Origin of the sequence: Pseudomonas sp. BIGb0381 (genome assembly GCF_024809815.1) — a bacterium.
GTDB lineage: Bacteria > Pseudomonadota > Gammaproteobacteria > Pseudomonadales > Pseudomonadaceae > Aquipseudomonas.
Genome location: NZ_JANUEN010000008.1, coordinates 230,687 through 285,962 on the forward strand (window position 1 = coordinate 230,687; position 55,276 = coordinate 285,962).

The window sequence follows — 55,276 nt, forward strand, 5'->3', positions numbered from 1 at the left end:
GGACGGCATGGGTGGCACCTCGATCTTCCGGCACCGCGCCGGCGACCCCAACCTGTCGGTGATCCTCGAAACCCTGACCGCCCTGGGCACCCAGCAGATCATGGGCCAGGCCTACCTGCCGGCGATCAAGGACGGCGACAAACGCATCCTGATGATCGACGGCGAGCCGGTGGATTACTGCCTGGCGCGTATCCCGGCGGCGGGCGAGACCCGTGGCAACCTGGCGGCCGGCGGTCGTGGCGAAGCGCGGCCGTTGTCCGACAAGGACCGCTGGATCGCCAGCCAAGTTGGTCCGACCCTGCGGGAAAAGGGTTTGCTGTTTGTTGGCCTTGACGTGATTGGTGAAAACCTCACCGAAATCAACGTCACCAGCCCGACCTGCATTCGCGAGATCGACAACGCATTTGGCACCAACATCGGTGAAATGTTGATGGCTGCCATCGAGCGCAAGCTGCAGGCCAAGTGATATAGAACAGCCGGACACACACCAACATTGCGCTATCATGCCCGACCTGTGAAACGCGCGATGTTGGTTTTCTTGTCATGACACTCCCGTCCGATCTGCCCCCCGAACTCTCCCACAGCGGCGTGCGCCCGGCTGATCGGCTCGGATTTACCCTGTTCCTGGCCGCGTTGATTCACCTGGCATTGATCCTCGGCGTGGGTTTCACCATGGTCGAGCCCAAGCAGATCACCAAGACCCTGGAAATCACCCTCGCCACGTTCAAGAGTGAAAAGAAGCCCGAGAAGGCGGATTTTCTTGCCCAGGACAACCAACAGGGCAGTGGCACCCTGGACAAAAAGGCGATTCCCAAGACTACCGAAGTGGCGCCTTTCCAGGACAACAAGGTCAATAAGGTCACACCGCCGCCGGCGCCCAAGCCTGAAGTCAAACAGGCCACGCCCAAGCCCACGGTGACCACCGTCGCACCCAAGCCGCAAAAAGCCCCGGTCCAGCGCGAGAAAACCAAGACCGAGCCGCAGCCGGAGCCCGTGAAGCCGGCGCCGACGTTCGATAGCTCGACACTGTCTGACGAAATTTCCAGCCTGGAGGCCGAACTGGCCCATGAACAACAGCTTTATGCCAAGCGTCCGCGCATCTATCGCTTGAACGCGGCCTCGACCATGCGTGACAAGGGCGCCTGGTATAAGGACGAGTGGCGTAAGAAGGTCGAGCGCATCGGTAACCTCAACTACCCGGAAGAGGCACGGCGCCAGCAGATTTACGGCAATTTACGCCTATTGGTGTCGATCAACCGCGACGGTACGTTATATGAAGTGCAGGTGCTGGAGTCGTCCGGCCAGCCGCTGCTGGACCAGGCCGCCCAACGCATCGTGCGCCTGGCCGCGCCCTTTGCCCCGTTTACCGGGGACTTGAACGATGTGGACCGCCTGGAAATCATCCGCACCTGGAAGTTTGCCAAGGGTGACCGCCTCTCCAGCAACTGAAAGCGCCCTCCTACAGAAAAGCCGACAGCACTGTATTCGGGTCACGTCCAGCTTGTCAGTTCGCCCCTCCAACGCCACACTAGCGGACATGAAAAATGTCAGCCCGACCTACCTCAAGCACCAATTCCTGATCGCCATGCCCCATATGGCCGACCCGAACTTTGCGCAGACCTTGACCTACATCGTCGAGCACACGGCCAATGGTGCCATGGGGTTGGTGGTGAACCGCCCGCAGGCGCTGAACCTGGCCGATATCCTTGAACAACTGCGCCCGGAGGTCGACCCACCGGCCCGTTGCCAGGGCGTACAGATCTACATCGGCGGACCGGTGCAGACCGATCGCGGCTTTGTGCTGCACCCGACCGGGCCGAAGTTCCAGGCCACGGTGGACCTGGACGGGGTCTCACTGTCCACCTCCCAGGACGTGTTGTTCGCCATCGCCGACGGTGTGGGCCCTGAGCAAAGTGTGATCACCCTGGGTTACGCCGGCTGGGAAGCCGGGCAGCTGGAAGCCGAACTGGCCAGCAATGCCTGGCTGACCTGCCCGTTCGATGCCGACATCCTGTTCAATACCGCAAGCGAATTGCGCCTGGAAGCCGCCGCGGCCAAGCTGCGGGTCAACCTCAGCCTGCTGACCAGCCAGGCGGGGCACGCCTGATGGCCTTGCGTCTGATCCTCGGCTTTGACTACGGCACCAAGCAGATCGGCGTAGCGGTTGGCCAGGTGATCACCGGCCAGGCCCGCGAGCTGTGCACCCTCAAGGCCCAGAACGGCATACCGGACTGGAACCAGGTCGAAGCCCTCATTAAAGAGTGGAAGCCCGACGCCGTGGTGGTCGGCCTGCCCCTCAACATGGACGGCACCCCCAGCGACATGTGCCTGCGCGCCGAAAAGTTCGCCCGCCGCCTTAACGGCCGCTACAACCTGCCCTTCTATACCCACGATGAACGCTTGACCACCTTTGAAGCCAAGGGCGAGCGCCGCGACCGTGGCGGCCAGAAGGGCAGCTACCGCGACAACCCGGTGGACGCCATTGCCGCCGCCTTGCTGTTGCAAGGCTGGCTGGATGAAAACACTGCTTTATTTGAATCCTGACTGACGCGGCTTGCCGCGTCTTCTTACGTTTGAGCCCGGACCTTGTCGTCGCCCCCGCCGCGCAAGGCCTTGAAGGAGCCACCATGAGTCTGCCAAACCCCGCCGAACTGATCCGCCAGATGGCGGTTAGCCTCAAGACGCACCTGGAACACCGTGGCATCAGCGAACCGCGCTTTATCGGTATTCGCACCGGCGGTGTGTGGGTCGCCCAAGCGTTGCTGGAAGAACTGGGCAGCGACTCACCCTTGGGTACCCTGGACGTGTCCTTCTACCGCGACGACTTCAGCCAGAACGGCCTGCACCCACAAGTGCGCCCGTCCGCCCTGCCGTTCGAGATTGAAGGCCAGCACCTGGTGCTGATCGACGACGTGCTGATGAGCGGCCGTACCATCCGCGCCGCCATGAATGAATTGTTCGATTACGGGCGCCCGGCCAGCATCACCCTGGTCTGTCTGCTGGACCTGGAGGCAGGCGAACTGCCTATCAGCCCGGACGTGGTTGGCGCCACGCTGTCCCTTGAGGCCAGCCAGCGAGTAAAATTGTCCGGTCCCACGCCGCTCGAACTCGAACTGCAAGACCTTGCCCTTTAAACCGCCTTGTAAAGAGTCCCCGCGATGACGCCTCTAGATGCCAAGCGCCCGCTGCAGCTCAATGCTCAGGGCCAGTTGCAACACTTCTTGTCCCTCGACGGTTTGCCCCGCGAACTGCTCACCGAAATCCTCGACACCGCCGACTCGTTCCTCGAAGTGGGCGGCCGGGCGGTGAAGAAAGTCCCGCTGCTGCGCGGCAAGACCATCTGCAACGTGTTCTTCGAGAACTCCACCCGTACACGGACCACCTTTGAACTGGCGGCCCAACGGCTGTCGGCCGACGTGATCACGTTAAACGTGTCCACCTCGTCGGCGAGCAAGGGCGAGACCCTGCTCGACACCCTGCGCAATCTGGAAGCCATGGCCGCCGACATGTTCGTGGTGCGCCACGGCGACTCCGGTGCGGCCCACTTCATTGCCGAGCATGTATGCCCGCAGGTGGCGATCATCAACGGCGGCGACGGCCGTCACGCCCACCCGACCCAGGGCATGCTCGACATGCTCACCATTCGTCGGCACAAGGGCAGCTTTGAAAACCTTTCGGTGGCCATCGTCGGCGACATCCTGCATTCGCGGGTGGCACGCTCGAACATGCTGGCCCTGAAAACCCTGGGTTGCCCGGACATTCGCGTGATCGCGCCGAAAACCCTGCTGCCCATCGGCGTCGAGCAATACGGCGTGAAGGTCTACACCGACATGACCGAAGGCCTCAAGGATGTGGACGTGGTGATCATGCTGCGCCTGCAGCGCGAACGCATGTCGGGGGGGCTGCTGCCGAGCGAGGGCGAGTTCTACCGCCTGTTCGGCCTGACCACCGCACGCCTGGCCGGCGCCAAGCCGGATGCCATCGTGATGCACCCGGGGCCGATCAACCGAGGCGTGGAGATTGAGTCGGCGGTGGCCGACGGTAACCAGTCGGTGATTCTCAACCAGGTCACGTATGGCATCGCCGTGCGCATGGCGGTGTTGTCCATGGCCATGAGCGGGCAAACCGCGCAACGTCAATTCGAGCAGGAGAAGGCCCAGTGAAGCTCAGCATTCTCGGCGCCCGAGTCATCGATCCGGCCAGCGGCCTGGATCACATTACCGATCTGCATCTGGAAGCCGGCAAGATCATCGCCATCGGCGCCGCCCCCCGTGATTTCAGCCCCAGCGAGACGATCGATGCCAAAGGTCTGGTGGCCGCGCCCGGCCTGGTGGACCTGAACGTCGCCCTGCGCGAGCCGGGCTACAGCCGCAAAGGCAATATCACCAGCGAGACCCGCGCGGCCGCAGCCGGTGGCGTCACCAGCCTGTGCTGCCCACCGCACACCAAACCGGTGCTCGACACATCGGCCGTGACCGAGCTGATCCTCGACCGTGCGCGCGAAGCCGGCAATTGCAAAGTGTTTCCCATCGGCGCCCTGAGCAAAGGCCTGGAAGGCGAACAACTCGCCGAACTGATTGCCTTGCGCGACGCCGGTTGCGTGGCGTTCGGCAACGGCCTGGAGAGTTTCCGCAGCACCCGCACCCTGTGCCGCGCCCTGGAATATGCTGCCACCTTCGACTTGACGGTGATCTTCCACTCCCAGGACCGCGACCTGGCCGAAGGCGGCCTGGCCCATGAAGGTGCGGTCGCCAGCTTCCTCGGCTTGCCGGGCATTCCGGAAACCGCTGAAACCGTAGCCCTGGCCCGTGACCTGCTGCTGGTGGAACAAAGTGGCGTGCGCGCGCACTTCAGCCAGCTGACCAGCGCCCGGGGCGTGGCCCTGATCGCCCAGGCCCAGGCCCGTGGCCTGCCGGTGACGGCGGACGTGGCGTTGTATCAATTGCTGCTGACGGACGAGGCGCTGATCGACTTCTCCAGCCTTTACCACGTACAACCGCCGCTGCGCACACAGGCCGATCGTGACGGTTTGCGTGCGGCAGTCAAATCCGGTGTGGTCTCGGCGATTTCCAGCCACCACCAGCCCCACGAGCGGGATGCCAAGCTGGCACCATTTGGCGCGACAGAGCCGGGCATCAGCAGCGTGGAGCTTTTACTGCCACTGGCGATGACGTTGGTGGAAGACGGTTTGCTCGACTTGCCGACCCTGCTGGCACGCCTGAGCACCGGCCCGGCCAAGGCCTTGCGCCTGCCGGCGGGGAAACTGGCGGTAGGTGCGGCGGCAGACCTGGTGCTGTTTGACCCGGCCGGCTCCACGGTTGCCGGGGAGCACTGGCTGTCCAAAGGTGAGAACTGCCCGTTCATCGGCCATAGCCTGCCGACGAGCGTGCGCTACACCTTGGTGGACGGGCGCATCAGCTACCAGGCTTGAGCCATAAAAACTGTAGGAGCGAGCTTGCTCGCTCCTACAGTTTTTATGATCTACCGGCCGCCATTGCGCTCGGCATTGCGGATCGAAACCTGGGTATTCAACGTCCAGAAGTCATACAGCACCCCCACCAGGAACAAACCGCCGGTCAGCAGGTAGATCAGTCCGGTGACCCATTTGCCCTGGTACATGCGGTGCACGCCGAATACCCCCAGAAACGCCAACAGAATCCAAGCGACGTTGTATTCGATAGGGCCAGCGGTAAAACGCAGGTCCGCTTCTCGGTCCATGGCCGGGATCAGGAACAGGTCGATCAGCCAGCCGATCCCAAGCAAACCCAAGGTGAAAAACCAGATCGTGCCGGTCACCGGTTTGCCGTAATAGAAGCGATGGGCCCCGGTAAACCCGAAAATCCAGAGCAGGTAACCGATCACCTTGCTGTGGGTGTCTTGCTGCGGACCAACCTGTTGATAGGTGTTCATGGAGTACCTCATTTGCTTCGATAGATAAATTTTTTCACTTTCTTTGTGACTTTTTTACAGGCGCCCGACGTACGGCAAATGATATCTTCCCTCCCCTGAAAGCCTTATGCCACCTGACTTGTGTAGGACAATCGCGGCGAATCGTCGCATTTTTCCTGAGTTTGACCCCAAGGTTCAGTCGACAAACGGCCTGAGAACGACACAAAAAGCTGTTATAAAGTTGCGCGCAAACCCATAAGAGCCACGCCTAATGCGACCATTTTTCAAGACATGGCTAACCATTTGCCTATTAATGCCACTGGCCGCCCACGCCACCAATCGTGAGCAACGACTTCCAAACGTCAACGGTTTCACCCCTAAAGTCCACAGCACGCCAAGCACCGCCAAATCGGCAAAGCCGACCATCAGCCGCCCGACTCAACTGAGCAAGGCCCACGGTAAGGCAGTTCCAGGCCTGATGGCAGTCAACACCAAGCAGAGCAGCACCGTCCTCAGCCGCGCCGTAAACGTGCTGGGTACTCCTTATCGTTGGGGCGGCAGCAGCCCAAGTAAAGGGTTCGACTGCAGTGGCCTGGTGAAATATGCGTTTAACGACGTAGCCGCCGTGGATCTGCCGCGCACCTCCAACGCCATGGCCGCCGGCCATGGGCAGAAGGTTGATCGCAAGGACCTGAAACCGGGTGACCTGTTGTTCTTCAAACTGAAGAGCCGCCAGGTGAACCACGTTGCCATTTACCTGGGCAACGACCGCTTTATCCACGCACCACGTCGTGGCAAGTCGGTCAGTATCGACACGCTGAAAAAGCCGTTCTGGAACAAGAACTACGTGATTGCCAAGCGGGTTCTGCCGAAAGAGCAGAACAGCAACCTGCGGATCGTGCAACGCTGATCTTCAGCTGAAATGCAGCAGTAAATGTGGGAGGGGGCTTGCTCCCGATAGCAGTGGGTCAGGTACAGATACGCTGACTGATCCACCGCTATCGGGGGCAAGCCCCCTCCCACATTTGATTTGTGTCGTCCACAAACCCTCAGATATCCCCAGGCACCCTTGCCTTCTCCCGCGCCTCCTCCCCGCTGATCACGCCTTCCGTGACCAACGCCTTCAAGCTCATATCCAGCGTCTTCATGCCCAGCGCACCGCCGGTCTGAATCGCCGAGACTATCTGCGCCACCTTGTCCTCGCGGATCAAATTTCGAATGGCTGGCGTACCCAGCATGATTTCATGGGCCGCCACCCGCCCGCCGCCAACCTTCTTGACCAGTACCTGAGACACCACCGCCTGCAACGACTCCGACAGCATCGAGCGGACCATGGCCTTTTCCCCCGCAGGGAACACGTCCACCAGCCTGTCCACGGTCTTTGCCGCCGAGGTGGTGTGCAGGGTGCCAAATACCAGATGTCCGGTCTCAGCGGCCGTCAGGGCCAGGCGGATGGTTTCCAGGTCGCGCAACTCGCCCACCAGGATCACATCCGGATCTTCCCGTAACGCCGAGCGCAACGCGGTGGAAAAGCCATGGGTGTCGCGATGAACCTGCCGCTGGTTGATCAGGGCGATTTTCGGCGTGTGGATAAATTCGATGGGGTCTTCCAGCGTGAGGATGTGCTGGCGCCGATGCTGATTGAGGTAATCGATCATCGCCGCCAGGGTAGTGGACTTGCCGGAGCCGGTGGGGCCCGTCACCAGCACCAGGCCGCGCGGAAGCAGGGCGATACGCCGGAACACCTCCCCCAGGCCGAGGTTTTCCAGGCTCTGGACCTCGGCCGGGATGGTGCGAAACACCGCACCCATGCCGCGATCCTGCTGGAACACATTCGCCCGGAACCGCGCCACGCCTGGCAGCTCGAAGGCAAAATCCGTTTCAAGAGATGTTTCGAAATCCTTTTGTTGGTAGCGGTTGAGCAGCGGGCTCAATAAATCCGCCACTTGCGGGGGTGAAAGCACCGGCCAATCCAACGGCCAGACCTCACCGTCAATGCGCAGCATGGGTGCCACACCGGCCGACAAATGCAGGTCGGAGGCGCCGCGACGCACGCCGGCCACCAGTAATTCAGTGATATCCATAGGGCTTTCCATTTCCAGTAGAATGCCGCGGACTCCATATCCACGGGCGCATCTTGAATGTCGACGATAGCAGACAATATCGGCCAGGTTAGCCAGCGCATCCGCGCCGCAGCCGACGCCGTGCAACGTGACGCACACAGCATCCACCTGCTGGCCGTGAGCAAGACCAAACCCGCCCAAGCCCTGCGCGAAGCCTATGCCGCCGGGATGCGTGATTTTGGCGAAAACTATCTGCAGGAAGCCCTGGGCAAACAGGCCGAATTAACCGACCTGCCCTTGAGTTGGCACTTCATCGGCCCCATTCAATCGAACAAGACTCGTGCCATCGCCGAGCACTTCGCCTGGGTGCATTCCGTGGACCGCCTCAAAATTGCACAACGCCTGTCCGAGCAACGCCCGGCCGACCTGCCGCCGCTGAATATCTGCATCCAGGTCAATGTCAGTGGCGAAGCCAGCAAGTCCGGCTGCACACCCGCCGACCTGCCGGCCCTGGCCAATGCCATCAGCGCCCTGCCGCGCCTGAAGCTGCGGGGCTTGATGGCAATTCCCGAGCCGACGGAAGACCGGGCCGAGCAAGATGCAGCGTTCGCCCGCGTGCGCGACCTGCAAAACAGCCTGAACCTGCCGCTCGACACTCTTTCCATGGGCATGAGCCACGACCTTGAGTCGGCCATCGCCCAAGGCGCCACCTGGGTGCGGATCGGTACCGCCCTGTTTGGCGCCCGCGACTACGGCCAGCCATGAAATGGCTGACATCCATCTAAGTAAGGACCTGTCATGAGCAACACGCGTATTGCCTTTATCGGCGCCGGCAACATGGCGGCCAGCCTGATCGGTGGCCTGCGGGCCAAGGGTCTGGACGCCGCGCAGATCCGCGCCAGCGACCCCGGCGCCGAGACCCGTGCCCGCGTCAGCACCGAGCACGGTATCGAAACCTTCGCCGATAACGCCGAAGCCATACAAGGTGTCGATGTGATCGTGCTGGCGGTCAAGCCACAGGCCATGAAGGCTGTGTGCGAAAGCCTGCGCCCAAGCCTGCAGCCGCACCAACTGGTGGTGTCGATCGCCGCCGGCATCACCTGCGCCAGCATGAACAACTGGCTCGGTGCCCAGCCGATCGTACGCTGCATGCCCAACACCCCGGCGCTGCTGCGCCAGGGCGTGAGCGGTTTGTATGCCACCCACGAGGTGACCGCCGAACAGCGTGCCCAGGCCCTGGAACTGCTGTCCGCCGTGGGCATTGCCCTGTGGCTCGAACAGGAGCAGCAACTGGACGCGGTCACCGCCGTCTCGGGCAGCGGCCCGGCTTACTTCTTCCTGCTGATCGAAGCCATGACCGCCGCCGGCGTAAAACTCGGCCTGCCACAGCAAGTCGCTGAGCAACTGGCCGAGCAAACTGCCCTGGGCGCCGCGAAAATGGCCGTCTCCAGTGAGGTGGACGCTGCCGAGTTGCGCCGTCGCGTCACCTCCCCGGGCGGCACCACGCAGGCTGCCATCGAATCATTCCAGGCCGGGGGCTTTGAAGCCCTGGTGGAAAAAGCACTGGGTGCCGCAGCACATCGTTCGGCTGAAATGGCCGAGCAGCTGGGCAAATAGTCGTACCCCTACGAAGGAATAAATGATGCTTGGACTCAATGACGCCGTCATCTTCATCATCCAGACCTTGGGCAGCCTGTACCTGCTGATCGTGCTGATGCGTTTTATCCTGCAATTGGTGCGGGCAAACTTCTACAACCCGCTGTGCCAATTCGTGGTGAAGGCCACGCAACCGCTGCTCAAGCCCCTGCGTCGGGTGGTCCCGAGCATGTTCGGCCTGGACATGTCGTCGCTGGTACTGGCATTGCTGCTGCAGATTCTGCTGTTCGCGCTGGTCCTGATGCTCAAAGGCTACCTGCCTTACACCGTGCTGCTGTTGCCATGGGCACTGATCGGGCTCTTCTCGTTGTTTTTGAAGATCATCTTCTGGTCGATGATCATCAGCGTGATCCTGTCCTGGGTCGCACCGGGTAGCCGTAGCCCAGGTGCCGAGCTGGTGTCTCAGATCACCGAGCCGGTGCTCGCGCCGTTCCGTCGCTGGGTCCCCAACCTCGGCGGCCTGGATATTTCGCCGATCTTCGCGTTTATCGCGATCCAGCTGATACAGGGCTGGGGAATCCCGTACCTGGCTGACTTCGCGAACATGCCCAAGTTACTGTTCGGGCTGATCTGACAGGCGGAGCAAATGCAGGGGGGGTGGTGGGACGATTTGACCTGCTCCCTCCCACATTTGGCCTTTGCTTGCCGCTGGATGCATCGGTCTTTAGACTTACGCCTCATTTAAACGAGAGCAGGGTCGATGCCAACTGCCTTTCCCCCCGATTCTATTGGACTGGTCGTGCCCCAAGTGGCGCACTTCAGCGAACCGCTGGCCTTGGCCTGTGGTCGTTCGCTGCCTGCCTATGACCTGATTTATGAAACCTACGGCCAACTGAACGCCACGGCGAGCAACGCCGTGCTGATCTGCCACGCCCTCTCCGGCCATCATCACGCCGCTGGTTTCCACAGCGTTGACGAGCGCAAGCCCGGCTGGTGGGACAGTTGCATCGGCCCCGGCAAGCCCATCGACACCAATAAGTTCTTTGTGGTCAGCCTGAATAACCTCGGTGGTTGCAACGGCTCCACCGGCCCCAGCAGCCTCAACCCGGAAACCGGCAGGCCGTTCGGCGCCGATTTCCCGGTACTCACCGTGGAAGACTGGGTGCACAGCCAGGCACGCCTCGCCGACCTGTTGGGCATCCAGCAATGGGCCGCCGTGATCGGCGGCAGCCTGGGCGGCATGCAGGCCCTGCAATGGACCATCACCTACCCGGATCGCGTGCGCCATTGCCTGGCCATCGCCTCGGCCCCCAAATTGTCGGCGCAGAACATCGCCTTCAACGAAGTGGCGCGCCAGGCCATCCTCACCGATCCCGAGTTCCACGGCGGTTCGTTCCAGGAAGCCGGTGTGATCCCCAAGCGCGGCTTGATGCTGGCACGGATGGTCGGGCATATCACCTACCTGTCCGATGACTCCATGGGCGAGAAATTCGGCCGTGGCCTCAAGAGCGAGAAGCTCAACTACGACTTCCACAGCGTCGAGTTCCAGGTGGAAAGCTACCTGCGTTATCAGGGCGAGGAGTTCTCGGGGCGTTTCGACGCCAACACCTACCTGCTGATGACCAAGGCTCTGGACTACTTCGACCCGGCAGCCAACCATGACGACGACCTGGCGAAAACCTTCGAGGGCGCCACGGCCAAGTTCTGCGTCATGTCGTTTACCACCGATTGGCGCTTCTCGCCGGCCCGCTCCCGAGAGCTGGTGGATGCCTTGATGGCTGCGAAAAAAGACGTCTGCTACCTGGAGATCGACGCTCCGCAAGGCCATGACGCCTTCCTGATCCCGATCCCGCGTTACCTGCAAGCGTTCAGCAACTACATGAACCGAATTACTTTGTGAGAACGCCATGAGAGCCGACCTGGACATCATCCAAGACTGGATCCCCGCCGGCAGCCGCGTGCTTGACCTGGGCTGCGGCGATGGCGAACTGCTGAGCTGGCTGCGGGACAACAAGCAAGTCACCGGCTATGGCCTGGAAAACGACCCGGACAATATCGCCCAGTGCGTGGCCAAGGGCATCAACGTGATCGAACAGGACCTGGACAAGGGCCTGGGCAACTTTGCCAGCAACAGTTTCGACATCGTGGTGATGACCCAGGCCCTGCAAGCGGTGCACTACCCGGACCGCATTCTCGACGAAATGCTGCGCGTGGGCCGCCAGTGCATCATCACCTTCCCCAACTTCGGGCACTGGCGCTGCCGCTGGTACCTGGCGACCAAGGGCCGTATGCCGGTCTCGGATTTCCTGCCGTACACCTGGTACAACACGCCGAACATCCACTTCTGTACTTTCGAAGACTTCGAAGCCCTGTGTGGTGAGCGTGAAGCCAAGGTGATCAACCGCCTGGCCGTCGATCAACAGCACCGTCACGGCTGGGCAAGTAAGCTATGGCCCAATCTGTTGGGCGAAATTGGTATCTACCGGGTCAGCAGCCCTGGCCTGACGGATCACAAGATTGCCGTCTAATCATTTTCAAGAGGGACGATCATGAGTCGCTTGGCCATTTTTCTACTGACTGCATGCCTCGGCGCCAGCGCCATGGCGGCGGACACTATCGACGCTAATCGCAAGAAAGACTTCGGTGATATCACCGTTCATTACAACACCTTCACCTCCAGCTTCCTGCAGCCGGAAACCGCCCAGAAAGTTGGCGTGGTGCGCAGCAAGGAGAAAGGCTTGATCAATGTGACCGTGATCAAGGGCGTAACCCCGGTGGCAGCTCAGGTGACAGGCACCATCAAGGACCTGGGCGGCAAGAGCGAGATTTTGACGTTCAAGCAAATCGACGAGAAAGGCGGGATTAATTACCTCGCGCCGTACTCTGTGACACAGCGGGAATACAAGACGTTTACCATCAATGTTGAAACCGGCGGCAAAGCCCATAGCTTCCAATTCAACCAGGAACTGTTTCCGGCGGAATGATGAACCTTACTCAACTCGTACTGGCCAGCCATAACGCCGGCAAGCTCAAAGAACTCCAGGCAATGCTCGGCGACTCCGTGCAGTTGCGCTCGATCGGCGAGTTCAGCCAGGTGGAGCCGGAAGAGACCGGCCTGTCGTTCGTCGAGAACGCCATCCTCAAGGCGCGCAATGCCGCACGCATCTCGGGCCTTCCGGCGCTGGCCGATGACTCTGGCCTGGCGGTGGACTTCCTCGGCGGCGCGCCGGGCATCTACTCGGCGCGTTATGCCGATGGCAAGGGCGACGCGGCCAACAATGCCAAGCTGCTGGACGCCCTCAAGGATGTGCCGGACGCGATGCGTGGCGCGCAGTTCGTCTGCGTGCTGGCCTTGGTGCGGCATGCCGATGATCCGCTGCCGATCCTCTGCGAAGGCCTGTGGCACGGGCGCATCCTGCATGCGGCCAGTGGCGAGCACGGTTTTGGTTATGACCCGCTGTTCTGGGTTCCGGAACGCAATGTTTCCAGCGCTGAGTTGAGCCCGGCCGACAAGAACCAGATCAGCCACCGCGCCCGCGCAATGAATTTGCTGCGCCAACGCCTGAGCTTGAAATGACCCAGAACACCTCCGCGCAGCCGCTGATCCACGGTGGCGCGCAAACACCACGGGCGGCCATGCCGGTGCTGCCGCCCCTGGCGCTGTATATCCACATTCCGTGGTGCGTGCGCAAATGCCCTTACTGCGACTTCAACTCCCACACCGCCAGCAAGGTGCTGCCGGAAGAAGAGTATGTCGACGCCTTGCTGGCCGACCTCGATCAGGACCTGCACGCGGTGTATGGGCGCGAACTGAGCTCGATCTTCTTCGGCGGCGGCACGCCAAGCCTGTTCAGCGCTGCGGCGCTGGGCCGATTGCTCAAAGGCGTGGAAGCACGCATCCCGTTTGCCGGCGACATCGAGATCACCCTGGAAGCCAACCCCGGTACTTTCGAGCAAGAAAAGTTCGTCGCTTACCGCACGCTGGGGATCAATCGGCTGTCCATCGGCATCCAGAGCTTCCAGCAGGAAAAGCTCGAGGCCCTGGGTCGCATCCACAACGGCGACGAGGCCGTACGCGCCGCCGGGATGGCACGCCAGGCCGGGTTCGATAACTTCAACCTGGACCTGATGCACGGTTTGCCCGATCAGTCCCTGGAGGACGCGTTGAGCGACCTGCGCCAGGCCATCGCACTGAAGCCGACGCACCTGTCCTGGTACCAGTTGACCCTGGAACCCAATACCGTGTTCTGGAACCAGCCGCCCGCGCTGCCGGAAGACGACACCCTGTGGGACATCCAGGAAGCTGGCCAGGCGCTGCTGGCAGAACACGGTTACGCACAATATGAAGTGTCGGCCTACGCCCAACCCGGGCGCCCGGCGCGACATAACCTCAACTACTGGAGCTTTGGCGACTTTATCGGCATCGGCGCCGGCGCCCACGGCAAGCTCAGCCACCCCGACGGGCGCATTGTGCGCACTTGGAAGACCCGCGCACCGAAGGACTACCTCAACCCGGCCAAAAGCTTCCAGGCCGGGGCGAAGGAGCTGACCAACGAAGAGCTGCCGTTCGAGTTCCTGATGAACGCCCTGCGCCTCACCGAGGGCGTCGACGCCACGCTCTACGCCGAACGCACCGGCCTCGATCTGGCGAGCCTTGACGAGGCGCGGCGCGAGGCAGAACAAAGTGGCTTAATGCAGGTCGAACCGTCACGCCTGGCGGCCACTGATCGCGGGCAACTCTTTCTCAATGACCTGTTGCAGAAGTTTTTGAGCTGATCGCTCTAAGGAAATCGAATGGATTTGGTACTCGACCTGCTCGCCACCGTATCCCGCTGGAGCCGCAGCAACCTGTCGGAAATCTCCCTGGCCCTTGTGGGCTGTTTGCTGGTGCTGTTTGGCGCCGACATCAAGGGCTGGGTCGAAGCACGCCTGGGCAGCGTTGCCGGCGCGTTGCGCGTACCGTTGATGGCCCTGCTGTGCATGATCGGCAGCGGTGCGGCGCTGATCTACGCCACGCCGTGGATTGTGCGGGGGTTGAGCCAGTTCAATAACTACAGCCTGGCGCCGGTGCTGGTGGTGGTGCTGGTGTTGATTGGCGTAGTCGCCGATCGCCGCTGACCTCAAATCCAACACAAAACAACTGTGGGAGGGGGCTTGCCCCCGATAGCTGAGGGTCAGTCGACATCAAAGTGACTGATCCACCGCTATCGGGGGCAAGCCCCCTCCCACATTGAATTGCATTTCAAGTCAGTGGCGAGTTACGCCAGCTTCTCGAACTTCAAATCCCAAACCCCATGCCCGAGTCGCTCGCCACGACGCTCGAACTTGGTGATCGGGCGTTCGGCCGGGCGCGGTACGCATTTGCCGTCTTCCGCCAGGTTGCGGTAGCCAGGGGCAACGTCCATCACTTCCAGCATGTATTCGGCGTACGGTTCCCAATCGGTGGCCATGTGCAGGATACCGCCGACTTTCAGCTTGCTGCGCACCAGCTCCGCGAAGGAGGCCTGGACGATGCGGCGCTTGTGGTGACGGCTCTTGTGCCATGGATCGGGGAAAAACAGCATCAGGCGGTCGAGGCTGTTGTCGGCGATGCAGCGGTTGAGCACTTCGATCGCGTCGCAGTCATAAACCCGCAGGTTGGTCAGGCCTTGAGTCAGAACGCCGTTGAGCAGCGCGCCGACACCCGGGCGGTGGACTTCCACGCCGATAAAATCCTGTTCCGGCGAGGCCGCCGCCATTTCCAGCAGGGAGTGCCCCATGCCAAAACCGATTTCCAGGGACCGCGGGGCCGAACGACCAAACACCTGGTCATAGTCCACCGGCGCGTCGGCCAGGGGCAGGACGAACAGCGGCGTACCTTGCTCCAGGCCTTTTTGCTGGCCTTCGGTCATGCGGCCGGCGCGCATCACAAAACTCTTGATGCGGCGGTGCTTGGACTCGTCGCCTTCTTCCACGGTGTTCGGCGTTTCGTTTGATTCAGTCATCAATGGCTCTTACTTGATCAGACCATCCAGCGGCGAAGAGGCGCTGGCGTATAGTTTTTTCGGCATGCGCCCGGCGAGGTAGGCCAGGCGGCCGGCGACGATGGCGTGTTTCATGGCTTCGGCCATCAGCACCGGTTGCTGGGCGTGGGCGATGGCCGAGTTCATCAGCACCGCGTCGCAGCCCAGTTCCATGGCGATGGTGGCGTCGGAAGCGGTACCGACACCGGCGTCCACCAGTACCGGGATCTTGGCTTCTTCGAGGATGATCTGCAGGTTGTACGGATTGCAGATGCCCAGCCCGGAACCGATCAGGCCGGCCAGTGGCATCACGGCGATACAGCCGATTTCGGCCAGTTGGCGGGCGATGATCGGGTCATCGCTGGTGTAGACCATCACGTCGAAACCTTCCTTGACCAGGGTTTCAGCGGCCTTGAGGGTTTCGATCACGTTTGGGAACAGGGTTTTCTGATCGGCCAGCACTTCCAGCTTCACCAGGTTGTGGCCGTCGAGCAGTTCACGGGCCAGGCGGCAGGTGCGCACGGCTTCGACGGCGTCGTAGCAACCGGCGGTGTTCGGCAGGAAGGTGTAGCGATCCGGCGACAGCACTTCGAGCAGGTTCGGCTCGCCTTCGATCTGGCCGAGGTTGGTGCGGCGCACGGCAAAGGTCACGATCTCGGCGCCCGAGGCTTCGATGGCCAGGCGGGTTTCTTCCATGTCGCGGTACTTGCCGGTGCCGACCAGCAGACGGGACTGGTAGGTACGACCGGCCAGGACGAAGGGCTTGTCGCTACGAACGATGCTCATGGGAAATCCTCGAAATGGGGTGAGGTTCTGCAGAATCCGGGGCTACATAAACGTGCGGGACTAGCCGCCGCCGATGGCGTGGACCACTTCGACCTGGTCACCGTCGGTGAGCGCGGTCTCAGCATGCTGGCTACGCGGGACGATATCCAGGTTGAGTTCCACTGCGACGCGACGCCCGGTCAGGTCCAGGCGGGTCAGCAGGGCCGCAACGGTTTCACCGTCGGGCAGTTCAAGGGATTCGCCGTTCAACTGAATGCGCATGCCACGGGCCGCCATCGATTTTAGGGGCCAGCATTCTAGCTCGATTGGGACCTGAAGGTCAGCTCCAAGCGTCAAGCGGTCAGCTGCAAGCGCCAGGCAGCCAAGCCCAGGAAGAACCAACCCAGCAGGAACGCCAATCCGCCGAAGGGCGTGATGATGCCGAGTTTGCTGATCCCCGTGGTGGTCAACACGTACAGGCTGCCGGAGAACAGCAGGATACCGACGACAAAGGACACGCCTGCCCACGTCACCAGGCGCCCCGGAATATGCGCCAGCAGCAGCGCTACGCCGAACAGCGCCAGGGTGTGCACCAACTGATAGGTCACGCCGGTGTGAAAGATCGCCAGGTACTCGGCGCTCAGGCGGCTTTTCAGGCCATGGGCGGCGAACGCACCGAGGGCGACACCGGTGAAGCCGAAAAAGGCAGCCAGCATCAGAAAGCTACGCAGCATGAGGAACTCCAGTCAGACTCATTGGGCAGGGTCTGTATAATGGCCCGCTCAACGGGTTCGGCCAAGCCATCTCTATGCTGCGTGTCCTCTTCAAACGCTTTCTCAACGTCGTGAAATGGTTTGCCATTGGCAGTGTTCTGCTGGTGCTGCTGTTCCGTGTCGTCCCGCCGCCCTTCACCGCATTGATGGTGGAGCGCAAAGTCGAATCCTGGTTCGACGGCGAACCCATTGACCTGCAACGCACCTGGGTGCCGTGGGAAGAAATCTCCGACGACCTGAAAGTGGCGGTGATGGCCGGTGAAGACCAGCGCTTCCCGCAGCATTGGGGCTTTGATTTCGGCGCCATCCAGGCGGCGCTCCTGCACAACGAACGCGGCGGTTCGATCCGTGGCGCGAGTACGCTGAGCCAGCAGGTGTCGAAAAACCTGTTCCTGTGGGCGGGTCGCAGTTATTTGCGCAAAGGCCTGGAGGCCTGGTTTACCGCGCTGATCGAGGTGTTTTGGCCCAAGCAGCGGATTCTTGAGGTGTACCTCAACAGCGTGGAATGGGATGAAGGCGTGTTTGGCGCGCAAGCGGCTGCGCGACATCACTTTGGCGTGAGTGCCAAGGGATTGTCCCGGCAGCAGGCCAGCTACCTGGCGGCGGTGTTGCCTAACCCTCGGGTGTGGAGTGCCAGTCATCCGACCGCGTACGTGGCGCGGCGAGCGGCGTGGATTCGCCAGCAGATGAGCCAGCTGGGTGGGGATGGTTATCTGGCGGAACTGAACAACTCTCGCAAAGCGCCTTGGTCCGACTGATACAACACAAAACAAATGTGGGAGGGGCTTGCCCCCTCCCACACTTTTAAGCAGCGATGGATAGTTTCAGCTTGTTCATCGCGCTCTTTTCAAGCTGACGAATCCGCTCGGCCGACACGTTGTACTTCTGTGCCAGGTCGTGCAGCGTAGCTTTTTCTTCCGCCAGCCAGCGCTGGTAGAGGATGTCACGGCTGCGGTCGTCCAGCACTTCCAGCGCTTCGTGCAGGTTGTGGTTGGAGTTGTCGCTCCAGTCGGCATCTTCCAGTTGACGCGCCGGGTCGTACCGGTGGTCTTCCAGGTAGTTGGCCGGCGATTGGAAAGCGCTGTCGTCGTCCGCTTCCGCGGCCGGGTCGAAGGCCATGTCATGGCCGGTCAGGCGGCTTTCCATCTCGCGCACTTCACGGGGCTCCACGCCGAGGCTTTCGGCCACGCGGTGGACTTCCTCGTTGTTCAGCCACGCCAGGCGTTTTTTCTGGCTGCGCAGGTTGAAGAACAGCTTGCGCTGGGCCTTGGTGGTCGCGACTTTCACGATGCGCCAGTTGCGCAGGATGAACTCGTGGATTTCCGCCTTGATCCAGTGCACGGCAAACGACACCAGGCGCACGCCCATCTCAGGGTTGAAGCGCTTTACAGCCTTCATAAGGCCGACGTTGCCTTCCTGGATCAGGTCAGCCTGGGCCAGGCCGTAGCCGCTATAGCTACGGGCGATATGTACGACAAAACGCAGGTGGGCGAGCACCATCTGCCGAGCCGCCCCCAAATCCTGCTCATAGTAGAGACTCTCGGCCAGTTCACGCTCCTGCTCGGGGGTCAGCAATGGAATGCTGTTGACCGTGTGCACATAGGCTTCCAGGTTCGCACCCGGGACCAAGGCATAAGCAGGTTGCAAAGAAGTGGTCATACGAAAAAACCTCCGACTCACATAACTCGTGCAGTTCAGCACTGCGAAAATTGACCGGGAACCGTAGGACAAGTTCCCTAAACCACTGATACGGTCAATACAAACGAAACCACATTAATCTGACATTAACTACTTCGGTGCCAGCTCACGTAAATGCCGTGCGACCGCAATCCAGGCACCGATATAACCCAACAATACCGCGCCAAGCAAGAGCGACAGACCATCGGCCACCGGTACCCCGGCCAAGGCAAAATCACTGCCATACAAGCCGGCAAGCCCAACGACTGCGTCGTTCAGCCAGTTCAGACCGAACGCCAGCACGCCCCAGGACAAAATCCCCGCACCCAGGCCATAAAGCGCGCCCATGTACAGAAAAGGCCGACGCACATAGCTGTCCGTGCCGCCGACCAGTTTAATCACTTCTATCTCGGTGCGACGGTTTTCAATATGAAGACGAATGGTATTACCTATCACCAAAAGTAATGCAGACACCAACAGCACCGTCAGGCCGAACACAAAGCGGTCGCCCAGCTTGCGGATCGCCGCCAGGCGCTCTACCCAGACTAGATCAAGTTGCGCCTGTTGCACCTTGGGCATCTCTGCGAGTTTTTGCCGCAGGGCTTCAAGGCCCGCCTTGTCGACTTCATTCGGCGTCACCAGGACCACACCCGGCAACGGGTTCTGCGGCAGCTCCTTAAGCGCCTCGCCCAGGCCGGACTGTTGCTGGAACTCCTCAAGGGCCTGGTCGCGACTGACGTACTCGGCGTCCGCGACGCCCGGCATGTTCTTGATATCGTCCCGTAGCGCTTCGCCTTCCTTGGTACTGGCATCCAGGTTCAGGTACAGCGAAATCTGCGCCGCACGCTGCCAGGAGCCACCCAGGCGCTCGACATTATTAAGCAGCAACGACAAGCCCATCGGCAGGCTCAGGGCCACGGCCATCACCAGGCAGGTAAAAAAGCTGCCGATCGGCTGCTTGCCCAGGCGACGCAGGCTGTCCAGCAGGCTGGCGCGATGACTTTCGATCCAGGCGCGCAGCAGGGTGCTGAAGTCCGGGCCGTCATCGTCGTCGTGTTTTTTCTTTTTCGGTTGCGGATCGGCCGGTTTCGGCGCCACGCGCTCGGAAACCTTGGGGCTACGTGTCGCACTCATACGCCAGCCTCCCCGTCACCGATCAGGCGACCGCGTTGCAGGGTCAGCATGCGGTGGCGCATACGTGCGATCAGCGCCAGGTCGTGGCTGGCGATCAGTACGCTGGTACCCAGACGGTTGATGTCTTCGAACACACCCATGATCTCGGCCGCCAGGCGCGGGTCGAGGTTACCGGTGGGTTCGTCCGCCAGCAGCAAGGCCGGGCGGTGAACGATCGCGCGGGCAATGCCGACGCGCTGTTGCTGGCCGGTGGACAGGTCGCCGGGGTAGAGGTCGGTCTTGTCCGACAGCGCCACGCGCTCCAGGGCCGAATCCACGCGCTTGACGATTTCGGCCTTGGACAATCCAAGAATCTGCAACGGCAAGGCAACGTTGTTGAACACCGTACGATCAAACAGCAACTGGTGGTTCTGGAACACCACGCCGATCTGGCGGCGCAGGAACGGGATCTGCGCATTACTGATGGTGGCCAGGTCCTGGCCCGCCAGCAGCAATTTGCCGGTGGTTGGGCGCTCCATGGCCAGCAACAGGCGCAACAGCGTACTTTTGCCGGCCCCCGAGTGACCGGTGACAAACAAGAACTCGCCGCGACGCACTCTAAAGCTCAGCTCATGCAAGCCGACATGCCCGTTGGCATAGCGTTTACCGACCTGTTCGAATCGAATCATGAACGCTCCCGCTCGGCAAACAGTGCCTGTACAAAGGGTTCGGCTTCAAAGGTGCGCAGGTCGTCGATGCCTTCACCGACGCCGATATAACGAATCGGCAACCCGAACTGCTTGGCCAGGGCGAAGATCACGCCGCCTTTGGCCGTGCCGTCGAGCTTAGTCAACGCCAGGCCGGTCAGTTGGACCGTCTGGTTGAATTGTTTGGCCTGGCTGATGGCGTTCTGGCCAGTACCGGCGTCCAGCACCAGCAGCACTTCGTGCGGGGCGTCTGCGTCGAGCTTGCCGATCACGCGGCGGACTTTCTTCAGCTCTTCCATCAGGTTGTCTTTGGTGTGCAGGCGACCGGCGGTATCCGCAATCAGCACGTCGATGTTACGAGCCTTGGCGGCTTGCACGGCGTCGAAGATCACCGAGGCGGAATCGGCACCGGTGTGCTGGGCGATGACTGGGATCTTGTTGCGCTCACCCCAGACCTGCAATTGCTCGACGGCAGCGGCGCGGAAGGTGTCGCCGGCGGCGAGCATGACTTTTTTGCCTTCCGACTGCAGCTTCTTGGCCAGTTTGCCGATGGTGGTGGTCTTGCCGGCGCCATTGACGCCCACGACCAGGATCACGAACGGCTTGTTCGGGGTGATCACCAGTGGCGCTTCCACGGGCTTGAGCATCGCCGCCAGCTCGGCCTGCAAGGATTTGTAGAGGGCGTCGGCATCGGTCAGCTGCTTGCGCGCGACCTTCTGGGTCAAGCTCTGGATGATCACGGCGGTGGCTTCGACGCCCACGTCGGCGGTCAGCAGACGGGTTTCGATGTCTTCCAGCAGTTCGTCGTCGATCACCTTTTTGCCGAGGAACAGGCTGGCCATGCCTTCGCCGATGCTGGCGCTGGTCTTGCTCAGGCCTTGCTTGAGGCGGGCGAAGAAGCCGGTCTTGCTGGTTTCGACAGGAGCGACGGACGCGGGCTCGACGGGCGATTCGATAACGGCGGGAGCGGCAACCACGACGGGAGCCGGCTCAACCACTGGCGCGACAACCGCAACGGGTGCCGGCTCGATCACAGCTACAGGCGTAGGCTCTTCGATCACGACAGGAACCGGCTCGATAACCACCGGAATCGGCGGCGTCACATGCTCGGCCTGCACGTCGTCAACCAGCGCCACGGGCTCTTCGGCCACCGGCAGTTCCGGCCACGGCTTATGCTCGGGCTCAGGTTCCGGCGCCACTTCGGCCACCGGCTGCAACACCGGCTCAGCCATCGGCAAAACGACCGGCGCCGGCGCTTCGACTACCGGTTCGGCTTCTACTATAGGCTCGGGGATCGGCTCAGCTTGAACCTGTGGCTGTTCAGCGACGGTTTCCTGCGGCTTTTTGCGCAGCCATCCGAACAGGCCTTTCTTCTCGCCAGCCGCAGCTGGGGTCTTCTTGTCGTCGTTGGAACCAAACATGGAGACGGCTATCTCAAGGTAGCGACGCGCCAAGGGGCACATCGGTAAATAAAATTCGATGCGTAACAGACTGTTTTTTAGCCAGCTCGTTCATGCGCAACATTTTGTAAGGCCTAAATAGGGCCTTAACAAGACAGCCATAGTGGCCGTCCCTAGGTCGGATCAGTATCCTAGCACCTCCTCGCCCGCCGACGCTAAGACCAAGCGGGCAGCCCAACAGGTTTAAAAACGAATGAATGCTCTAGCCCGCCACGCCGCAGGCCTGCTGCTCAGCACAGTTTGTCTGCCACTTTCAGCCTTGGCTGCCGACCCACAACCCACCCATGAATTCACCCTGGATAACGGCCTCAAGGTGGTCGTGCGCGAAGACCATCGCGCGCCGGTGGTGGTTTCCCAGGTCTGGTACAAGGTCGGTTCGAGCTACGAAACCCCGGGCCAGACCGGTTTGTCCCACGCCCTGGAGCACATGATGTTCAAGGGCAGCGCCAAGGTCGGCCCCGGCGAAGCCTCGCTGATCCTGCGGGACCTGGGCGCCGAAGAAAACGCCTTCACCAGCGATGACTACACCGCCTACTACCAGGTGCTGGCCCGTGACCGCCTGGGCGTTGCCTTTGAGCTGGAAGCCGATCGCATGGCCAGCCTGCGCCTGCCGGCCGACGAGTTCAGCCGCGAAATCGAGGTAATCAAGGAAGAACGCCGCCTGCGCACCGACGACAACCCGATGTCCAAGGCCTTCGAGCGCTTCAAGGCGATGGCTTTCCCGGCCAGCGGCTACCACACACCGACCATCGGCTGGATGGCCGACCTCGACCGTATGAAGGTTGAGGAACTGCGCCACTGGTACCAGTCCTGGTACGTGCCGAACAACGCCACCCTGGTAGTAGTCGGCGATGTGACCCCGGACGAGGTGAAAAACCTCGCCCAGCGCTACTTCGGCCCGATCCCCAAGCGTGACGTACCGCCCGCCAAGATTCCGATGGAGCTGGCCGAGCCCGGCGAGCGCCTGCTGACCATGCATGTGCAGACCCAATTGCCGAGCGTGATCCTGGGCTTCAACGTACCTGGCCTGGCCACCGCCGAAGACAAACGCTCGGTCCAGGCCCTGCGCCTGATCTCGGCCCTGCTGGACGGCGGCTACAGCGCACGGATCTCCGAACAGTTGGAGCGTGGTGAAGAGCTGGTTTCCGCCGCATCCACCAACTACGACGCCTATACCCGCGGCGACAGCCTGTTCACCCTCTCGGCCACTCCGAACCAGCAAAAGAAAAAAACCGTTGCCCAAGCTGAAGCCGGCCTGTGGCGCCTGCTGGAAGAGTTGAAGGCCAAGCCACCGACCGCCGAAGAACTGGAGCGCATCCGTGCCCAGGTCATCGCCGGCCTGGTGTACCAGCGTGACTCGATCACCAGCCAGGCCACGGCCATCGGCTCGCTGGAAACCGTGGGCCTGTCCTGGAAACTCATGGACACCGAACTGGCCGACCTGCAAAGCGTGACCCCGGAAGATATCCAGAAGGCCGCACGCACCTATTTCACCCGCGAACGTCTGAGCGTCGCCCATGTTTTGCCTGAGGAGACCGCTCATGAGTGATCGCAAAAGCAGCCGCCTGATCCTGCCGGGCCTGATCGTCGTCACCCTGGTCGCAGCGAGTGCCGTGTATTTCCTGCGCCCAAGTGAGTCCGTCGCCAGCCAGGCGCTGGACAAGGCGCAATCGGCCAACAAACTGCAATCCCTGGCGGAGCTTGACGGCAAGGCGCCGACCAACCGCAAGCTCGACGTGCAAACCTGGACCACCGCCGAAGGCGCCAAGGTGCTGTTTGTCGAAGCCCATGAGCTGCCGATGTTCGACATGCGCATCCTGTTCGCCGCCGGCAGCAGCCAGGACGGCAACGTGCCGGGCCTGGCACTGATGACCAACGCCATGCTCAATGAGGGCGTGCCGGGCAAGGATGTGAGCCAGATTGCCAGTGGTTTTGAAGGCCTGGGCGCCGACTTTGGCAATGGCGCTTATCGCGATATGGCGCTGGTGTCCCTGCGCAGCCTCAGCGACAGCGCTAAACGCGACGCCGCCCTGGCGCTGTTTGACGACGTCATCGGCAAACCGACCTTCCCCGCCGATTCCCTGGCGCGGATCAAGAACCAGATCCTCGCCGGCTTTGAATACCAGAAGCAGAACCCCGGCAAACTGGCGAGCCTGGAGTTGTTCAAGCGCCTGTACGGCGATCACCCCTACGCTCACCCGAGTGAAGGCACGCCAGAAAGCGTTCCGAAGATTACCCTCGCACAGTTGCAGGCGTTCCACGCCAAGGCTTATGCGGCGGGTAATGCGGTGATTGCCGTGGTCGGTGATTTGACCCGCGCCGAAGCCGAAGCGATGACCGCCAAAGTGTCGGCCTCGCTGCCCAAGGGCCCGGCCATGGCGAAAATCGCCCAGCCGACCGAGCCCAAGGCCGGCCTGAGCCATATCGAGTTCCCGTCCAAACAGACTCACCTGCTCTTCGCCCAATTGGGCATCGACCGCTCCGACCCGGACTACGCAGCGCTGTCCCTGGGCAACCAGATCCTCGGCGGCGGTGGCTTCGGCACCCGTTTGATGAGCGAAGTGCGCGAGAAACGTGGCCTGACCTACGGTGTATATTCCGGCTTCTCGCCGATGCAAGTGCGTGGCCCGTTCATGATCAACCTGCAAACCCGCGCCGAAATGAGCGGCGGCACCTTGCGCCTGGTCGAAGACGTGCTGGCCGACTACCTCAAGACCGGCCCGACGCAAAAGGAACTGGATGACGCCAAGCGCGAGCTGGCCGGCAGCTTCCCGCTGTCCACTGCGAGCAACGCCGATATCGTCGGGCAGCTGGGCGCCATGGGTTTCTACAACCTGCCGCTGAGCTATCTGGAAGATTTCATGAAACAATCCCAGGCACTGACCGTAGAGCAGGTCAAGGCTGCCTTGAACAAACACTTGAGCGCCGACAAGATGGTCATCGTGACCGCCGGCCCAACGACTGCGCAAAAGCCACTACCGCCCCCCACTGATAAACCTGCCGAGCAGCCGCTCGGGGTTCCGGAGCATTAATGGCCAGTTCATCTCGCCCGAAAAAACCTGTCCACAACGTGCATAACGGTGTGGGCCAACTGCGCATCATTGGCGGTGAATGGGGCAGCCGCAAGCTGAGCTTCCCCGACGTCGTGGGCCTGCGCCCAACGCCGGATCGCGTGCGTGAAACCCTGTTCAACTGGCTCGCGCCTTACATTGCCGGCGCCAAGGTGCTGGACCCGTTCGCGGGCAGTGGCGCGCTGTTCCTGGAGGCGCTGTCCCGTGGCGCGGCCCAGGCCCAGGCGCTGGATGCCAGCAATGTCGCGGTGTCCAGCCTCAAGGAACACCTGGGCACCCTGCGCTGCACCAACGGCCAGGTGCAGACCGCCGACGCCCTGCGCTACCTGGAAACCCAGGCTGCCAGCGCCTACGACGTGGTGTTCCTCGATCCGCCGTTCAACCAGAACCTGCTGCCGACCGTGTGCGCCTTGCTGGAAGAACGCCAGTGGCTGGCGCCGGATGCGTGGATATACACTGAAAGCGAGACCGCGCCATCTACCCTGGGCTTGCCGGGCGCCTGGCGCCTGCACCGGGAGCAGAAATCCGGTCGTGTGTATTACGCGTTGTGGCATCGATTGGTCGAAAGCGTCGCCTGATTTTTCAGACTGGCTTCAATTGTGGTGAGCGGGCTTGCCACAGACTGAGAGTTTCATGACACCGTCCTTCGACCTCTTCACCCCCGCCTTCGGCCTCGGCAACCCTCACCTGCAAACACTGTGGGGGCCGCTGTGGCGCCCTACCACCCATATCGAACGCCAACGCGAACGCCTGTGGCTGGAAGACGGCGACTTTCTCGACCTCGACTGGCATGGCCCCCATGACGCGCAGGCGCCGTTGGTGCTGGTGCTGCATGGGCTGACCGGCTCATCCAATTCCCCCTATGTGGCCGGCCTGCAAAAAGTCCTCGCCGCCCAAGGCTGGGCCAGTGCGGCCTTGAACTGGCGCGGCTGTTCGGGCGAGCCCAACCTGTTGGCGCGCAGCTATCACTCGGGCGCCAGCGAAGACCTGGCCGCCGCCATTGCGCATCTACGCGCCAAGCGGCCGCTGGCGCCGCTGTATGCGGTGGGTTATTCGCTGGGGGGCAATGTGCTGCTTAAGCACCTGGGGGAAACCGGCGAGGCATCCGGGCTGCAAGGCGCGGCGGCGGTGTCGGTGCCGTTTCGCCTGGACCAGTGTGCGGACCGCATCGGGATAGGTTTCTCGCGGGTTTACCAAAAGCACTTCATGCGTGAAATGCTCGCGTATATCCGCGTCAAACAAAGCCGTTTTTTACAGGATGGCCGCGCGGACGGGCTGAAGGCCCTGGAAGCGCTTGGCTCGCTGGAGAAGATGCGCACCTTCTGGGACTTCGATGGCCGGGTCACCGCGCCGCTGCACGGGTTCTTGAGTGCCGAGGACTACTACCGCCGCGCGTCGAGCCGCTACTACCTGGGTGCTATACGCACGCCGACGCTGATTATCCACGCTGCCGATGACCCGTTCGTATTCGCCCACAGCTTGCCCGAGACCAGCGAGCTGTCGGCCTGCACCGAGTTTGAACTGACGGCCAAAGGTGGGCATGTGGGCTTCGTCGATGGCTCACTGAAACGCCCCAGCTACTACCTAGAGCGGCGCATCCCCCAATGGCTACTGGCACACCACGGTTGAACATGTGGGAGGGTTTACCCCACCGGGAACTCAGTCACCCGTAGCAATTGCCCGCGCAGGATCAGTAATCCACTCGCTCCACGACCCCGCATACAACTTGCCCAACGGGTAACCCGCCAGGCTGAGGGCGAACAGGTTGTGGCAGGCCGTCACGCCCGAGCCGCAATACGCCACCAGTTCTTCCGGCGAGCGGCCCTGCAACTGCGCGGCGAAGCGTTGCTTGAGTTGCTCGGCCGGGAGGAAACGCCCGTCACTGCCCAGGTTTTCGTTGAACGCCGCACATTGCGCACCGGGAATGTGCCCGGCAATCGGGTCGATAGGCTCCACCTCGCCGCGAAAGCGCGGTTGGGCGCGGGCATCGATCAGGGTCAGGCCGGGTTGGCCCAGGCGTTTTTGCAGGTGTTCGGCATCCAGCAGCAGGCGATTGTCCGGTGTACCGGCAAACGTCCCGCGCTCGACGACCGGCGCATCCAGGCTCAACGGGAAACCCGCCGCATGCCAGGCCTTGAGCCCCCCATCCAGGATAAATACGCCGTCGCGCTTGCCCAGCCAGGCCAGCAACCACCAGGCGCGGGCGGCATAGGCACCAGGACCGTCGTCGTAAAGCACCACGTCGGTATCGGCACTCACACCCCACGCCCGCAGTTGCTCAGCGAAGGTATTCGCTGCCGGCAATGGGTGACGACCGGTCACACCTTTGATTACCGGCCCACTAAGGTGGCGCTCCAAGTCAGCGTACTGCGCACCTTCGATATGCCCTTCGGCGTAGCTGCAACGCCCGTAATCCGGATCTTCCAAGGCAAAACGGCAATCCAGGATCACCCACCCCGCCGACGTCTGGCGCTCGGCCAATTGCTGGGGGCTGATCAGTTGGGCAAGCGGCATGATGGACTCCTGTGAACAGATTCGGGAAAGGTCCTACTTCACGTCTTCCAGTGCCTGGTTCAACGGCACGTAAAACTCTTTGAACAATGCATCCACCGCCTCTTTCGCCTGGGGCGTAACGAAACCCGCCTCCAGCACCAGCACCTGGTACACCCCGCGTTTGATGGCTTCGGCACTCAGGTGGGCGGAGTTTTCATTGGTGGTGCACAAGAAACGCACCCAGGAAGTGAGGATGATCCAGGCATTGAGGGTCAGGGCTTCGGTTTGCACCGGGTCCATATTCAGGATGCCCGCATCGACAAACCCCTGGTAGATGGCGCCGCCCTGGATCAGGCAACGCTGGGAAAAACGCCGATAGCCGGTGGCCAGTTCCGGGTCGCTTTCCAGCAGGTGTTCAAGGTCGCGGTGCAGAAAACGGTAGCGCCACATGCCGGCCAGCAAGGCCTGGAGGTAGAAGCGCTTGTCTTCCACCAACATGGCTCGCCCCTGGGGCGGACGCAGGAAAGTGTCCACCAACGCTTCATATTCGCGGAACAGCACGGCGATGATCGCCTGCTTGTTGGGGAAGTGGTAGTACAGGTTGCCCGGCGAAATTTCCATATGGGCGGCGATATGGTTGGTGCTGATACTGCGCTCACCCTGCTGGTTAAAAAGCTCCAGGCTGGTTTGCACAATGCGTTCGCTGGTCTTTACTCGTGGTGCCATAGGGGAATCAGCTTCTGTACACGTGATAGGGCATCTTACGGCCTATCCTTGCCAGGATAAATCTGCATGTTGCTGCAATGTTATTTGACAATTTAGAGTAATGACTCTAAAAATCCAGGCAGACCAATAACAATCGGTGCTGCGCCATGTCTGCCAACGTTGCCTACCTGCAAGATTCCCAGGCGCTGGATCAACTCCAGGACCTGTTCGACGCCCAACGCCGCGCCTACGCCGCCCACCCGATGCCACCAGCCGCACAGCGCCAGCAGTGGCTCAAGGCCTTGCGGGATGTGCTCAGTGACGAGCGCCAGGCGCTGATCAATGCGATCAGCCAGGATTTCAGCCACCGCAGCGCCGATGAAACCCTGTTCGCCGAATTGATGCCCAGCCTGCATGGCATTCACTACGCCAGCAAACACCTCAAGGGCTGGATGAAACCTTCCCGCCGCGCTGTAGGCCTGGCCTTCCAACCCGCGTCAGCCAAAGTCATTTACCAACCGCTGGGCGTGGTCGGCGTGATCGTGCCATGGAACTACCCGCTGTACCTGGCCATCGGTCCACTGGTGGGTGCGTTGGCAGCGGGAAACCGGGTAATGCTCAAGCTCAGCGAATCCACGCCCGCTACCGGCGAACTGCTCAAGACCTTGCTGGCCAGGATTTTCCCCGAGGACCTGGTGTGCGTGGTGCTCGGCGAGGCCGAAGTGGGCATGGCGTTTTCCAAGCTGCGCTTCGATCACCTGCTGTTTACCGGGGCTACCAGTATCGGCAAACACGTGATGCGCGCCGCTGCCGAGCACCTCACGCCAGTCACCCTGGAACTGGGCGGCAAGTCGCCGGCCATCGTCTCCGCCGACGTCCCGCTCAAGGACGCCGCCGAACGCATCGCCTTCGGTAAAGCCTTGAACGCCGGGCAAACCTGCGTGGCCCCGGACTACGTGCTAGTGCCGGAGGACCGCGTGGAGGGTTTCGTCGAGGCCTACAGCAAGGCGGTTCGCGGGTTTTATCCGACGTTGGCCGACAACCCGGACTACACCGCCATCATCAATGAGCGGCAACTGGCCCGGCTCAATGCCTACGTCAAGGACGCTACAGAGAAGGGCGCCACCCTGATCCCGCTGTACGACCAAGGCCAGGCACGGCGCATGGCCCATAGCCTGCTGCTGAATGTCAGCGACGACATGACGGTGATGCAGGACGAAATCTTCGGCCCGGTGCTGCCGATCGTGCCTTATCGCGGCATCGACCAAGCCTTTGCCTACATCAACCAACGCCCTCGCCCGCTGGCCCTGTATTACTTCGGCTACAACAAACGCGAACAGGATCGGGTACTCCACGAGACCCATTCCGGCGGCGTCTGCCTGAACGACACCCTCCTGCACGTGGCCCAGGACGACATGCCCTTTGGCGGCATCGGACCGTCAGGCATGGGCCACTACCACGGCCATGAAGGGTTCCTGACGTTCAGCAAAGCCAAGGGCGTGCTGGTGAAACAGCGCCTGAACGCGGCGAAATTGATCTACCCGCCCTACGGCAAATCGATCCAGAAACTGATCCAAAAGTTGTTTGTCCGCTGACACCGCCACCCACGGGATAACAATAACAATGAACCCTAGCCTCACGGATTCACCCGCGCTGTCGCGGCGCGGCGTCTTGAAGATCGGCCTGTGCGCCAGCGCCTTCCTGGCCACGGCCGGGCTGGGCGCCAGCCTCAGCGGCTGCTCCAGCAGCACCCCGGCCAGCGGCTTTGCCATGTTGCGCAGCAGTGACTTGCCGTTCCTGCGCGCGGTGATCCCGGTGCTGCTCGAAGGCGTTGCCAACGCAGAGGATGTGGTCGCCGGGATTGAAGACACGCTGAAAAAACTCGACTACAGCCTGCAGCACCTGTCGCCGGAGATGTTCAAGCTCACCCAGCAACTGTTCGATGTGCTCGGCATGGGCATTACGCGCGGCCCGTTGACCGGCATCTGGGGCAGCTGGGAAAACGCCAGCGCGGAGCAGATCCGCAACTTCCTGCACCGCTGGGAAAACAGCTACCTGAACCTGCTGCGCATGGGCCAGGGCTCGCTGCTCAAGCTGGTGATCATGGCCTGGTACTTCCGGCCCGCCGCCTGGGCGCATTGCGGTTACCCCGGCCCGCCGAAGATCTGATTTGCATCCCTCACAATAAAAACAAGAGACGACCCTGATGCCCGTACCCGATCTGTTCCGCGACGGCCTGGCCCGCGGCTGGAAAACCCACAATGGCGCCGCCCTCGACAGCGACCTGACCCTCGAAGCCGACGTGGCCATTATCGGCAGCGGCGCCGGTGGCGGCACCACCGCCGAAATCCTCAGCGCCGCGGGTTATAAAGTGCTGCTGATCGAAGAAGGCCCGCTCAAGACCAGCAGCGACTTCAAGCTGCTGGAAGACGAGGCCTACGCCAGCCTGTATCAGGAAGGCATCGGCCGCATGAGCAAGGACGGCGCGATCACCATCCTGCAGGGCCGCGCGGTGGGCGGTACCACGCTGATCAACTGGACCTCCAGCTTCCGCACCCCGGACGCCACTCTTAGCCATTGGGCCAGCGAGTACGCGGTAAAAGGCCACAGCAGCGCGGAAATGGCACCGTGGTTCGAAAAGATGGAGCAGCGCCTGGGCATCGCGCCGTGGGCCATCCCCCCGAATGCCAACAATGACGTGATCCGCAAAGGCTGCGAAAAGCTCGGCTACAGCTGGCATGTGATCCCGCGCAACGTACGTGGCTGCTTCAACCTGGGTTATTGCGGCATGGGCTGCCCGGTCAACGCCAAGCAGTCGATGCTGGTGACCACCATCCCATCCACCCTGGAAAAGGGCGGCGAACTGCTGTACCTGGCCCGCGCCGAGCAGCTCAAATACAGCGGCGACACCATCAGGAGCCTGGAATGCGTGGCGATGGACGCGCGTTGCGTGGCGCCTACCGGGCGCAAGATCACCGTGAAGGCCAAGCATTACGTGCTGTCGGGCGGCGGCATCAATAGCCCGGCGCTGCTGATGCGCTCGGATGCCCCCGATCCGCATTCGCGTCTGGGCAAGCGGACCTTTTTGCACTTGGTGAACTTCTCTGCCGGGCTGTTCGATGAAGTGATCAACCCGTTCTACGGCGCGCCGCAGTCGATCTATTCCGATCACTTCCAATGGCAGGACGGCACCACCGGCAAAATGTCCTACAAGCTGGAAGCACCGCCCCTGCATCCTGGCTTGGCCAGCACCTTGTTCGGCGGCTATGGCACACAGAACGCCTTGGACATGAGCCAATTGCCGCACACCCACGCCATGCTCGCGCTGTTGCGTGACGGCTTTCACCCCGACAGCCAGGGCGGCAGCGTGGATTTACGCGGTGACGGTACGCCGGTGCTCGACTATCAGGTTTCACCCTACGCCTGGGATGGTCTGCGCCGGGCCTTTCACAGCATGGCCGAAATCCAGTTCGCGGCGGGCGCCAAGTCAGTCAAGCCACTGCACCATGACGCACGGTTCGTGAACACCTTGGCCGAGGCACGCAGCGTAATTGAGGGTTTGAATCTGGAATTGCACCGGACAACCCTGGGCAGCGCCCATGTGATGGGTGGCTGTGCCATGGGTGAAGATCCAAAAAACGCGGTGGCTGACAGCCTTGGTCGCCATCACCAGTTGCGCAACCTGTCGATCCACGACGGTTCGTTATTCCCCACCAGTATTGGGGCTAACCCGCAATTATCGGTATACGGATTAACCGCTCAACTGGCGACAGCCTTGGCCGAACGTCTGAAAACAGCGTGAAAAAACACGCTATTCACGGTGTCTATACGGCTTTCTTATGCATAAGTTGACTTGGCCGACCGGGATGGCTGCGATACCATCCGGTTCCCCAACGGACTCCGCCAGGACGACGCGATGAACCGAGTGTTGTACCCAGGTACCTTCGACCCGATTACCAAAGGCCATGGCGATCTGGTCGAACGCGCCTCTCGTTTGTTCGACCATGTGATCATCGCAGTCGCGGCCAGCCCCAAGAAAAACCCGCTGTTTCCCCTGGAACAGCGCGTGGAGCTGGCGCGCGAGGTCACCAAGCACTTGCCCAACGTGGAAGTGGTGGGCTTTTCCACGTTGCTCGCGCATTTCGCCAAAGAGCAGAACGCCAATGTGTTCCTGCGAGGCCTGCGCGCGGTGTCGGACTTCGAATACGAATTCCAGCTGGCCAACATGAACCGCCAACTGGCGCCGGACGTGGAAAGCCTGTTCCTCACGCCGTCGGAACGTTATTCGTTCATTTCCTCGACGTTGGTGCGTGAAATTGCCGCCTTAGGCGGGGATATCACCAAGTTCGTACACCCGGCCGTGGCCGATGCGCTGACGCTGCGCTTCAAGAAGTAATGTGGTGAGCGGGCTTGCCCCGCGTTGGGCTGCGTAGCAGCCCTAATAAAGACTCGCGTCGCCTCAGGTGAATAACCGGTCGTCTGGTTTTGGGGCCGCTTCGCTGCCCAACGCGGGGCAAGCCCGCTCACCACAGCTCGCACTGCGGGCGCCAATGCGGCACAATTGCGCGCATTAGTTTTCAGATGCCTTGGCTGACAGCCCTGGCAGGAGTTTCCATGTCCCTGATCATCACCGACGATTGCATCAATTGCGACGTCTGCGAACCCGAGTGCCCGAACGCCGCCATCTCCCAAGGCGAAGAGATCTACGTGATCGACCCTAACCTGTGCACCCAGTGCGTCGGTCATTACGACGAGCCGCAGTGCCAGCAGGTGTGCCCGGTAGATTGCATTCCGTTGGATGAAGCTCATCCGGAGTCGGAAGAGCAGTTGATGGAGAAGTACCGGAAGATTACCGGTAAAGCCTGAGGTTCTTCAGCGCCTATCAGGGCCTCATCGGGGGCGAGCCCCCGATGGCCATATCAGCCATCACCCAGCAATCAGCTCTGGCACCTGGGGCAAAACACGCTCGCCCGCTGCCCCAGCACCACATTGCGCAATTCGCTCCCACAGACCTTGCACGCCTCGCCACCCCGGCCGTAGACGAACAATTCCTGCTGGAAATACCCCGGCTGCCCGTCACCACCGATAAAGTCCCGCAACGTGGTGCCGCCACGCTCGATCGCCGCCGCCAGAATGCGCTTGATCTCGATCGCCAGCTTCAAATAACGCCCGCGTGAAATGCCGCCGGCGGCGCGACGCGGATCAATCCCCGCCGCAAACAACGCCTCAGTCGCATAGATATTGCCCACGCCCACCACCACCGCGTTGTCCATGATGAACGGCTTCACCGCCATGGACTTGCCGCGAGACAACTGAAACAAGCGCTCGCCATCAAACAGGTCCGTCAGCGGTTCCGGCCCCAGGCGGATCAGCAGTTCATGATTGTGCGGGTCCTGGCTCCAGAGCATCGCGCCGAAACGCCGAGGGTCGGTGTAGCGCAGGGCCAGGCCGGACTCCAGTTCGATGTCCACATGTTCATGCTTGGCCGCCGGCATGCCGACTTCCACCAGGCGCAAGTTGCCCGACATGCCCAGGTGGCTGATCAAGGTGCCCACTTCGGCGTTGATCAACAGGTACTTCGCCCGCCGCTCCACCAGCACAATGCGCTGGCCGGAAAGGCGCACATCGAGGTCTTCCGGGATCGGCCAGCGCAGGCGCCGCTCACGCACCACCACGCGGCTGACCCGCTGGCCTTCCAGGTGCGGCGCAATGCCGCGCCGGGTGGTTTCGACTTCTGGTAACTCGGGCATGTGTACCTCGTGAAGGGGGGATCAGTGCGCGCCCAGTTCGCGGATCGACAACTTCAGGCTTTCGAAGTCGTAGTCCGACAGGCCCACGTAGTCCAGCACCAGGTGGCCGATGGCATTCCACTCATGATCCACCGACTGGTTGCCCAGCACGCGGCAGGACGAGCAGATGTGCTCGGCCATCTTCAGGATCGCCAGCAGGTTTTTCAGCTGCGGATTGCGCGACGACTCATCACTGAAGACCGCCAAGGCGTTGTGGTGGTTGGCGATGGCATCGGTCACATGCTCCGGCAGGCGCCACGATTTGGCGGTGTAGTAGCCGACCACCGCATGGTTGGTGTTGAACGCGTTGTTTTCGGTGTCGACCACGCGGCAGTCGGGGCCGGCGTTGGCGTAGGCCTGCTCCAGCACCGTCATGTAATTGGGGAAGCGCTTGAGCATCAGCGGCACGCCGCAATCGTGGAACAGCCCCAGGGCATAAGCCTCGTCCACCGCCTGGGCGCCGGTGCGCTTAGCCAGGGTCAGACAGGTCATGGCCACGTCCTGGGCGGTGTCCCAGAAGCGGTTGAGGGTGACGATGGTGTCGTCGCTCATCTCGCCCCTGATCGACAAGGCGTTGATCAGGTTGATGATCGACCGGCTGCCCAGCAGGTTCACCGCGCGCTGGATCGAGGCGATCTTGTTGCTCAGGCCGTAATAGGACGAATTGACGATCTTCAGCAACGCGCCGGACAGGCCCGGGTCCTGGGAGATCAACCGCGCGATCACTTCCAGGTCCGGGTCGGGCATGTACTGCTCCATCTGCAAATCCACCATGATTTGCGGCTGGGGCGGCACGCTGATGCCTTGGAGGGCCTGCTGGATCTGTTCGGCGGAAAGCTCTTGGGACATAAGTACATACTCTGGGATAGACGGGGATTCTAACCCCGATGGGAAGCTCACCGACACCTCAAAAACCGGATTGGAACCGGACCAAATGTGGGTGCCAGCTCCCACATGTCCGGCGGCGCGGCCAACAGGGGCGCAACACGGTATACTCCCGCTCTTTTTTCCGGAGCGACGTCATGTCCCTGCCAAGCCTGCGTCTCAAAGCCAACGCCGATCGTCGTTTGCGCAACGGCCACCTGTGGGTCTACAGCAACGAAATCGACGTGGCCGCCACCCCTCTCCACGGCTTCCAGGCGGGCGACCAGGCTATCCTGGAAGCGGCCGGCGGCAAGACCCTCGGCATCGTGGCCATGAGCCCGAACAACCTGATCTGCGCACGCCTGCTGTCGCGCGACATCAAGTTGCCGCTGGACAAGTCGCTGCTGGTGCACCGCATCAACGTCGCCCTTTCCCTGCGTGATCGCCTGTTCGACAAGCCGTTCTACCGCCTGGTCTACGGCGATTCCGACCTGCTGCCGGGCCTGGTAGTCGACCGTTTCGGCGACATCCTGGTGGTGCAGATCGCTTCGGCGACCATGGAAGCCCATAAGGAAGACGTGATCGCCGCACTGACCCAAGTGCTCAAGCCAAGCGGCATCCTGTTCAAGAACGACTCCGCCGCGCGCGACGCCGAAGGCCTCAACCGCTACGTCGAAACCGTGTTCGGCCTGGTGCCGGAGTGGGTGGCGCTGGAAGAAAACGGCGTGAAATTCGAGGCCCCGGTGATCCAGGGCCAGAAAACCGGCTGGTTCTACGACCACCGCATGAACCGCGCGCGCCTGGCCCCATACGCCAAAGGCAAACGCGTGCTCGACCTGTACAGCTACATCGGCGGCTGGGGCGTACAAGCCGCGGCCTTCGGCGCCAGTGAAGTGTTCTGCGTCGACGCCTCGGCCTTCGCCCTCGATGGCGTGGAGCGCAACGCCGCGCTGAACGGCGTTGCCGAGAAGATGACCTGCATCGAAGGCGACGTCTTCGAAGCCCTCAAAGAACTGAAAGCCAGCGAAGAACGCTTCGACGTGATCGTCGCCGACCCACCGGCCTTCATCAAACGCAAAAAAGACATGAAGAACGGCGAAGGCGCCTACCGCCGCCTGAACGAGCAAGCCATGCGCCTGCTCAGCAAGGACGGCATCCTGGTCAGCGCCTCGTGCTCCATGCACCTGCCGGAAGATGACCTGCAAAACATCCTGCTGACCAGCGCCCGCCATCTGGACCGCAATATCCAGATGCTTGAGCGTGGCGGCCAGGGTCCGGATCATCCGGTGCACCCGGCGATTGTCGAGACCCGGTATATCAAGAGCATTACGTGCCGTTTGTTGCCAAACAGCTAAAGCCAAGCACAGATAAAAATGTGGGAGGGGGCTTGCCCCCGATAGCCGTGTGTCAGCCAGCTAATAGGGGGCTGACACTACGCAATCGGGGGCAAGCTCCCTCCCACATTTGTTTTGTGGTTGCCGTGAAAACTTTTCCTACCCAAGCAAGCCACGTCCATTCAGGAAGTTTCTCTCAACGCTTTTGATTGAATTCCACTTTTCGCAGACTAGTATCGGTTTCTGGTTTTACTCCGGAAAACAAAAACAATGTCTGGGCCCTCCCTCTCCGGCTTTATTCTCATCACCTGCATTTCACTGATCAGCTTCTTCCCGATCAATATCCTGCTGCCCTCCTTCCCCGCGCTGGCAACCCGCTTCGAAACGCCCAGCGCAGACATCGCACTGTCCATCAGCCTGTTCACCCTGGTCTTTTCCATCTCCCAACTGGTCGCCGGCCCGCTTTCGGATAAATGGGGGCGCAAGGAAGTGCTGCTCGGCTGCATCACGCTGTCGATCCTTGGGGCGATAGGCTGCGCAATGGCCCCGGATTACCTGACCTTCCTGCTGTTTCGCACGGTCCAGGCCATGGGCTGCGGCTTCTTCGTATTGGGCCATGCACTGGTGGAAGACCTGTTCGACGAAAAGGACCGAGCCCGGGTGCGCCTCTATTACATGACCCTGAGCGGCTCGTTTGTCGCGCTGTCGCCGCTGATCGGCTCCTGGCTGCAAACCACCTTCGACTGGCAAGGAAGCTTCTATGGGTTTGCGCTCATGGCATTGGGCATGTTGATCCATGCGTTTTGCATCCTGCCTTCCAAGGCTGCCAGCCCGCACCACGCGCCCGTCTCGATCCTGGGCACGCTCAGAGCGGTCGCCGCCAATCGCGACTTCCTGCGCTACTGGTGGATCGCCGCCTTGGTGTTTGCCTGCTACTTCGCCTTGATCAGCGTGACGCCGCTGATTTTCATGGATGCGCTGAAGCTGTCCGAATACCAATATGCGTGGGTGCTGACGGTGTACGGCGTGGCCTATCTGCTCGGCGGCGTTGCTGCCTCGTACCTGCAAAAACGCATGGCGCTGTCCCTGCAAATCAACATCGGCCTCGGACTATTGCTCGTCGCGGGTGTGCTGTTGACGCTGATCATTATTTTTGAAGCCATCACCACCTTGACTCTGCTGATCCCGATGCTGATCAGCGCCCTGGCCGTGACGCTGGTTCGTCCGGCGGCGATTTCGGCGGCGATGCTGTTGTTCTCGAGCAGCGCGGGCACTGCCGCATCGGCCGGGAACAGCATCATGTTCCTCACGGCCGCCGTCAGCAGTGCGGCCTTGGCACAAACCGGAACGCATCTGCTGCTGACCATTGCGGTGAGCTTCGTCGTGTTCAGCCTCTGGGGCTGGTTGACGAATTTACGGGTCGGACGTTAACGCTTTCCCCCTCGCTCCTACAGGAAGACGGTGTAGAATCGGCCCTATTCATCGCCAGTCATCCCCCGGCGGGTTTATGAGCTCAAGGCCAATGCGCACGGCGATCCCGTCACGTTTGCGGCAACTTCCGGACACCAGTGCCATTTTTCGGGTGTTCCAGACGTCAAATAGAAGCTCACTCCCCTTTGATACCGATTAGCCGCCCGGAGTGCTCCAATGCCTGATTACCGCTCGAAAACATCCACCCACGGCCGCAACATGGCCGGCGCCCGCGCACTGTGGCGTGCCACGGGGATGAAAGATGACGACTTCAAGAAGCCGATCATCGCCATTGCCAACTCGTTCACCCAGTTCGTACCGGGCCACGTCCACCTCAAGGACCTGGGCCAACTGGTCGCCCGCGAGATCGAACGCGCCGGCGGCGTGGCAAAAGAATTCAACACCATCGCCGTGGACGACGGCATCGCCATGGGCCATGACGGCATGCTGTATTCCCTGCCGAGCCGCGAGATCATCGCTGACTCCGTGGAGTACATGGTCAACGCCCACTGCGCCGACGCCATCGTCTGCATCTCCAACTGCGACAAGATCACCCCCGGCATGCTGATGGCCGCCCTGCGCCTGAACGTCCCGGTGATCTTCGTCTCCGGCGGCCCGATGGAAGCCGGCAAGACCAAGCTCGCCTCCCATGGCCTGGACCTGGTCGACGCCATGGTCATCGCCGCCGATTCCAGCGCTTCTGACGAGAAGGTTGCGGAATACGAGCGCAGCGCCTGCCCGACCTGCGGTTCGTGCTCCGGTATGTTCACCGCCAACTCGATGAACTGCCTGGTGGAAGCCCTCGGCCTGGCGTTGCCGGGCAACGGTTCGACCCTGGCCACCCACAGCGACCGCGAGCAGCTGTTCCTGCAGGCCGGCCGCACCATCGTCGAGTTGTGCAAGCGCTACTACGGCGAGAACGATGAGTCGGTGTTGCCGCGCAATATCGCCAACTTCAAGGCGTTCGAAAACGCCATGACCCTGGACATCGCCATGGGCGGGTCCACCAACACCATCCTGCACTTGCTGGCCGCGGCCCAGGAAGCCGAGATCAATTTCGACCTGCGCGACATCGACCGTCTGTCCCGCCATGTGCCGCAACTGTGCAAGGTCGCGCCGAACATCCAGAAGTACCACATGGAAGACGTGCACCGCGCCGGCGGGATCTTCTCGATCCTCGGCTCCCTGGCCCGTGGCGGCCTGCTGCACACCGACCTGCCGACCGTGCACAGCAAATCCCTGGCCGAAGGCATCGCCAAGTGGGACATCACCCAGACTGACGACGAAGCCGTGCACACCTTCTTCAAGGCAGGCCCGGCTGGCATCCCGACGCAAACTGCGTTCAGCCAGTCGACCCGTTGGGACACCCTCGACGCCGACCGTGAAAACGGCTGCATCCGCAGTGTCGAACACGCCTACTCCAAAGAAGGCGGCCTGGCCGTGCTGTACGGCAACATTGCCCTCGACGGCTGCGTGGTGAAAACCGCCGGCGTGGATGAATCCATCCACGTCTTCGAAGGCCGCGCCAAGATCTACGAAAGCCAGGACAGCTCGGTACGCGGCATCCTCGCCGACGAAGTGAAAGAAGGCGACATCGTGATCATCCGCTACGAAGGCCCTAAAGGCGGCCCGGGTATGCAAGAGATGCTCTACCCGACGTCGTACCTGAAATCCAAAGGCCTGGGCAAAGCCTGCGCCCTGCTCACCGACGGCCGTTTCTCCGGCGGCACCTCGGGCCTGTCCATCGGCCACGCTTCACCTGAAGCCGCCGCCGGCGGTGCGATTGGCCTGGTGCAGGACGGCGACAAAGTCCTGATCGACATTCCGAACCGCTCGATCAACCTGTTGATCAGCGATGAAGAACTGGCAGCGCGCCGGGTCGAGCAGGACAAGAAAGGTTGGAAGCCGGTGGAGAAGCGTCCGCGCAAAGTCACGACCGCGTTGAAGGCCTATGCCTTGCTGGCGACCAGTGCCGACAAGGGTGCGGTACGTAACAAGGCCATGCTGGATGGGCTGTAAGGGCTAACCGCCACACATGAAAATGCCCCGCCAAATGCGGGGCATTTTTATATCCGGATGTAATCAGAACTGCGGTGTGTAGGTCATGGTGAACATCACATTACGCGGATCGCCGTAGTAGTTGCTGCCCCAGTTCGCGTTGTAGGCAGGGATGTAGTACTTCTTGTCGAACAGGTTGTACAGGTTCGCCGCGACGGTGAACTCCTGGTTGATCTTGTAGGCCACCCGCGAATCCCACAGTGCATTGCCCGGCACGCTGAAGGTGCGGTCGTAGGCCACGGTACTGCTTTGCGCGGTCACCCCGGCGCCGACGCTGACTTTGTTCCAGTCACCCGGCAACTGGTAATCGCCCCAGACCTTGAGCAAGTGCTTGGGTGTCCAAGTGCTGAATATCTTGCCTTCGTAGGTGTCGTCCTTGAGAAATTTGGTGGTGTTGTAGGTGTAGCTGGAGACCAGTTGCAAACCCGGCAGCACTTCGCCGCCCAAGGTGGCTTCCAGGCCTTGACTGCGGACCTTGCCCGAGGCGACCGAGCAGTACCAGCCATCGCAGTTCATTGGCCCTTGAAGGTCTTGGACGCCGCGATTTTCCTGGTCATAACGGAAGATCGCAAACGAGGTATTGAGACGACCATCCGCCAACTCACCCTTGAGACCCAACTCGTAGTTCTTGCCCTCGATAGGCTTGAGCAAGGAGCCGGAAGTTGTCCGGTTGGTTTGTGGTTCGAACGCATCGGCGTAACTGGCATAGGCAGACCATTGGTCATTGAGGGCATATACCAGGCCCGCATACGGCGTGACCTTGCCACTAGTCTGAGTGGCGCTTCCAGACGGGCTGCCGTACGCCCCCCTGGAACCACTTTGGTCGATGTAGGAATAGTCATACCAACTGGTACGCGCACCAACGATCAAGGTCAGCGGATCGAGCACTTTCACGCGCCAGGTGCCGTAGATGCCCTTCTGACGAATGTCGTACCAGCTCCTCGACGCATTTCCTGCCTGAAACAGCTGGTACTTATCGCGCTGCGGACGGTTGTGGTCGATGTTGAAAATATCCGCGCCAGCCGTTGCCGCCCGCGACCACTGGTCGGTGGTGGTGAGTTTGGAATAGTTGGCGCCCAACACCATCTCCTGTTGGAAACCCAGGCCTTCAAACTCGCCGTTGACATACACATCCGCACCGCGACTTTTGGTATTGAAGTCAGTAACCCAGTCCACATAGCGCACGTTACCGGAGTCGCCGGGGTTGGGGATGGCGTCCCATGTCGCTTGGTATGTCGCGTCGTTATGTTCGTCCATCGCCACGAGGGCGGCTTTCACTTTCCAGTCGTCGTTGAAGCGATGCTCGATGTCGGCAAACACCTGGGTTTGGTTGTTGACGGCGCGGTTCCAGCTGGCACCGACGAAGGTCGAGCGTGACAGCCCAATATCGTTGCCGTTGGCGTAACGGGGCAGCGACATGAAGTTGGGGCGCGAATGGCCTTTCTGGTTGCTGATGCCCACGCCCACGGTGGTATCAGGCGTGAAGTCGTAGTCCATCGCCGCGTAGACCGTCTGATTCCAGCCGCCGACATAATCGACAAAGGAGTCGGTGGTGTCGTAATCCGCCACAAACCGGCCGCGCAACGTGCCTTCAGCGTTCAGCGGGCCGCCGGCATCGACCTGGGTGCCGTAGTGATCCCAGGAGCCGGCCTTGGCGGTGATGGTCACCGTTGGCGCCTGCTGGCCGCGTTTGCGCACCAGGTTCATGGTGCCGCCGGGGCTGTTCGCGCCTTGCAGCAAAGCGGCCGGGCCGCGCAGGGTTTCGACGCGGTCGTAGATCGCCATGTTTTCGGTGAGATAGCTGCCCAGCGCGTAGGTATTACGCGGAATGCCTACGCCGTCGTATTGCAGGGTGCCGATCTCGAAGCCACGGGAGAAGATGAACATGCCGGGGCCGGGGGATTTGGTCGCGGTCAGGCCGGGCGTGCGCTTAACCACTTCGGAGAGCTTGGTGGTGTTCTGGTCGTCCATCTGCTTGCGGGTCATGACGCTGACCGATTGCGGGATGTCCTTGAGCTTTTGCTCGCCCTTGCCCAGGGTCACCGCGCCGGTGGTGTAGGAGCCGCTGCCTTCGGTGGTGGCGCCCAGGTGTTCGGCGCTGATGGTGGTGGCGCCGACTTCGATGGCGGAGCCTGTGTCCATGTGCTTTTCCAGGGTCACGGTGTCCGCGTTGATAAACGCCGCACTCAGCCCGGTGCCGCCGAGCAGTTGCCCCAAGGCTTCGCGCTGGCCGAGGTTGCCTTTGACACCCGGCGATAGCACGCCCTGAGTCAACTCACCCGACACCAGCACCTGAACTCGCGTCACCGCCGAAAACGCCGCCAGCGCACCGTCCAGGCTTTGCCCCGCAATATCGAAGCGGTAGCTCTGGGCCTGGGTGGTTTCGGCGGCCTGCAAATACAGCGGCGCAGTGCCAAAGGCCATGGAAATGGCCAGTGCCAACAAGGACCGTGCGGCGAATCGGTGTGCCATGGATGGTGCTCCCCGGTGCAAAAAGTCTGTGATCGGCGCCGCACTACTTGAGAGTGCTTACTATTTACGCCTCAGTGATCAAGGACGAGTGCTTGGGGAGAAACCCTGAAATTTTTTTCAAAAAGTTGCGATTACGATGCCTTACCTTCGCGCAACACCAGTAAATACGGGGTGTAGTGCTCGGCGTGCAGATTGAGGGTGTACTCCAGCGCTTTGATCACGGCGTCGGGTTTGTCGATTTCAAACACACCCGACACCACGCGGTTGCGCAGCGCATCACCTAGCACCAGGGTCTTGCCGGGCCAATAGCGATTCAACTCGCTGACCACTTCCGACAGCGGTTGCTGGCGAAACACCAGTTGCCGTTGGCGCCAGGCAAAGCCACTGGCCGGGTCGAAAGCATGGACCTCGGCCAGGCGTTGGCCTTGATATTCAACGGCCCGACCTGGCTCCAGGTATACCGGCTCACCGCTGCCGGCACTGACCTGCACCATGCCCTGCGCCACCTGCACGCGTGTTTGCGCATCGCGCCGCGCAACGCTGAACTGCGTCCCGACCACCCTCACCCAGCCGTCGCCCGACTGCACCACGAACGGCCGTGCCGGATCCTTAGTGACGTCGAAAAAGCCTTCGCCACGCAGCAAACGGATTTGCCGTTCGCCCCCGCTCAAACGAATCTGCACCGCGCTGTCGGTGTTGAGTTGCAGATGCGAGCCGTCGGCCAGCTCGATGCTGCGCGACTCGCCGGTGCCGGTGGCGTAGTCCGCGCGCAGGCGGTCGAGCCATGGCGTGTTCTGGACGGTAAGCCCCACGGCCAGCAACACCGCCGCAGCACACGCCCAACGCTGCCAGGCTCGCGCCGGTTTGTGCCAGGCGGCCTGTTCGGCGCGGCGAATCACCCGCGCCGGTTCGCGCAGGCCGCCGAGCATCGCCTGCACTTCCTGCCAGGCGTCATCCTGGGCCGGGCCTTGCCCCAGCCAGGCGGCAAAGGCGTCCATGTCGGCCGCCGTCACGTCCTCGGCCTGCAGGCGGAAATACCAGCCGGACGCTTCGTCGAACAACACGTCGGCAGTGGGGGTGGCGGTCATGACCGACGTCCTTGTTCATCGCAGGCAAGCCGCGTCTTGATGTAGGCGCGGCATTCAATCAAGGCGCGGCGCAGTTGGTATTCCACACTGCGGGCCGTGATCGACAGGCGTTCGCCAATCTCGCGGTAGGAAAGTTCGTCAACATGATAGAGCAGGAAGATCTGCCGAGTCGCTTCAGGCAACGCCAGGATCGCGTCCTGCATCAGTTGTTCCTGTTGGTAGGCGGCCAATTGCTCGTCGGCACCTGGGTTGCTGCACGGCAGCTCTTCGCTGGGCTCGCCGGCGTCCAGGCGCTCACGGCGGATGGCCTGGCGCTGATGATCGCGCACCAGGTTGCTGGCGATGGTGAAGAGGAAGGCTGGGAGGTTATCGATCTTTTCGCCGCAATCCATGCGAGCCAGGCGCAGGAACGACTCCTGAGTCAGGTCGGCGGCCACCTGGGCGCTGCCGGTGCGGCGAGTGACGAAGGCTTCGAGGGCTTTCTTCTGCTCCGCGAACAGGCGCGCAATCTGCGAATTCCAGGAGGACACAGCACTACCTTGAGAAGAACGTCGGGTTCAAGAAGTGCGCACGCTAGCAGAGGATGAGATTGACTCGCAATTGATATCTATTTTTGCCTGGGTTTTATGGTGTTCTTGAAGCCGCCATCGGCGGCAAGCCCCCTCCCACATTTTGATGTGTGCACACCTTCGAATGTGGGAGCTGGCTTGCCTGCGATGCAGGCGACTCGGTGTTACTGAATCTCGTCAGGCTTGACGATCACCCAGTTCTTGTCCGCCGTTACCGGCAACCCTTCCTTGGCTTGCGCCGCCGCATGCTTGGCCATCATGCCGTTGAGTTGGGCCATGTATTTGTCCTTGCGGTTGATCCACAGGTGGATGCCGCCCTTGGCCACGTCCACATCGTGGAACAGCATGTAACCGTCACTGGTCGGCGTATCGCCGCCGACGATCACCGGTTTTTTCCATTCGTCGATGTAGGTCAGGATTGCCGCGTGCTTGCCGGCCATCCAGGTCGCCGGGGTCCACAGGTAGGGGGTCAGCTCCAGGCCGAGGTTGGCTTTTTCGTCGTATTTGCCGGCGGCGATCTGTTTGCGTGCGGTGGTCAGTTCGCCGGTCTTGCGGTCCTTGAGCAAGGTCGTCACGCCGATGACATTCTCGGGTTTGACGTTGTAGCCGTACTTCGGATCGGCGGCGACCATACGCACCAGCTCTTCCGATGCGGCGGTCATTACGTACACCTCGATGCCATTTTCCATCAGCTTGTTGTACAGCTCGGCCTGGCCGGTGAAGACCTTCGGCGGCTGTACCTCGGACTGCTTCACCACGTCGCCTTCGAAATAGCTGACCGGCACCGGTTTGCCGGAGGCCATCAACTCATCCACCTGGACCTTGAGTTCCTTGAGGGTGAAGCCGGAAAACACCTGCGCAACCCACGGGTAGCAGACCATGTCGTCGACTTCGCAGAGGCGATAGTAGTAGCTGAACAGACTTTCCTTATGGTCGGCGGTGTCTTTGAACGGCATAAGCTTGAGCGACGGATCGAGGCTGTCGCGGGTGATCAGGCCCTTGTTTTCCATGTAGGGCAGCAGGGACTCTTCGAGGTCGTAGCGGTAGCTGGTGTTGTCCATGTCGAACACCGCGAAGTTACCCTTGTTGGCGTTGGCGGCGATCATCTCGTTCAGTTGTTTGGCGGCGGGTGCCGGCCAGTGTTTCAACTCGGTGGCGGCGAACGCCTGGCTGGCGAGTCCGAGGCAGAATGCAGTGGCTAGTAATTTCGGCGCGAGCTTCATAGGCGTTGTCTCCCTGAGTGAAAGACATGGACGCTAACAAATCCCTGTGACAGTTCCCAACGCGAGCACGACGGTGTGCGTCCCAATTCCGTCACGGGCATACGTCAGAGCGTCAACGCCTTATTCCGAAAACGACAGGCACCATTCCATATCGGTATTAAATCAATATATTTCAAGCTGTTAGCATTTCCGGTTCGCAATCGCAGGCTCACGCGATTGGCTGCTTTCTCAACGGAGCTTCAATGAATCTGCCCCTGATTCTCAACTTACTGGTGTTCGTGGCCCTGTTGCTGGGCCTGGCACAAACCCGTCGCACAAATTGGAGCCTCGCCAAGAAGGTTCTGTTCGCCCTGGTCCTCGGCGTAGCGTTCGGTACGGCCTTGCACGCCATTTACGGCGACGGCAACCCCGTGCTCAAGGCCTCCATTGGCTGGTTCGACCTGGTCGGCAACGGTTACGTGCAACTGCTGCAAATGATCGTGATACCGCTGGTATTCGCCTCGATCCTCAGCGCCGTGGCGCGCCTGCATAACGCCTCGTCCCTGGGCAAGATCAGCTTCCTGACCATCGGCACACTGCTGTTCACCACCGCGATTGCAGCGCTGATCGGTATCGGCCTGACCAACCTGTTCGGCCTCACCGCCGAAGGCCTGGTGGCCGGCACCCAGGAACTGGCGCGCCTGCAAGTGATCCAGAGCGATTACGCCGGCAAGGTTGCCGACCTGAATATCCCGCAGTTGCTGCTCTCGTTCGTGCCGGCCAACCCGTTCGCCGACCTCGCCCGGGCCAAGCCGACGTCGATCATCAGCGTGGTGATTTTCGCGGCATTCCTCGGGGTTGCCGCACTGCAACTGCTCAAGGATGACGTGGAAAAAGGCCAGAAAGTCCTCAACGCCATCGACACCCTGCAAGCCTGGGTGATGCGTCTGGTGCGCCTGGTGATGAAGCTGACCCCTTACGGTGTACTGGCGCTGATGACCAAGGTGGTCGCCGGTTCCAACCTGCAGGACATCATCAAGCTCGGCAGTTTTGTCGTGGTGTCGTACCTGGCCCTGGGCCTGATGTTTGTGGTGCACGGCCTGTTGCTGTCCCTGGCCGGGATCAACCCACTGCGCTTCTTCCGCAAAGTCTGGCCGGTGCTGACCTTTGCCTTCACCAGCCGCTCCAGCGCGGCGGCCATCCCGCTGAGCATTGAGGCGCAGACCCGCCGCCTGGGCATCCCGCAATCCATCGCCGGCTTCGCCGCCTCATTTGGCGCGACCATCGGCCAGAACGGTTGCGCGGGTCTCTACCCTGCCATGTTGGCGGTGATGGTAGCGCCGACCGTGGGCATCAACCCGCTGGACCCGCTGTGGATCGCGACCCTGGTAGCGATTGTGACCCTGAGTTCGGCCGGTGTGGCGGGCGTGGGCGGCGGCGCGACCTTTGCCGCGTTGATCGTGCTACCGGCCATGGGCTTGCCGGTGTCACTGGTGGCGCTGCTGATTTCCGTGGAGCCACTGATCGACATGGGCCGTACGGCGCTGAACGTGAATGGTTCGATGACGGCGGGGGCAATTACCAGCCAGATCATGGGGCAGACGGATAAAGCGTTGTTGGATGCGGATGAGCATGCGGAATTAGCGCAGGCCTGATAGGCCGCCATCGGGGGCAAGCCCCCTCCCACAGTTGATCGAGTTCCAACATGAGAATGCGGTCGAGTGTGGGAGGGGGCTTGCCCCCGATGCTTTTAGGCTTTTTCCCAGACTTCGAAGTTGTAAGCCGGCTTATCACCTTCGGCGGGGTTCGGCAGATTGGAAACCAACTTCCACTGGCTCGCATCAAACGCCGGAAACCACGCATCCCCCTCCGGACTCAGCGCCACGCGCGTCAGGTACAGGCGATCCGCCTGTTCGAGCCCCTGCGCATACAACTGCGCACCGCCGATCAGCATCAGCTCATCCGCGCCCTGCTCCAGCGCCCAGGCTTCGGCCCGCGCCACGGCGGCATCAAGTGACGGAAAAACTTCCGCACCTTCCAGCACCAGGTCGGTCTGACGGCTGACCACAATGTTCAAGCGCCCCGGCAGCGGTCGGCCCAGGGAGTCCCAGGTCTTGCGCCCCATGATGATCGGCTTGCCGAGCGTGGTGGCCTTGAAATATTTGAAATCCCCCGGCAAATGCCAGGGCATGCTGTTGTCGACGCCGATCACGCGGTTTTCACCGAGGGCTGCGATCAGGCTTAAAGGGAGAGTTTTTTTCATGGCGACGAGAATACCAGAGGTGCGAGTCAGCAGTTATGCTCCAGGCTCACGAACACAACAGGATGGCGCGTGACAGCACTGAACCCCCTGCAAAAACTCTGGCTGACGGAAACCGTACGCCTGCGTGAAGAACACGCCGGCCCCCTGGAAGACCAGGAAGCCAATCGCCTCGCCCGCACGGCGGGCGGCGACCTGCCGACGCGCATTCAACAACGCGCCCTGCACCTGGCCGAGCGCGATGGGTTGACCGCCGCCCTCACGCGCTGGCTGCAAGGCGCACGCCTGGCCCTGGTGCTGCTGGCGGTGGTGGCCGTCATCAGCGGCGCGGGCCTAGCCTTTGCTGGGCTGGGCAACGGCTTGACCCCGGTGAATGTGTTCTGGGCCCTGGGCAGCCTGCTCGGCTTGAACCTGATCCTGCTGTTGAGCTGGGCGTTGGGCCTGCTGTTTGCCGGCGAGCACAGCGCCAGCCTCGGGCGCCTGTGGTTGTGGTTGAGTGAAAAACTTGCGCGCGATGCCAAGGCCGCTCAGTTGGCCCCGGCGTTGCTGCTGTTGCTGCAACGGCAGAAACTCAATCGCTGGGCGGTCGGTGTGCTGGTCAACAGCCTCTGGTTGCTGGCGCTGCTCAGCGCGCTGGTGATTCTGCTGACGCTGCTCGCCACCCGCCGTTACGGCTTTGTGTGGGAAACCACTATCCTCGGGGCCGACACCTTCGTCGCCGTGACCCAGGCCCTCGGCACCCTGCCCGCCCTGCTGGGCTTCAATGTGCCGACCGTCGAGATGATCCGCGCCAGCGGCGATTCCGCCCTCAACATCGAAAGCGCCCGCCAGGCGTGGGCCGCCTGGTTGGTCGGCGTATTGCTGGTCTACGGCCTGCTGCCAAGGTTGATCCTCGCCCTGCTGTGCCTGTGGCGCTGGAAACGCGGGCGCGCCGCCTTGCGCCTGGACCTCAACCTGCCCGGCTACAGCCCACTGCGCGAACGCCTGATGCCCAGCAGCGAGCGCCTTGGTGTCAACGATGCCGCGCCGGAACAACTGCACCACGTCACCGGAGGCGTCAGTGAGTTGGACAGCGACGGTGCCTTACTGGTCGCCATCGAACTGGACGATCAGCACCCCTGGCCGCCCAAGCTGCCGGCCAATGTGAAGAACGCCGGCATCCTCGACAGCCGCGAATCGCGCAACAAGCTCCTGGAGCAACTCAGTCGCTTCCCACCCGCACGCCTGGCCATCGCCTGCGACCCGCGCCGCTCGCCCGACCGTGGCAGCCTGGCGCTGGTCGCCGAACTTGCACGCAGCGCCGCCGCCACCCGTGTATGGCTGCTGCAAGCCCCGCCAGGCCAGGCGCTGGATGCCGAGCGCCTGGGCGACTGGCACAGCGCGCTGCAACAACTGGAGCTGCCGTTCGCCGACTGCGCGCCGTTGAACTGGCTGGAGACCGGTCATGACTAAACCACTGAAACTCGCCGTGGTCGGCCACACCAACGTCGGCAAAACCTCGTTACTGCGCACCCTCACCCGTGACGTCGGTTTCGGTGAAGTCTCCCATCGCCCCAGCACCACTCGGCATGTCGAAGGCGCGCGCTTGTCGGTCGACGGCGAAGCCTTGCTGGAGCTGTACGACACGCCCGGCCTGGAAGACGCCATCGCTCTGCTCGATTACCTGGAACGCCTGGATCGCCCCGGCGAACGCCTGGACGGCCCGGCCCGCCTGGCGCGGTTCCTGGAAGGCAGCGAAGCCCGCCAGCGTTTCGAGCAGGAAGCCAAGGTGCTGCGCCAACTGCTGGCATCGGACGCCGGCCTGTATGTGATCGACGCTCGCGAACCGGTGCTGGCCAAGTACCGTGATGAACTGCAAGTGCTGGCCAGTTGCGGCAAACCGTTGCTGCCGGTGCTCAACTTCGTCAGCAGCAGCGACCACCGCGAGCCGGACTGGCGTGAAGCCTTGGCGCGCCTCGGCCTGCATGCGCTGGTGCGTTTCGACAGTGTCGCGCCGCCGGAAGACGGCGAGCGCCGCCTGTATGAAAGTCTCGCCCTGCTGCTGGAAAACGCACGGCCGCAGTTGCAGCGCTTGATCCTCGACCAGGATGCCCAACGCCAGGCCCGTCAACAGAGCGCCGCGCGGTTGATTGCCGAATTGCTGATCGACTGCGCCGCGTGCCGACGCAGCGTGGTGACTGAAGATGAGCAACAAGCCATCAGCGATTTGCGCAAGGCGGTGCGTCAGCGCGAGCAAAAATGCGTGGAGGCCCTGCTCAAGCTGTTCGGCTTCCGCCCGCAGGATGCCGCCGCCAGCGACCTGCCGTTGCTCGACGGCCGCTGGGGTGATGACCTGTTCAACCCGGAAACCCTCAAGCAACTCGGCGTGCGCGTGGGTGGTGGTATCGCGGCGGGCGCGGCGGCCGGGGCCGGAGTGGACCTGCTGGTTGGCGGGCTGACCCTCGGCGCCGCAGCCCTGGCGGGCGCCATCGCCGGTGGCGCGTTGCAGACCGCACGCAGCTACGGCAGCCGCCTGCTGGGCAAGATCAAAGGCCAACGCGAGCTGACCGTGGACGACAGCGTGCTGCGCCTGCTCGCCCTGCGCCAGCGTCAGTTGCTCAAGGCCCTGAACCTGCGCGGCCATGCGGCGATGCACAGCATCAAGGTCGATACGCCCCAGGACAAGACCTGGCGCGAAGGCAAATTGCCGGACGCGTTGCACAAGGCCCGCGCCCACCCGCAGTGGTCGTCCCTCAACCCCCACGCCAAACTGAGCCAGGCCGAGCGCCAGGAACAGGTCGAAGCCCTCGCCCAGCGCCTCGACGAGACTTAAGCCGCCAGCAGCTGCCGGGCCTTGGCCTTGAGCACTTGCAGGTCGAGCACCGGCACGTGCATTTGCTTGGCCTGTTCGTCCCAGTGGCGCATGCGCAGGCTGACCTGACACAGCGGGTCTTGCTCAAAGGCGCGGGCCTCCTCGGCCGTCATCACACCGCCCTGGTAACCCAGGGTGCGGCGGCTGGCCTCGCTCAAGCGTGCGTAGTAGTCCGGCTGGCTGAACGTCAGGTAGCGCTTGGCCTGGACGTGGTACTCCACCAGCCTGGCCAGGCGCTCACTGAAGCCTGCGCGACGCAAATAGTCGGCGCCCAACCGTTCATGGCTGACCACGCCGTAACCGCCCATGTTCTCGCCATCCTGGCCACAGAGATGGCCGATATCGTGGAAGAACGCCGCCAATACCACCTCATCATCGAAACCCTCGGCCATGGCCAACTGCGCGGCCTGGGACATGTGCTCGATCTGCGACACCGGCTCGCCGATGTAATCCGCCGTGCCGTGCTGCTCGTACAAAGCGAAGACTGCGGCAATCGCCTGTTCCGGGTTCATCACGCTTGCCCCCACAGGATTGTGATATTGCGCTCGGCCATCGCCGGCCCCACGCTCATGCCCACGCCGGTGTGCATCAAGGCAGCGCTCACGCCAGGTGCGGCCTGCACAAATGAAAACGGCGCCGGGCCCCTGGCCCCGTAGACGCCCTGCCAGCGTTCCATCACCTGGATCTTGCAACCCAAGGTCTGCTCGGCCAACTCGATCATCCAGTCATCCACCTGCTCAGCATTGAACGGCGAGGCATCGCTGCCGTAGTCGTGGGAGTCGCCGATGATCAGTTCGCCATGGGGCGTCGGGCTGATCAGCAGGTGAATCCCGTGTGCATGCAGGTGGGGCGCATCGCGCAGGATCTGCGCCTGTACCGGCGCGGCTTCAGGCAGGTCGGCAAAGGCGCCGTAATGCACGCAACTTAGGCCGGTGAGCAACGCGTGTTGCAGGTTGAGATTGAGCGCAGGCCGGACGCGCAGCATTTGCAGGCGGCAGATCTGCGGGTTGAGTCCCGCGATGGCCTCGGCCAACAGAGTTTGATAATCGTGGCCGGAACAGACGATGACCTGCTCGCCACGAAAACTGCCCGCCGTGGTGTGCACCTGGCCCGGCTCCACGTCACGCACCAGGGTGGAGAAGTAAAATTCCACACCCAGTTGCTGGCTCAGGTAGTGGATCAACGCCGGTATCGCCTCGCGCGAGTACAGTTGCTGGTCGTCCCTGCCATGCAGCGCGGCGCGGTGATGGCGGAACTGGCCGCCATACAGATCTTTCAACGCCGGGCCTTGCAACAGGTCGACGTTGTAGCCGTGTTCACGCGCGCGGCCGGCGCAGAAGGCTTCCAGCAGATGCTCTTCGGCTTCGGTGCGGGCGAACAGGTACGAGCCGTTGCGCTTGAGCTGCAGGCCGGCGGTTTGTGCCCAGTGGCCCCAGATATCGCGGCTTTCCCGCGCCAGGTCGAGCATCGGCCCCGGCGGCTGCCCGGTCACCAGGGCCTGGCCGAAGTTGCGCACCGAGGCGCCCAGGGGCGTGGCGCTGCGCTCGAACACCTTGACCTTGAGCCCGCGCCTGGCGGCGGCGTAGGCGTGGGACAGGCCGAGGATGCCGGCGCCGATGATCAGCAGGTCGCTGTGGTGTGTCATTTAGTGATGTCCTGTTTTCAAGACCGCTATCGGGGGCAAGCCCCCTCCCACATTTCGATTTGTGAATGCAGTCAACTGTGGGAGGGGGCTTGCTCCCGATGAGGCCAGTAGCCCTAACGAAAACCTTACTGCCCCGCCACCTTCTCCGACTTGCCGTCATAGCGCTTACGCCACTCGGTCAAAATGCTGTCGCGATTCTTCGACGCCCAGGCAAAGTCGTTCTTGATCAAACGCTGCTCGTAGTCGGCCGGCAATTCGGTCTGCGGCTTGGCGATCCCCGGCTGGGCGAGCACGGCGAAATTGTCCTTGTACAGGTCCATCGCCGCTGTACTGGCGGAAAAGTCGGCGAGCTTTCTGGCGGCGTCCGCATGGGCGGTGCCCTTGATCACGGCGGTGGCTTCGATGTCCCAGCCCAGGCCTTCCTTCGGCAGGATGATGTCCAGCGGTGCGCCCTGGCGCTTCAGCTGCACGGCCGGATACTCAAAGGAAATACCGATCGGGAACTCACCGGAAGCCGCCAGCTTGCAGGGCTTGGAGCCCGAATGTACGTATTGGCCGATGTTCTGGTGCAAGTCGTCCATGTACTGCCAGCCCTGCTTCTCGCCGAAGGTTTGCAGCCAGGCGCTCACATCCAGGAAGCCGGTGCCGGACGATGCCGGGTTGGGCATTACGATCTTGCCCTTGTACTCGGGCTTGGTCAGGTCTTGCCAGCTCACCGGCTTGGTCAGGCCCTGTTTCTCGGCTTCGACCGTATTGAAGCAAATGGTCGCGGCCCACACATCCATGCCGACCCAGGCCGGTGGGTTGGCGGCGTCACGGTAATGCTTGCCGATCTTGTCCAGGTCCTTAGGGGCGTAGTTGTCCAGCATGCCTTGCTGATCGAGGATCGCCAGGCTCGACGCGGCCAGGCCCCAGACCACGTCGGCTTGCGGGCGGTCTTTTTCGGCCAGCAACTTGGCGGTAATGATGCCGGTGGAGTCGCGCACCCATTTGATCTCGACGTCGGGGTTGGCCTGTTCGAAGGCTTTTTTGTAGGTCTTCAACTGCTCGGCTTCAAGGGCCGTGTACACGGTCAACTCGGTCTTGGCGAAAGCATTCAGGCTGAATGCAGTGAGTACGGCAGCGACCAGCGCCAGGGGCTTGAACATGGAGCACCTCCTTCAGGGATGTTTATTGGCCGGGCGCGGTCTGGCGCCAGGCTTGGGAGCGGCGCAGCGCGCCACGTGAAGCCCACGCCAGCAGCAGCGAAACGCCGGCCGAGGTGAACAGGATCAGGGTCGACATGGCCGCCGCGCCGCCCACATTGCCGGCGTCGTCCATGTTCAACACGGCGACGGCGGCGAGGATGGTGTCGGGGCTGTAGAGGAAGATCGCGGCGGAGACGGTGGTCATCGCCGACACAAACAGGTAGCGCACGATGTCCAGCAGCGCCGGCAGGCAGATCGGTACCGTGACGGTTAAGTAATGGCGATACAGCGGCGCCTTGAGCGACAGCGCGGCCGCTTCGAATTCGGCGTCCAGCTGGCGCAGCGCGGTGGTGGCGGTCATCTGTGCGGTGGTCAGGTAGTGAGCAATGGTGCACACCACCAGCAGGGTCATGGTGCCGTAGAACACATGCAGCGGGTTGCCGCTCAGGTTGAAAAAGAACACGTAGCCCAGGCCCAGCACCAACCCCGGCACGGCCATCGGCACAAAGCTGAGCATGCGCAGCGCCAGGTTCAGGCCCTTCTGGCCCTTGGTCTTTTCCATCAGGTAGGCGCCGGTGAAGATCAATACGCTGCCGATCAACGCCGTGCACAACGCCAGGGTCAAGCTGTTGCGATAGGCCAGCCAACCGCCGCCGGCCGTGTCTTCGAACTGGTAGTGGCTGAGCGACAGCGACAGGTTGTACGGCCAGAACTTCACCAACGAGGAGTACACCGCCATACCGAACACCAGCAGCAACACGGCACAGATCAACAACACGATGAGCAGGTAGCAGCCATCCCGTAAACGCGACGGCACCGGCTGGAAGACTTGGGCGCGGCCACTCATGCCGTCACCTTGGCGACGGCGCAACCAGGCGTCGACGCCAAAGCTGAACAGCGCCGGCAGCAGCAACACCATGCCGATCAACGCCCCCCGACCAAACTGTTGCTGACCGACCACCGCCTTGTAGGCTTCCAGCGCCAGCACTTGATAATCCCCACCGACCACCACGGGCACGCCGAAATCCGTGATGGTCAGGGTGAACACCAGGCAAAACGCCGCAAACACCGCCTGGCGCGTGGCCGGCCAGGTGATGCTGCGGAACGCCCGCGCAGGGCTGGCGCCCATGCTCGAGGCCGCGTCGAACAGACGCGCATCGGCCAGGGACAGCGCCGAGAGCAAAATCATCAGGGCATGGGGGAAGGTGTAGATCACTTCACCGAGCACAATGCCCCAGAAGCCGTAGATGTTGTCCGAGAGCAGCCCGCGCAACAGGCCCTGGTTACCGAACAGATAGACCAGCGCAATGCCCGGCAGCATCGACGGTGCCATCAGCGGCAGCAGCGACAGGCCTCGCCAGATGGCCTTGCCGGGAATCAACGTGCGTTGCAGAGCGTAGGCAAACAGGTAGGCCAGCGGTACGACAATGGCCGCCACGCTGAGGGAGACTTTCAGGCTATTGCCCAACAGCCAGTGGAAGTTGGCGCTGGAGACCAACGCCCGCGCGGCGACCAGGCCACCGCCCTGCCCGGCTTCACTGCTGAAGCCACGCCAGAAGATCGCCAACAGTGGCAGCAATACGGCGATGCCCAGCAGCAACAGCCAGAGCAGTTTGCCGCCGACCACGAAAATACGGTCGCCGGTTTCGGCGCGGGACACCTGGCGCGGCAGCGTCATGACAGCGGCCATGTCAGGCAAACACCTGCAGGCTGCGCGGCGGCAAGGCGACCCAGATGTCCTGGGCGCCCAGGCGCGGCATGGCTTCCGGGGCCAGCTCGGCAAGCAGCGGATGGCCGGGCAGTTGCTCCAGCTCAAAGCTCATGCGGCAGCGGTTGCCGAGGAAGGTGATCTCGCGGACCTTGGCCGGGAACAGGTTTTCTTCATGCACCGGCGGGTTGACGCTGATGGCTTCCGGGCGGCAGAACAGCCGGCCGGACTTGGCCCCGCCGGCATCCTCGGCCAGGCGCATGTTCATCCCGCCGACCTGGGCATGGCTGGCACTGTTGCGGCTGAACGGCAGCCAATTGCCCTGGCCGACAAACTCCGCCACAAACGGCGTGGCCGGGCGGTCGTAGATTTCCTGGGGCGTAGCGTATTGCTCGACCTTGCCGTTGTTCATCACGGCAATGCGGTCGGCCATCAACATGGCTTCGTCCTGGTTGTGGGTGACCA

General features: G+C 62.0%; 57 protein-coding genes (2 of these 57 cut by a window edge). 33 read left to right on the forward strand and 24 right to left on the reverse strand.

The genetic code is table 11. The features are described 5' to 3' along the window. The 7 genes from gshB to M2397_RS21475 form a co-directional block, all read left to right on the forward strand. Nucleotides 1-466 carry the end of a glutathione synthase gene (gene gshB / locus M2397_RS21445; protein ID WP_053128013.1) on the forward strand. 488 nt of this gene lie to the left of the window's left edge, so the window shows 466 of its 954 coding nt (coding positions 489-954); its start codon lies off the left edge, out of view; it ends in the stop codon at nt 464-466. A 77-nt stretch (nt 467-543) separates the two neighbouring features. After that, nucleotides 544-1,449 carry an energy transducer TonB gene (locus tag M2397_RS21450; RefSeq protein ID WP_131697497.1) on the forward strand — a complete coding sequence of 302 codons (906 nt, stop codon included), beginning with the start codon at nt 544-546 and terminating at the stop codon, nt 1,447-1,449. An 88-nt stretch (nt 1,450-1,537) separates the two neighbouring features. Next, nucleotides 1,538-2,107 (forward strand): YqgE/AlgH family protein, encoded by a 570-nt coding sequence (locus M2397_RS21455; RefSeq protein WP_090401661.1) that lies wholly within the window; start codon nt 1,538-1,540, stop codon nt 2,105-2,107. After that, a complete protein-coding gene (ruvX, locus tag M2397_RS21460; protein WP_005792259.1) occupies nt 2,107-2,544 on the forward strand; it encodes a Holliday junction resolvase RuvX in 438 nt (145 codons plus the stop codon). Before M2397_RS21455 ends, ruvX begins: the two co-directional genes overlap by 1 nt. An 83-nt stretch (nt 2,545-2,627) precedes the next feature. Further along, the gene (gene pyrR / locus M2397_RS21465; RefSeq protein ID WP_131697498.1) at nt 2,628-3,134 is read left to right on the forward strand and encodes a bifunctional pyr operon transcriptional regulator/uracil phosphoribosyltransferase PyrR; all 507 of its coding nucleotides are present in this window, start codon (nt 2,628-2,630) and stop codon (nt 3,132-3,134) included. A gap of 24 nt (nt 3,135-3,158) precedes the next feature. Continuing rightward, on the forward strand, nt 3,159-4,163 hold the full coding sequence (locus M2397_RS21470) for an aspartate carbamoyltransferase catalytic subunit (protein ID WP_131697499.1): 1,005 nt from the start codon (nt 3,159-3,161) through the stop codon (nt 4,161-4,163). Further along, nucleotides 4,160-5,431 (forward strand): dihydroorotase, encoded by a 1,272-nt coding sequence (locus tag M2397_RS21475; protein WP_259244365.1) that lies wholly within the window; start codon nt 4,160-4,162, stop codon nt 5,429-5,431. The genes M2397_RS21470 and M2397_RS21475 overlap by 4 nt, the downstream gene beginning before the upstream one ends. A gap of 50 nt (nt 5,432-5,481) precedes the next feature. Here M2397_RS21475 and M2397_RS21480 read toward each other — a convergent pair whose 3' ends face one another. Further along, nucleotides 5,482-5,910, reverse strand: coding sequence for a TM2 domain-containing protein (locus M2397_RS21480; protein ID WP_131697501.1), 429 nt, complete (start codon nt 5,908-5,910; stop codon nt 5,482-5,484). Nucleotides 5,911-6,160: 250 nt separating this feature from the next. Between M2397_RS21480 and M2397_RS21485 the strand changes: the two genes are divergently transcribed. Further along, entirely contained in the window at nt 6,161-6,799 is a 639-nt protein-coding gene (locus M2397_RS21485) for a C40 family peptidase (protein WP_167656788.1), read from the forward strand. 139 nt (nt 6,800-6,938) lie between these two features. On the opposite strand, the gene M2397_RS21490 is transcribed toward M2397_RS21485, so the two are convergent. Then, on the reverse strand, nt 6,939-7,973 hold the full coding sequence (locus M2397_RS21490; protein ID WP_131697503.1) for a type IV pilus twitching motility protein PilT: 1,035 nt from the start codon (nt 7,971-7,973) through the stop codon (nt 6,939-6,941). 57 nt (nt 7,974-8,030) lie between these two features. Between M2397_RS21490 and M2397_RS21495 the strand changes: the two genes are divergently transcribed. From M2397_RS21495 to M2397_RS21535, 9 genes are all read left to right on the forward strand, one after another. After that, nucleotides 8,031-8,717, forward strand: coding sequence for a YggS family pyridoxal phosphate-dependent enzyme (locus tag M2397_RS21495; protein ID WP_131697504.1), 687 nt, complete (start codon nt 8,031-8,033; stop codon nt 8,715-8,717). Between the two features lie 33 nt (nt 8,718-8,750). After that, a complete protein-coding gene (gene proC / locus M2397_RS21500; protein WP_131697505.1) occupies nt 8,751-9,569 on the forward strand; it encodes a pyrroline-5-carboxylate reductase in 819 nt (272 codons plus the stop codon). A 25-nt stretch (nt 9,570-9,594) separates the two neighbouring features. Further along, nucleotides 9,595-10,182 (forward strand): YggT family protein, encoded by a 588-nt coding sequence (locus M2397_RS21505; protein WP_131697506.1) that lies wholly within the window; start codon nt 9,595-9,597, stop codon nt 10,180-10,182. Between the two features lie 126 nt (nt 10,183-10,308). Continuing rightward, the gene (locus M2397_RS21510; RefSeq protein WP_259244366.1) at nt 10,309-11,448 is read left to right on the forward strand and encodes a homoserine O-acetyltransferase; all 1,140 of its coding nucleotides are present in this window, start codon (nt 10,309-10,311) and stop codon (nt 11,446-11,448) included. 7 nt (nt 11,449-11,455) lie between these two features. Next, nucleotides 11,456-12,076, forward strand: a complete 621-nt coding sequence (metW, locus tag M2397_RS21515; protein ID WP_017735309.1) for a methionine biosynthesis protein MetW — start codon at nt 11,456-11,458, stop codon at nt 12,074-12,076. Between the two features lie 21 nt (nt 12,077-12,097). After that, entirely contained in the window at nt 12,098-12,532 is a 435-nt protein-coding gene (locus tag M2397_RS21520) for a DUF4426 domain-containing protein (RefSeq protein WP_027606095.1), read from the forward strand. After that, a complete protein-coding gene (gene rdgB, locus M2397_RS21525; RefSeq protein ID WP_259244367.1) occupies nt 12,529-13,125 on the forward strand; it encodes an RdgB/HAM1 family non-canonical purine NTP pyrophosphatase in 597 nt (198 codons plus the stop codon). Before M2397_RS21520 ends, rdgB begins: the two co-directional genes overlap by 4 nt. 59 nt (nt 13,126-13,184) lie before the next feature. Continuing rightward, nucleotides 13,185-14,324, forward strand: coding sequence for a radical SAM family heme chaperone HemW (gene hemW / locus M2397_RS21530; RefSeq protein WP_218571034.1), 1,140 nt, complete (start codon nt 13,185-13,187; stop codon nt 14,322-14,324). A gap of 18 nt (nt 14,325-14,342) precedes the next feature. Continuing rightward, entirely contained in the window at nt 14,343-14,666 is a 324-nt protein-coding gene (locus tag M2397_RS21535; RefSeq protein WP_010207241.1) for a DUF3392 domain-containing protein, read from the forward strand. Nucleotides 14,667-14,806: 140 nt separating this feature from the next. Here the strand turns inward: M2397_RS21535 and trmB are convergent, their stop codons facing one another. The 4 genes from trmB to M2397_RS21555 form a co-directional block, all read right to left on the reverse strand. After that, nucleotides 14,807-15,532 (reverse strand): tRNA (guanosine(46)-N7)-methyltransferase TrmB, encoded by a 726-nt coding sequence (gene trmB, locus M2397_RS21540; protein ID WP_131697509.1) that lies wholly within the window; start codon nt 15,530-15,532, stop codon nt 14,807-14,809. 9 nt (nt 15,533-15,541) lie between these two features. Then, entirely contained in the window at nt 15,542-16,336 is a 795-nt protein-coding gene (locus M2397_RS21545) for a thiazole synthase (protein WP_131697510.1), read from the reverse strand. A 60-nt stretch (nt 16,337-16,396) separates the two neighbouring features. Then, nucleotides 16,397-16,597, reverse strand: a complete 201-nt coding sequence (gene thiS, locus M2397_RS21550; RefSeq protein WP_163003275.1) for a sulfur carrier protein ThiS — start codon at nt 16,595-16,597, stop codon at nt 16,397-16,399. Between the two features lie 71 nt (nt 16,598-16,668). Continuing rightward, nucleotides 16,669-17,049, reverse strand: coding sequence for a DUF423 domain-containing protein (locus M2397_RS21555; RefSeq protein WP_131697512.1), 381 nt, complete (start codon nt 17,047-17,049; stop codon nt 16,669-16,671). A gap of 74 nt (nt 17,050-17,123) precedes the next feature. On the opposite strand from M2397_RS21555, the gene mtgA reads away from it, so the two are divergent. Continuing rightward, a complete protein-coding gene (gene mtgA, locus M2397_RS21560; protein ID WP_259244368.1) occupies nt 17,124-17,846 on the forward strand; it encodes a monofunctional biosynthetic peptidoglycan transglycosylase in 723 nt (240 codons plus the stop codon). 46 nt (nt 17,847-17,892) lie between these two features. On the opposite strand, the gene rpoH is transcribed toward mtgA, so the two are convergent. The 4 genes from rpoH to ftsY all read right to left on the reverse strand — a co-directional run bounded on the left by rpoH (nt 17,893) and on the right by ftsY (nt 22,006). Further along, entirely contained in the window at nt 17,893-18,747 is an 855-nt protein-coding gene (rpoH, locus tag M2397_RS21565) for an RNA polymerase sigma factor RpoH (RefSeq protein WP_003176698.1), read from the reverse strand. A gap of 129 nt (nt 18,748-18,876) precedes the next feature. Next, nucleotides 18,877-19,899, reverse strand: a complete 1,023-nt coding sequence (ftsX, locus tag M2397_RS21570) for a permease-like cell division protein FtsX (protein WP_259244369.1) — start codon at nt 19,897-19,899, stop codon at nt 18,877-18,879. Next, nucleotides 19,896-20,567 (reverse strand): cell division ATP-binding protein FtsE, encoded by a 672-nt coding sequence (ftsE, locus tag M2397_RS21575; protein WP_003234627.1) that lies wholly within the window; start codon nt 20,565-20,567, stop codon nt 19,896-19,898. Before ftsE ends, ftsX begins: the two co-directional genes overlap by 4 nt. Further along, nucleotides 20,564-22,006, reverse strand: coding sequence for a signal recognition particle-docking protein FtsY (ftsY, locus tag M2397_RS21580; RefSeq protein ID WP_259244370.1), 1,443 nt, complete (start codon nt 22,004-22,006; stop codon nt 20,564-20,566). Before ftsY ends, ftsE begins: the two co-directional genes overlap by 4 nt. Before the next feature lie 232 nt (nt 22,007-22,238). Between ftsY and M2397_RS21585 the strand changes: the two genes are divergently transcribed. From M2397_RS21585 to M2397_RS21600, 4 genes are read left to right on the forward strand one after another with little or no spacing between them, the layout of a single operon-like run. After that, nucleotides 22,239-23,594 carry a pitrilysin family protein gene (locus M2397_RS21585; protein ID WP_131697515.1) on the forward strand — a complete coding sequence of 452 codons (1,356 nt, stop codon included), beginning with the start codon at nt 22,239-22,241 and terminating at the stop codon, nt 23,592-23,594. Next, nucleotides 23,587-25,077, forward strand: a complete 1,491-nt coding sequence (locus M2397_RS21590; protein ID WP_259244371.1) for a pitrilysin family protein — start codon at nt 23,587-23,589, stop codon at nt 25,075-25,077. Before M2397_RS21585 ends, M2397_RS21590 begins: the two co-directional genes overlap by 8 nt. After that, nucleotides 25,077-25,694 (forward strand): 16S rRNA (guanine(966)-N(2))-methyltransferase RsmD, encoded by a 618-nt coding sequence (gene rsmD, locus M2397_RS21595; RefSeq protein ID WP_131697517.1) that lies wholly within the window; start codon nt 25,077-25,079, stop codon nt 25,692-25,694. The genes M2397_RS21590 and rsmD overlap by 1 nt, the downstream gene beginning before the upstream one ends. Nucleotides 25,695-25,749: 55 nt before the next feature. Beyond that, a complete protein-coding gene (locus M2397_RS21600; protein ID WP_184745101.1) occupies nt 25,750-26,745 on the forward strand; it encodes a hydrolase in 996 nt (331 codons plus the stop codon). 30 nt (nt 26,746-26,775) lie between these two features. Here the strand turns inward: M2397_RS21600 and M2397_RS21605 are convergent, their stop codons facing one another. Together M2397_RS21605 and M2397_RS21610 are read right to left on the reverse strand one after the other, a co-directional pair. Next, a complete protein-coding gene (locus M2397_RS21605; protein WP_184745103.1) occupies nt 26,776-27,630 on the reverse strand; it encodes a sulfurtransferase in 855 nt (284 codons plus the stop codon). Between the two features lie 33 nt (nt 27,631-27,663). Next, nucleotides 27,664-28,335, reverse strand: coding sequence for a TetR/AcrR family transcriptional regulator (locus tag M2397_RS21610; RefSeq protein ID WP_145336911.1), 672 nt, complete (start codon nt 28,333-28,335; stop codon nt 27,664-27,666). Nucleotides 28,336-28,481: 146 nt separating this feature from the next. On the opposite strand from M2397_RS21610, the gene M2397_RS21615 reads away from it, so the two are divergent. The 5 genes from M2397_RS21615 (at nt 28,482) to M2397_RS21635 (ending at nt 33,180) form a co-directional block, all read left to right on the forward strand. Beyond that, nucleotides 28,482-29,909 (forward strand): coniferyl aldehyde dehydrogenase, encoded by a 1,428-nt coding sequence (locus tag M2397_RS21615; RefSeq protein WP_259244372.1) that lies wholly within the window; start codon nt 28,482-28,484, stop codon nt 29,907-29,909. A gap of 28 nt (nt 29,910-29,937) precedes the next feature. After that, on the forward strand, nt 29,938-30,483 hold the full coding sequence (locus M2397_RS21620) for a twin-arginine translocation pathway signal protein (RefSeq protein WP_259244373.1): 546 nt from the start codon (nt 29,938-29,940) through the stop codon (nt 30,481-30,483). A 37-nt stretch (nt 30,484-30,520) separates the two neighbouring features. Next, entirely contained in the window at nt 30,521-32,116 is a 1,596-nt protein-coding gene (locus tag M2397_RS21625) for a GMC family oxidoreductase (RefSeq protein WP_259244374.1), read from the forward strand. A gap of 114 nt (nt 32,117-32,230) precedes the next feature. Next, the gene (gene coaD, locus M2397_RS21630) at nt 32,231-32,710 is read left to right on the forward strand and encodes a pantetheine-phosphate adenylyltransferase (RefSeq protein WP_003176711.1); all 480 of its coding nucleotides are present in this window, start codon (nt 32,231-32,233) and stop codon (nt 32,708-32,710) included. A gap of 218 nt (nt 32,711-32,928) precedes the next feature. Then, the gene (locus M2397_RS21635; RefSeq protein ID WP_008364838.1) at nt 32,929-33,180 is read left to right on the forward strand and encodes a YfhL family 4Fe-4S dicluster ferredoxin; all 252 of its coding nucleotides are present in this window, start codon (nt 32,929-32,931) and stop codon (nt 33,178-33,180) included. Between the two features lie 71 nt (nt 33,181-33,251). On the opposite strand, the gene mutM is transcribed toward M2397_RS21635, so the two are convergent. After that, nucleotides 33,252-34,064 (reverse strand): bifunctional DNA-formamidopyrimidine glycosylase/DNA-(apurinic or apyrimidinic site) lyase, encoded by an 813-nt coding sequence (gene mutM, locus M2397_RS21640; RefSeq protein ID WP_259244375.1) that lies wholly within the window; start codon nt 34,062-34,064, stop codon nt 33,252-33,254. A gap of 21 nt (nt 34,065-34,085) precedes the next feature. Further along, nucleotides 34,086-34,898, reverse strand: a complete 813-nt coding sequence (locus M2397_RS21645) for an HDOD domain-containing protein (protein WP_172681436.1) — start codon at nt 34,896-34,898, stop codon at nt 34,086-34,088. 227 nt (nt 34,899-35,125) lie between these two features. Between M2397_RS21645 and M2397_RS21650 the strand changes: the two genes are divergently transcribed. From M2397_RS21650 to ilvD, 3 genes are all read left to right on the forward strand, one after another. Continuing rightward, nucleotides 35,126-36,322, forward strand: coding sequence for a class I SAM-dependent rRNA methyltransferase (locus M2397_RS21650; RefSeq protein ID WP_053127951.1), 1,197 nt, complete (start codon nt 35,126-35,128; stop codon nt 36,320-36,322). Between the two features lie 249 nt (nt 36,323-36,571). Further along, on the forward strand, nt 36,572-37,732 hold the full coding sequence (locus tag M2397_RS21655) for an MFS transporter (protein ID WP_259244376.1): 1,161 nt from the start codon (nt 36,572-36,574) through the stop codon (nt 37,730-37,732). A 216-nt stretch (nt 37,733-37,948) separates the two neighbouring features. Further along, nucleotides 37,949-39,790, forward strand: coding sequence for a dihydroxy-acid dehydratase (ilvD, locus tag M2397_RS21660; RefSeq protein WP_131697527.1), 1,842 nt, complete (start codon nt 37,949-37,951; stop codon nt 39,788-39,790). A gap of 63 nt (nt 39,791-39,853) precedes the next feature. Here ilvD and M2397_RS21665 read toward each other — a convergent pair whose 3' ends face one another. The 4 genes from M2397_RS21665 to M2397_RS21680 all read right to left on the reverse strand — a co-directional run bounded on the left by M2397_RS21665 (nt 39,854) and on the right by M2397_RS21680 (nt 45,181). Further along, nucleotides 39,854-42,301 carry a TonB-dependent siderophore receptor gene (locus M2397_RS21665; protein ID WP_167656946.1) on the reverse strand — a complete coding sequence of 816 codons (2,448 nt, stop codon included), beginning with the start codon at nt 42,299-42,301 and terminating at the stop codon, nt 39,854-39,856. 131 nt (nt 42,302-42,432) lie between these two features. Next, a complete protein-coding gene (locus M2397_RS21670; RefSeq protein ID WP_167656945.1) occupies nt 42,433-43,389 on the reverse strand; it encodes a FecR family protein in 957 nt (318 codons plus the stop codon). After that, nucleotides 43,386-43,919, reverse strand: coding sequence for an RNA polymerase sigma factor (locus M2397_RS21675; protein ID WP_167656944.1), 534 nt, complete (start codon nt 43,917-43,919; stop codon nt 43,386-43,388). The genes M2397_RS21670 and M2397_RS21675 overlap by 4 nt, the downstream gene beginning before the upstream one ends. Nucleotides 43,920-44,122: 203 nt before the next feature. Continuing rightward, nucleotides 44,123-45,181: a haloacid dehalogenase-like hydrolase gene (locus M2397_RS21680; RefSeq protein ID WP_259244377.1), complete on the reverse strand. Its 1,059-nt coding sequence runs from the start codon at nt 45,179-45,181 to the stop codon at nt 44,123-44,125. 242 nt (nt 45,182-45,423) lie between these two features. Here M2397_RS21680 and M2397_RS21685 point away from each other — a divergent pair, with 242 nt between their 5' ends. Then, on the forward strand, nt 45,424-46,815 hold the full coding sequence (locus tag M2397_RS21685) for an L-cystine transporter (protein WP_131697529.1): 1,392 nt from the start codon (nt 45,424-45,426) through the stop codon (nt 46,813-46,815). A 95-nt stretch (nt 46,816-46,910) separates the two neighbouring features. Here the strand turns inward: M2397_RS21685 and M2397_RS21690 are convergent, their stop codons facing one another. Beyond that, nucleotides 46,911-47,423 carry a dihydrofolate reductase gene (locus M2397_RS21690; RefSeq protein WP_259244378.1) on the reverse strand — a complete coding sequence of 171 codons (513 nt, stop codon included), beginning with the start codon at nt 47,421-47,423 and terminating at the stop codon, nt 46,911-46,913. Nucleotides 47,424-47,492: 69 nt separating this feature from the next. Between M2397_RS21690 and M2397_RS21695 the strand changes: the two genes are divergently transcribed. Next, nucleotides 47,493-48,872, forward strand: a complete 1,380-nt coding sequence (locus tag M2397_RS21695) for a DUF2868 domain-containing protein (protein WP_259244379.1) — start codon at nt 47,493-47,495, stop codon at nt 48,870-48,872. Next, on the forward strand, nt 48,865-50,232 hold the full coding sequence (locus M2397_RS21700) for a DUF3482 domain-containing protein (RefSeq protein WP_053127935.1): 1,368 nt from the start codon (nt 48,865-48,867) through the stop codon (nt 50,230-50,232). The genes M2397_RS21695 and M2397_RS21700 overlap by 8 nt, the downstream gene beginning before the upstream one ends. Here the strand turns inward: M2397_RS21700 and M2397_RS21705 are convergent. The 5 genes from M2397_RS21705 to M2397_RS21725 form a co-directional block, all read right to left on the reverse strand. Beyond that, on the reverse strand, nt 50,229-50,783 hold the full coding sequence (locus M2397_RS21705; protein WP_131697532.1) for a phosphonate degradation HD-domain oxygenase: 555 nt from the start codon (nt 50,781-50,783) through the stop codon (nt 50,229-50,231). The two genes, M2397_RS21700 and M2397_RS21705, sit on opposite strands and share 4 nt — an antisense overlap. Beyond that, on the reverse strand, nt 50,783-51,916 hold the full coding sequence (locus M2397_RS21710; protein ID WP_259244380.1) for a TIGR03364 family FAD-dependent oxidoreductase: 1,134 nt from the start codon (nt 51,914-51,916) through the stop codon (nt 50,783-50,785). Before M2397_RS21710 ends, M2397_RS21705 begins: the two co-directional genes overlap by 1 nt. 125 nt (nt 51,917-52,041) lie before the next feature. After that, nucleotides 52,042-53,064 (reverse strand): putative 2-aminoethylphosphonate ABC transporter substrate-binding protein, encoded by a 1,023-nt coding sequence (locus tag M2397_RS21715; protein WP_167656829.1) that lies wholly within the window; start codon nt 53,062-53,064, stop codon nt 52,042-52,044. Between the two features lie 22 nt (nt 53,065-53,086). Continuing rightward, nucleotides 53,087-54,793, reverse strand: a complete 1,707-nt coding sequence (locus M2397_RS21720; RefSeq protein ID WP_259244381.1) for a putative 2-aminoethylphosphonate ABC transporter permease subunit — start codon at nt 54,791-54,793, stop codon at nt 53,087-53,089. A 1-nt stretch (nt 54,794) separates the two neighbouring features. Continuing rightward, nucleotides 54,795-55,276: the final stretch of a putative 2-aminoethylphosphonate ABC transporter ATP-binding protein gene (locus tag M2397_RS21725; RefSeq protein WP_131697536.1), read on the reverse strand. The gene runs 583 nt beyond the window's last position; 482 of the gene's 1,065 nt are visible here — the last part of the coding sequence; its start codon lies off the right edge, out of view; the stop codon is at nt 54,795-54,797.

Bases quoted from the DNA above. Each gene is read 5' to 3' on its own strand.
- ftsX (WP_259244369.1), bottom strand. From the start codon at position 19,899: ATGAGTGCGACACGTAGCCCCAAGGTTTCCGAGCGCGTGGCGCCGAAA.
- M2397_RS21480 (WP_131697501.1), bottom strand. From the start codon at position 5,910: ATGAACACCTATCAACAGGTTGGTCCGCAGCAAGACACCCACAGCAAG.
- M2397_RS21670 (WP_167656945.1), bottom strand. From the start codon at position 43,389: ATGACCGCCACCCCCACTGCCGACGTGTTGTTCGACGAAGCGTCCGGC.
- thiS (WP_163003275.1), bottom strand. From the start codon at position 16,597: ATGCGCATTCAGTTGAACGGCGAATCCCTTGAACTGCCCGACGGTGAA.
- M2397_RS21700 (WP_053127935.1), top strand. From the start codon at position 48,865: ATGACTAAACCACTGAAACTCGCCGTGGTCGGCCACACCAACGTCGGC.
- coaD (WP_003176711.1), top strand. From the start codon at position 32,231: ATGAACCGAGTGTTGTACCCAGGTACCTTCGACCCGATTACCAAAGGC.
- ilvD (WP_131697527.1), top strand. From the start codon at position 37,949: ATGCCTGATTACCGCTCGAAAACATCCACCCACGGCCGCAACATGGCC.
- M2397_RS21615 (WP_259244372.1), top strand. From the start codon at position 28,482: ATGTCTGCCAACGTTGCCTACCTGCAAGATTCCCAGGCGCTGGATCAA.
- M2397_RS21585 (WP_131697515.1), top strand. From the start codon at position 22,239: ATGAATGCTCTAGCCCGCCACGCCGCAGGCCTGCTGCTCAGCACAGTT.
- M2397_RS21635 (WP_008364838.1), top strand. From the start codon at position 32,929: ATGTCCCTGATCATCACCGACGATTGCATCAATTGCGACGTCTGCGAA.
- M2397_RS21485 (WP_167656788.1), top strand. From the start codon at position 6,161: ATGCGACCATTTTTCAAGACATGGCTAACCATTTGCCTATTAATGCCA.
- M2397_RS21655 (WP_259244376.1), top strand. From the start codon at position 36,572: ATGTCTGGGCCCTCCCTCTCCGGCTTTATTCTCATCACCTGCATTTCA.
- trmB (WP_131697509.1), bottom strand. From the start codon at position 15,532: ATGACTGAATCAAACGAAACGCCGAACACCGTGGAAGAAGGCGACGAG.
- M2397_RS21705 (WP_131697532.1), bottom strand. From the start codon at position 50,783: ATGAACCCGGAACAGGCGATTGCCGCAGTCTTCGCTTTGTACGAGCAG.
- metW (WP_017735309.1), top strand. From the start codon at position 11,456: ATGAGAGCCGACCTGGACATCATCCAAGACTGGATCCCCGCCGGCAGC.
- pyrR (WP_131697498.1), top strand. From the start codon at position 2,628: ATGAGTCTGCCAAACCCCGCCGAACTGATCCGCCAGATGGCGGTTAGC.
- M2397_RS21495 (WP_131697504.1), top strand. From the start codon at position 8,031: ATGTCGACGATAGCAGACAATATCGGCCAGGTTAGCCAGCGCATCCGC.
- mutM (WP_259244375.1), bottom strand. From the start codon at position 34,064: ATGCCCGAGTTACCAGAAGTCGAAACCACCCGGCGCGGCATTGCGCCG.
- M2397_RS21450 (WP_131697497.1), top strand. From the start codon at position 544: ATGACACTCCCGTCCGATCTGCCCCCCGAACTCTCCCACAGCGGCGTG.
- M2397_RS21520 (WP_027606095.1), top strand. From the start codon at position 12,098: ATGAGTCGCTTGGCCATTTTTCTACTGACTGCATGCCTCGGCGCCAGC.
- M2397_RS21665 (WP_167656946.1), bottom strand. From the start codon at position 42,301: ATGGCACACCGATTCGCCGCACGGTCCTTGTTGGCACTGGCCATTTCC.
- rsmD (WP_131697517.1), top strand. From the start codon at position 25,077: ATGGCCAGTTCATCTCGCCCGAAAAAACCTGTCCACAACGTGCATAAC.
- M2397_RS21535 (WP_010207241.1), top strand. From the start codon at position 14,343: ATGGATTTGGTACTCGACCTGCTCGCCACCGTATCCCGCTGGAGCCGC.
- proC (WP_131697505.1), top strand. From the start codon at position 8,751: ATGAGCAACACGCGTATTGCCTTTATCGGCGCCGGCAACATGGCGGCC.
- M2397_RS21590 (WP_259244371.1), top strand. From the start codon at position 23,587: ATGAGTGATCGCAAAAGCAGCCGCCTGATCCTGCCGGGCCTGATCGTC.
- M2397_RS21625 (WP_259244374.1), top strand. From the start codon at position 30,521: ATGCCCGTACCCGATCTGTTCCGCGACGGCCTGGCCCGCGGCTGGAAA.
- rpoH (WP_003176698.1), bottom strand. From the start codon at position 18,747: ATGACCACTTCTTTGCAACCTGCTTATGCCTTGGTCCCGGGTGCGAAC.
- M2397_RS21720 (WP_259244381.1), bottom strand. From the start codon at position 54,793: ATGGCCGCTGTCATGACGCTGCCGCGCCAGGTGTCCCGCGCCGAAACC.
- M2397_RS21455 (WP_090401661.1), top strand. From the start codon at position 1,538: ATGAAAAATGTCAGCCCGACCTACCTCAAGCACCAATTCCTGATCGCC.
- ftsE (WP_003234627.1), bottom strand. From the start codon at position 20,567: ATGATTCGATTCGAACAGGTCGGTAAACGCTATGCCAACGGGCATGTC.
- M2397_RS21650 (WP_053127951.1), top strand. From the start codon at position 35,126: ATGTCCCTGCCAAGCCTGCGTCTCAAAGCCAACGCCGATCGTCGTTTG.
- M2397_RS21490 (WP_131697503.1), bottom strand. From the start codon at position 7,973: ATGGATATCACTGAATTACTGGTGGCCGGCGTGCGTCGCGGCGCCTCC.
- ruvX (WP_005792259.1), top strand. From the start codon at position 2,107: ATGGCCTTGCGTCTGATCCTCGGCTTTGACTACGGCACCAAGCAGATC.
- ftsY (WP_259244370.1), bottom strand. From the start codon at position 22,006: ATGTTTGGTTCCAACGACGACAAGAAGACCCCAGCTGCGGCTGGCGAG.
- M2397_RS21505 (WP_131697506.1), top strand. From the start codon at position 9,595: ATGCTTGGACTCAATGACGCCGTCATCTTCATCATCCAGACCTTGGGC.
- hemW (WP_218571034.1), top strand. From the start codon at position 13,185: ATGCCGGTGCTGCCGCCCCTGGCGCTGTATATCCACATTCCGTGGTGC.
- M2397_RS21715 (WP_167656829.1), bottom strand. From the start codon at position 53,064: ATGTTCAAGCCCCTGGCGCTGGTCGCTGCCGTACTCACTGCATTCAGC.
- M2397_RS21610 (WP_145336911.1), bottom strand. From the start codon at position 28,335: ATGGCACCACGAGTAAAGACCAGCGAACGCATTGTGCAAACCAGCCTG.
- mtgA (WP_259244368.1), top strand. From the start codon at position 17,124: ATGCTGCGTGTCCTCTTCAAACGCTTTCTCAACGTCGTGAAATGGTTT.
- M2397_RS21470 (WP_131697499.1), top strand. From the start codon at position 3,159: ATGACGCCTCTAGATGCCAAGCGCCCGCTGCAGCTCAATGCTCAGGGC.
- M2397_RS21605 (WP_184745103.1), bottom strand. From the start codon at position 27,630: ATGCCGCTTGCCCAACTGATCAGCCCCCAGCAATTGGCCGAGCGCCAG.
- M2397_RS21555 (WP_131697512.1), bottom strand. From the start codon at position 17,049: ATGCTGCGTAGCTTTCTGATGCTGGCTGCCTTTTTCGGCTTCACCGGT.
- rdgB (WP_259244367.1), top strand. From the start codon at position 12,529: ATGATGAACCTTACTCAACTCGTACTGGCCAGCCATAACGCCGGCAAG.
- M2397_RS21600 (WP_184745101.1), top strand. From the start codon at position 25,750: ATGACACCGTCCTTCGACCTCTTCACCCCCGCCTTCGGCCTCGGCAAC.
- M2397_RS21685 (WP_131697529.1), top strand. From the start codon at position 45,424: ATGAATCTGCCCCTGATTCTCAACTTACTGGTGTTCGTGGCCCTGTTG.
- M2397_RS21545 (WP_131697510.1), bottom strand. From the start codon at position 16,336: ATGAGCATCGTTCGTAGCGACAAGCCCTTCGTCCTGGCCGGTCGTACC.
- M2397_RS21680 (WP_259244377.1), bottom strand. From the start codon at position 45,181: ATGAAGCTCGCGCCGAAATTACTAGCCACTGCATTCTGCCTCGGACTC.
- M2397_RS21620 (WP_259244373.1), top strand. From the start codon at position 29,938: ATGAACCCTAGCCTCACGGATTCACCCGCGCTGTCGCGGCGCGGCGTC.
- M2397_RS21710 (WP_259244380.1), bottom strand. From the start codon at position 51,916: ATGACACACCACAGCGACCTGCTGATCATCGGCGCCGGCATCCTCGGC.
- M2397_RS21690 (WP_259244378.1), bottom strand. From the start codon at position 47,423: ATGAAAAAAACTCTCCCTTTAAGCCTGATCGCAGCCCTCGGTGAAAAC.
- M2397_RS21510 (WP_259244366.1), top strand. From the start codon at position 10,309: ATGCCAACTGCCTTTCCCCCCGATTCTATTGGACTGGTCGTGCCCCAA.